This window comes from Streptomyces sp. 2P-4 (genome assembly GCF_030167965.1).
Lineage (GTDB): Bacteria > Actinomycetota > Actinomycetes > Streptomycetales > Streptomycetaceae > Streptomyces > Streptomyces globosus_A.
In genome coordinates this window covers 2,698,836-2,754,065 of sequence record NZ_CP095011.1, presented here as the reverse complement: position 1 = coordinate 2,754,065, position 55,230 = coordinate 2,698,836, and the positions used below count along the sequence as shown (strand labels likewise).

General features: G+C 73.9%; 55 protein-coding genes (2 of these 55 running past the window's edge). 30 read left to right on the top strand and 25 right to left on the bottom strand.

Annotation, left to right across the window (positions count from 1 at the left end):
• Positions 1 to 172, bottom strand: the start of a protein-coding gene (locus MUK52_RS11655) for a hypothetical protein (protein WP_284575898.1). 185 nt of this gene lie to the left of the window's left edge; only the first 172 of its 357 coding nucleotides appear in the window; the start codon lies at positions 170 to 172; its stop codon lies off the left edge, out of view.
• Positions 173 to 250: 78 nt separating this feature from the next.
• On the opposite strand from MUK52_RS11655, the gene MUK52_RS11650 reads away from it, so the two are divergent.
• Positions 251 to 928 (top strand): uridine kinase, encoded by a 678-nt coding sequence (locus MUK52_RS11650; protein ID WP_502963558.1) that lies wholly within the window; start codon positions 251 to 253, stop codon positions 926 to 928.
• Between the two features lie 142 nt (positions 929 to 1,070).
• Here MUK52_RS11650 and MUK52_RS11645 read toward each other — a convergent pair whose 3' ends face one another.
• Complete coding sequence (locus MUK52_RS11645; RefSeq protein WP_284575897.1) at positions 1,071 to 1,784, bottom strand: SigE family RNA polymerase sigma factor; 714 nt, start codon at positions 1,782 to 1,784, stop codon at positions 1,071 to 1,073.
• 195 nt (positions 1,785 to 1,979) lie between these two features.
• Between MUK52_RS11645 and afsQ1 the strand changes: the two genes are divergently transcribed.
• The 5 genes from afsQ1 to MUK52_RS11620 all read left to right on the top strand — a co-directional run bounded on the left by afsQ1 (position 1,980) and on the right by MUK52_RS11620 (position 6,027).
• Positions 1,980 to 2,657 (top strand): two-component system response regulator AfsQ1, encoded by a 678-nt coding sequence (afsQ1, locus tag MUK52_RS11640; RefSeq protein WP_174250340.1) that lies wholly within the window; start codon positions 1,980 to 1,982, stop codon positions 2,655 to 2,657.
• Complete coding sequence (locus MUK52_RS11635; protein ID WP_284575896.1) at positions 2,654 to 4,144, top strand: ATP-binding protein; 1,491 nt, start codon at positions 2,654 to 2,656, stop codon at positions 4,142 to 4,144. Before afsQ1 ends, MUK52_RS11635 begins: the two co-directional genes overlap by 4 nt.
• Positions 4,125 to 4,778 carry a hypothetical protein gene (locus MUK52_RS11630; protein ID WP_284575895.1) on the top strand — a complete coding sequence of 218 codons (654 nt, stop codon included), beginning with the start codon at positions 4,125 to 4,127 and terminating at the stop codon, positions 4,776 to 4,778. The genes MUK52_RS11635 and MUK52_RS11630 overlap by 20 nt, the downstream gene beginning before the upstream one ends.
• Before the next feature lie 125 nt (positions 4,779 to 4,903).
• Positions 4,904 to 5,731, top strand: coding sequence for a helix-turn-helix domain-containing protein (locus MUK52_RS11625; protein ID WP_284575894.1), 828 nt, complete (start codon positions 4,904 to 4,906; stop codon positions 5,729 to 5,731).
• Positions 5,728 to 6,027, top strand: a complete 300-nt coding sequence (locus MUK52_RS11620; protein WP_114053871.1) for a DUF397 domain-containing protein — start codon at positions 5,728 to 5,730, stop codon at positions 6,025 to 6,027. Before MUK52_RS11625 ends, MUK52_RS11620 begins: the two co-directional genes overlap by 4 nt.
• A 70-nt stretch (positions 6,028 to 6,097) precedes the next feature.
• Here MUK52_RS11620 and MUK52_RS11615 read toward each other — a convergent pair whose 3' ends face one another.
• The 3 genes from MUK52_RS11615 to MUK52_RS11605 all read right to left on the bottom strand — a co-directional run bounded on the left by MUK52_RS11615 (position 6,098) and on the right by MUK52_RS11605 (position 9,217).
• Positions 6,098 to 7,753, bottom strand: coding sequence for a phospho-sugar mutase (locus MUK52_RS11615; RefSeq protein ID WP_114053872.1), 1,656 nt, complete (start codon positions 7,751 to 7,753; stop codon positions 6,098 to 6,100).
• A 36-nt stretch (positions 7,754 to 7,789) separates the two neighbouring features.
• Positions 7,790 to 8,596, bottom strand: a complete 807-nt coding sequence (locus tag MUK52_RS11610; protein WP_114053873.1) for a purine-nucleoside phosphorylase — start codon at positions 8,594 to 8,596, stop codon at positions 7,790 to 7,792.
• Positions 8,597 to 8,779: 183 nt separating this feature from the next.
• Positions 8,780 to 9,217: a gamma-glutamylcyclotransferase family protein gene (locus MUK52_RS11605; protein WP_007266087.1), complete on the bottom strand. Its 438-nt coding sequence runs from the start codon at positions 9,215 to 9,217 to the stop codon at positions 8,780 to 8,782.
• Positions 9,218 to 9,425: 208 nt separating this feature from the next.
• Between MUK52_RS11605 and MUK52_RS11600 the strand changes: the two genes are divergently transcribed.
• Both MUK52_RS11600 and MUK52_RS11595 read left to right on the top strand, forming a co-directional pair.
• A complete protein-coding gene (locus MUK52_RS11600; RefSeq protein ID WP_114053874.1) occupies positions 9,426 to 10,865 on the top strand; it encodes an NAD(P)H-quinone dehydrogenase in 1,440 nt (479 codons plus the stop codon).
• A gap of 186 nt (positions 10,866 to 11,051) precedes the next feature.
• Positions 11,052 to 12,002, top strand: a complete 951-nt coding sequence (locus tag MUK52_RS11595; RefSeq protein WP_114053875.1) for a DeoR/GlpR family DNA-binding transcription regulator — start codon at positions 11,052 to 11,054, stop codon at positions 12,000 to 12,002.
• A 126-nt stretch (positions 12,003 to 12,128) separates the two neighbouring features.
• Here MUK52_RS11595 and MUK52_RS11590 read toward each other — a convergent pair whose 3' ends face one another.
• Positions 12,129 to 12,854 (bottom strand): dienelactone hydrolase family protein, encoded by a 726-nt coding sequence (locus MUK52_RS11590; RefSeq protein WP_284575890.1) that lies wholly within the window; start codon positions 12,852 to 12,854, stop codon positions 12,129 to 12,131.
• 115 nt (positions 12,855 to 12,969) lie between these two features.
• Complete coding sequence (locus tag MUK52_RS11585) at positions 12,970 to 14,733, bottom strand: acetyl/propionyl/methylcrotonyl-CoA carboxylase subunit alpha (RefSeq protein ID WP_114053877.1); 1,764 nt, start codon at positions 14,731 to 14,733, stop codon at positions 12,970 to 12,972.
• 383 nt (positions 14,734 to 15,116) lie between these two features.
• On the opposite strand from MUK52_RS11585, the gene MUK52_RS11580 reads away from it, so the two are divergent.
• The 3 genes from MUK52_RS11580 to tnpB all read left to right on the top strand — a co-directional run bounded on the left by MUK52_RS11580 (position 15,117) and on the right by tnpB (position 17,666).
• Positions 15,117 to 15,551 carry a hypothetical protein gene (locus MUK52_RS11580; protein WP_246042309.1) on the top strand — a complete coding sequence of 145 codons (435 nt, stop codon included), beginning with the start codon at positions 15,117 to 15,119 and terminating at the stop codon, positions 15,549 to 15,551.
• Positions 15,552 to 15,618: 67 nt separating this feature from the next.
• Positions 15,619 to 16,212 (top strand): IS607 family transposase, encoded by a 594-nt coding sequence (locus MUK52_RS11575; RefSeq protein WP_114053878.1) that lies wholly within the window; start codon positions 15,619 to 15,621, stop codon positions 16,210 to 16,212.
• Positions 16,209 to 17,666, top strand: a complete 1,458-nt coding sequence (gene tnpB / locus MUK52_RS11570; RefSeq protein ID WP_284575888.1) for an IS607 family element RNA-guided endonuclease TnpB — start codon at positions 16,209 to 16,211, stop codon at positions 17,664 to 17,666. The genes MUK52_RS11575 and tnpB overlap by 4 nt, the downstream gene beginning before the upstream one ends.
• Before the next feature lie 64 nt (positions 17,667 to 17,730).
• On the opposite strand, the gene MUK52_RS11565 is transcribed toward tnpB, so the two are convergent.
• From MUK52_RS11565 to MUK52_RS11550, 4 genes are all read right to left on the bottom strand, one after another.
• Positions 17,731 to 18,342, bottom strand: coding sequence for a nucleoside triphosphate pyrophosphatase (locus MUK52_RS11565; protein WP_114053880.1), 612 nt, complete (start codon positions 18,340 to 18,342; stop codon positions 17,731 to 17,733).
• Positions 18,343 to 18,375: 33 nt separating this feature from the next.
• The gene (gene mmpB, locus MUK52_RS11560) at positions 18,376 to 18,507 is read right to left on the bottom strand and encodes a morphogenic membrane protein MmpB (protein WP_260615810.1); all 132 of its coding nucleotides are present in this window, start codon (positions 18,505 to 18,507) and stop codon (positions 18,376 to 18,378) included.
• Between the two features lie 79 nt (positions 18,508 to 18,586).
• A complete protein-coding gene (locus MUK52_RS11555) occupies positions 18,587 to 18,802 on the bottom strand; it encodes an acyl-CoA carboxylase epsilon subunit (protein WP_114053881.1) in 216 nt (71 codons plus the stop codon).
• An 18-nt stretch (positions 18,803 to 18,820) separates the two neighbouring features.
• Positions 18,821 to 20,419 carry an acyl-CoA carboxylase subunit beta gene (locus MUK52_RS11550; protein WP_114053882.1) on the bottom strand — a complete coding sequence of 533 codons (1,599 nt, stop codon included), beginning with the start codon at positions 20,417 to 20,419 and terminating at the stop codon, positions 18,821 to 18,823.
• Positions 20,420 to 20,550: 131 nt separating this feature from the next.
• Here MUK52_RS11550 and MUK52_RS11545 point away from each other — a divergent pair, with 131 nt between their 5' ends.
• The 5 genes from MUK52_RS11545 to hutH all read left to right on the top strand — a co-directional run bounded on the left by MUK52_RS11545 (position 20,551) and on the right by hutH (position 26,425).
• Positions 20,551 to 21,429 (top strand): biotin--[acetyl-CoA-carboxylase] ligase, encoded by an 879-nt coding sequence (locus MUK52_RS11545; protein ID WP_284575887.1) that lies wholly within the window; start codon positions 20,551 to 20,553, stop codon positions 21,427 to 21,429.
• 145 nt (positions 21,430 to 21,574) lie between these two features.
• Positions 21,575 to 22,735 (top strand): adenylate/guanylate cyclase domain-containing protein, encoded by a 1,161-nt coding sequence (locus MUK52_RS11540; protein ID WP_472913686.1) that lies wholly within the window; start codon positions 21,575 to 21,577, stop codon positions 22,733 to 22,735.
• Between the two features lie 24 nt (positions 22,736 to 22,759).
• Positions 22,760 to 23,554 carry an enoyl-CoA hydratase/isomerase family protein gene (locus MUK52_RS11535; protein WP_114053885.1) on the top strand — a complete coding sequence of 265 codons (795 nt, stop codon included), beginning with the start codon at positions 22,760 to 22,762 and terminating at the stop codon, positions 23,552 to 23,554.
• A 109-nt stretch (positions 23,555 to 23,663) separates the two neighbouring features.
• Entirely contained in the window at positions 23,664 to 24,779 is a 1,116-nt protein-coding gene (locus MUK52_RS11530) for a GGDEF domain-containing protein (protein ID WP_284575886.1), read from the top strand.
• Positions 24,780 to 24,883: 104 nt separating this feature from the next.
• Entirely contained in the window at positions 24,884 to 26,425 is a 1,542-nt protein-coding gene (gene hutH / locus MUK52_RS11525; protein ID WP_114053887.1) for a histidine ammonia-lyase, read from the top strand.
• 108 nt (positions 26,426 to 26,533) lie between these two features.
• On the opposite strand, the gene MUK52_RS11520 is transcribed toward hutH, so the two are convergent.
• The gene (locus tag MUK52_RS11520) at positions 26,534 to 26,875 is read right to left on the bottom strand and encodes a hypothetical protein (protein WP_284575885.1); all 342 of its coding nucleotides are present in this window, start codon (positions 26,873 to 26,875) and stop codon (positions 26,534 to 26,536) included.
• A gap of 107 nt (positions 26,876 to 26,982) precedes the next feature.
• Between MUK52_RS11520 and MUK52_RS11515 the strand changes: the two genes are divergently transcribed.
• From MUK52_RS11515 to MUK52_RS11505, 3 genes are all read left to right on the top strand, one after another.
• On the top strand, positions 26,983 to 27,324 hold the full coding sequence (locus tag MUK52_RS11515; protein WP_223855960.1) for a hypothetical protein: 342 nt from the start codon (positions 26,983 to 26,985) through the stop codon (positions 27,322 to 27,324).
• 122 nt (positions 27,325 to 27,446) lie between these two features.
• The gene (locus MUK52_RS11510; RefSeq protein WP_114053890.1) at positions 27,447 to 28,709 is read left to right on the top strand and encodes a L,D-transpeptidase; all 1,263 of its coding nucleotides are present in this window, start codon (positions 27,447 to 27,449) and stop codon (positions 28,707 to 28,709) included.
• A gap of 159 nt (positions 28,710 to 28,868) precedes the next feature.
• Entirely contained in the window at positions 28,869 to 29,201 is a 333-nt protein-coding gene (locus MUK52_RS11505; RefSeq protein ID WP_284575883.1) for a hypothetical protein, read from the top strand.
• Positions 29,202 to 29,277: 76 nt separating this feature from the next.
• On the opposite strand, the gene MUK52_RS11500 is transcribed toward MUK52_RS11505, so the two are convergent.
• Positions 29,278 to 30,192 (bottom strand): helix-turn-helix domain-containing protein, encoded by a 915-nt coding sequence (locus MUK52_RS11500; protein ID WP_284575881.1) that lies wholly within the window; start codon positions 30,190 to 30,192, stop codon positions 29,278 to 29,280.
• 160 nt (positions 30,193 to 30,352) lie between these two features.
• Between MUK52_RS11500 and MUK52_RS11495 the strand changes: the two genes are divergently transcribed.
• The gene (locus tag MUK52_RS11495) at positions 30,353 to 31,399 is read left to right on the top strand and encodes an NAD(P)-dependent alcohol dehydrogenase (RefSeq protein ID WP_114053893.1); all 1,047 of its coding nucleotides are present in this window, start codon (positions 30,353 to 30,355) and stop codon (positions 31,397 to 31,399) included.
• Between the two features lie 45 nt (positions 31,400 to 31,444).
• Here MUK52_RS11495 and msrA read toward each other — a convergent pair whose 3' ends face one another.
• The 3 genes from msrA to MUK52_RS11480 all read right to left on the bottom strand — a co-directional run bounded on the left by msrA (position 31,445) and on the right by MUK52_RS11480 (position 34,759).
• A complete protein-coding gene (gene msrA / locus MUK52_RS11490; protein WP_114053894.1) occupies positions 31,445 to 32,113 on the bottom strand; it encodes a peptide-methionine (S)-S-oxide reductase MsrA in 669 nt (222 codons plus the stop codon).
• A 57-nt stretch (positions 32,114 to 32,170) separates the two neighbouring features.
• The gene (locus tag MUK52_RS11485; RefSeq protein ID WP_284575880.1) at positions 32,171 to 33,274 is read right to left on the bottom strand and encodes a hypothetical protein; all 1,104 of its coding nucleotides are present in this window, start codon (positions 33,272 to 33,274) and stop codon (positions 32,171 to 32,173) included.
• A 381-nt stretch (positions 33,275 to 33,655) separates the two neighbouring features.
• Positions 33,656 to 34,759, bottom strand: a complete 1,104-nt coding sequence (locus MUK52_RS11480) for a hypothetical protein (protein WP_114053896.1) — start codon at positions 34,757 to 34,759, stop codon at positions 33,656 to 33,658.
• 175 nt (positions 34,760 to 34,934) lie between these two features.
• On the opposite strand from MUK52_RS11480, the gene MUK52_RS11475 reads away from it, so the two are divergent.
• On the top strand, positions 34,935 to 36,092 hold the full coding sequence (locus MUK52_RS11475; RefSeq protein WP_114053897.1) for a cystathionine gamma-synthase: 1,158 nt from the start codon (positions 34,935 to 34,937) through the stop codon (positions 36,090 to 36,092).
• Between the two features lie 106 nt (positions 36,093 to 36,198).
• On the opposite strand, the gene MUK52_RS11470 is transcribed toward MUK52_RS11475, so the two are convergent.
• From MUK52_RS11470 to MUK52_RS11460, 3 genes are all read right to left on the bottom strand, one after another.
• On the bottom strand, positions 36,199 to 36,450 hold the full coding sequence (locus MUK52_RS11470) for a hypothetical protein (RefSeq protein WP_114053898.1): 252 nt from the start codon (positions 36,448 to 36,450) through the stop codon (positions 36,199 to 36,201).
• Positions 36,447 to 36,920: a sigma factor-like helix-turn-helix DNA-binding protein gene (locus tag MUK52_RS11465; protein WP_114058437.1), complete on the bottom strand. Its 474-nt coding sequence runs from the start codon at positions 36,918 to 36,920 to the stop codon at positions 36,447 to 36,449. Before MUK52_RS11465 ends, MUK52_RS11470 begins: the two co-directional genes overlap by 4 nt.
• A gap of 79 nt (positions 36,921 to 36,999) precedes the next feature.
• Positions 37,000 to 37,521, bottom strand: coding sequence for a MarR family winged helix-turn-helix transcriptional regulator (locus MUK52_RS11460; RefSeq protein WP_114053899.1), 522 nt, complete (start codon positions 37,519 to 37,521; stop codon positions 37,000 to 37,002).
• A 258-nt stretch (positions 37,522 to 37,779) separates the two neighbouring features.
• Here MUK52_RS11460 and ilvA point away from each other — a divergent pair, with 258 nt between their 5' ends.
• The 3 genes from ilvA (at position 37,780) to MUK52_RS11445 (ending at position 40,929) form a co-directional block, all read left to right on the top strand.
• Positions 37,780 to 39,012 carry a threonine ammonia-lyase gene (ilvA, locus tag MUK52_RS11455; protein ID WP_114053900.1) on the top strand — a complete coding sequence of 411 codons (1,233 nt, stop codon included), beginning with the start codon at positions 37,780 to 37,782 and terminating at the stop codon, positions 39,010 to 39,012.
• A 103-nt stretch (positions 39,013 to 39,115) separates the two neighbouring features.
• On the top strand, positions 39,116 to 40,141 hold the full coding sequence (locus MUK52_RS11450; RefSeq protein ID WP_284575879.1) for an ATP-binding cassette domain-containing protein: 1,026 nt from the start codon (positions 39,116 to 39,118) through the stop codon (positions 40,139 to 40,141).
• Positions 40,138 to 40,929, top strand: a complete 792-nt coding sequence (locus MUK52_RS11445; RefSeq protein ID WP_114053902.1) for an ABC transporter permease — start codon at positions 40,138 to 40,140, stop codon at positions 40,927 to 40,929. Before MUK52_RS11450 ends, MUK52_RS11445 begins: the two co-directional genes overlap by 4 nt.
• Positions 40,930 to 41,023: 94 nt before the next feature.
• Here MUK52_RS11445 and greA read toward each other — a convergent pair whose 3' ends face one another.
• Together greA and MUK52_RS11435 are read right to left on the bottom strand one after the other, a co-directional pair.
• Entirely contained in the window at positions 41,024 to 41,521 is a 498-nt protein-coding gene (gene greA / locus MUK52_RS11440; protein ID WP_114053903.1) for a transcription elongation factor GreA, read from the bottom strand.
• A 269-nt stretch (positions 41,522 to 41,790) separates the two neighbouring features.
• Positions 41,791 to 42,204 carry a DUF4307 domain-containing protein gene (locus MUK52_RS11435; RefSeq protein WP_114053904.1) on the bottom strand — a complete coding sequence of 138 codons (414 nt, stop codon included), beginning with the start codon at positions 42,202 to 42,204 and terminating at the stop codon, positions 41,791 to 41,793.
• A gap of 122 nt (positions 42,205 to 42,326) precedes the next feature.
• Here MUK52_RS11435 and mca point away from each other — a divergent pair, with 122 nt between their 5' ends.
• Both mca and MUK52_RS11425 read left to right on the top strand, forming a co-directional pair.
• Positions 42,327 to 43,214, top strand: coding sequence for a mycothiol conjugate amidase Mca (gene mca / locus MUK52_RS11430; protein WP_114053905.1), 888 nt, complete (start codon positions 42,327 to 42,329; stop codon positions 43,212 to 43,214).
• A complete protein-coding gene (locus MUK52_RS11425) occupies positions 43,211 to 43,450 on the top strand; it encodes a hypothetical protein (RefSeq protein ID WP_114053906.1) in 240 nt (79 codons plus the stop codon). The genes mca and MUK52_RS11425 overlap by 4 nt, the downstream gene beginning before the upstream one ends.
• 592 nt (positions 43,451 to 44,042) lie before the next feature.
• Here the strand turns inward: MUK52_RS11425 and MUK52_RS11420 are convergent.
• Positions 44,043 to 47,660, bottom strand: coding sequence for a tetratricopeptide repeat protein (locus tag MUK52_RS11420; protein WP_284575877.1), 3,618 nt, complete (start codon positions 47,658 to 47,660; stop codon positions 44,043 to 44,045).
• Positions 47,661 to 47,875: 215 nt separating this feature from the next.
• On the opposite strand from MUK52_RS11420, the gene MUK52_RS11415 reads away from it, so the two are divergent.
• Positions 47,876 to 48,316 (top strand): hypothetical protein, encoded by a 441-nt coding sequence (locus MUK52_RS11415; protein ID WP_284575876.1) that lies wholly within the window; start codon positions 47,876 to 47,878, stop codon positions 48,314 to 48,316.
• A 441-nt stretch (positions 48,317 to 48,757) separates the two neighbouring features.
• Positions 48,758 to 50,845 carry a thioredoxin domain-containing protein gene (locus tag MUK52_RS11410; protein ID WP_284575875.1) on the top strand — a complete coding sequence of 696 codons (2,088 nt, stop codon included), beginning with the start codon at positions 48,758 to 48,760 and terminating at the stop codon, positions 50,843 to 50,845.
• A gap of 35 nt (positions 50,846 to 50,880) precedes the next feature.
• Here the strand turns inward: MUK52_RS11410 and trhA are convergent, their stop codons facing one another.
• The gene (gene trhA, locus MUK52_RS11405) at positions 50,881 to 51,567 is read right to left on the bottom strand and encodes a PAQR family membrane homeostasis protein TrhA (protein ID WP_114058439.1); all 687 of its coding nucleotides are present in this window, start codon (positions 51,565 to 51,567) and stop codon (positions 50,881 to 50,883) included.
• 220 nt (positions 51,568 to 51,787) lie between these two features.
• On the opposite strand from trhA, the gene MUK52_RS11400 reads away from it, so the two are divergent.
• Positions 51,788 to 53,614, top strand: coding sequence for a phosphoenolpyruvate carboxykinase (GTP) (locus MUK52_RS11400; RefSeq protein WP_114053911.1), 1,827 nt, complete (start codon positions 51,788 to 51,790; stop codon positions 53,612 to 53,614).
• Positions 53,615 to 54,069: 455 nt separating this feature from the next.
• Entirely contained in the window at positions 54,070 to 54,489 is a 420-nt protein-coding gene (locus tag MUK52_RS11395) for a hypothetical protein (protein ID WP_284575873.1), read from the top strand.
• Positions 54,490 to 54,591: 102 nt separating this feature from the next.
• On the opposite strand, the gene MUK52_RS11390 is transcribed toward MUK52_RS11395, so the two are convergent.
• Positions 54,592 to 54,990, bottom strand: a complete 399-nt coding sequence (locus MUK52_RS11390; RefSeq protein ID WP_284575872.1) for an SCO4983 family protein — start codon at positions 54,988 to 54,990, stop codon at positions 54,592 to 54,594.
• 147 nt (positions 54,991 to 55,137) lie between these two features.
• A protein-coding gene (locus MUK52_RS11385; protein WP_114053914.1) for a pyridoxal phosphate-dependent aminotransferase crosses the window boundary here: on the bottom strand, positions 55,138 to 55,230 show its end. It continues 1,119 nt past the right edge of the window; 93 of the gene's 1,212 nt are visible here — the last part of the coding sequence; its start codon lies off the right edge, out of view — the gene reads right to left on this strand; the stop codon is at positions 55,138 to 55,140.

The window sequence follows — 55,230 nt, the reverse complement described above, 5'->3', positions numbered from 1 at the left end:
GGTTCGCGATCGGGTCGACGACGCCGGACACGGCCGCCGGGACCGACAGTTCGCCCGCCTCGGCGCCGCCGGCCGCCATCGCGAGGGCCGCGCCGGCCATGGAGAGCGTGAGGCCCGCGGAGCGCGCGGAGCGCAGGGCGCTGGACGTGCCGGGGGCTGCGTGACGTGCCATGGGGTTCCCGCCTGTGGTCGTGTTCGCGTGCGCACGCAGCGTAGTGGAGGTGTGATCCTGGATACCAACCGCCCGCATATGGCATCCCCTGCGCGGGGGAATGCGTCACACTGGTGTCCCGTGAGCTTCTCCTCTCCTTCGCCTGCGCGTGTCGTCCTGTTGACCGGTCCTTCGGGTTCCGGAAAGTCCTCGCTGGCCGCCCGGTCCGGGCTTCCCGTGCTCCGCCTGGACGACTTCTACAAGGAGGCCGGCGACCCGTCCCTCCCCCTGGTCGAGGGAAGCTCCGACATCGACTGGGACTCCCCGCTCTCCTGGGACGCCGACACCGCCGTCGCCGCGGTCGCCGACCTGTGCCGCACCGGCCGCACCGAGGTCCCCGTCTACGACATCTCGACGTCCTCCCGCACCGGCACGGAGACCCTCGACACCGCGGGCGCGCCGCTGTTCATCGCCGAGGGCATCTTCGCCGCCGACATAGCGGCCCGCTGCCAGGACCTCGGCCTCCTCGCCGACGCGATCTGCCTGCGCGGCCGGCCCTCCACCACCTTCCGCCGCCGCCTGCTCCGGGACCTGCGCGAGGGCCGCAAGTCCGTGCTGTTCCTGCTGCGGCGCGGCCTGCGCCTGATGCGGGCCGAGCGGGGCATCGTCGCCCGCCACACCGCCCTCGGCGCGCACCCCTGCGGCCGCGACGAGGCCCTGGGCCGCCTGGCCGCCGCCGCGGCCGGCCGCCACCGCGCCCCCGCCGCCGCGGCCTGACCCGGCCTCACCCCCCCCCGGCCGCGGACGTGCGAAGGCGGGACCCTGCGGACCCCCGACCGCATGATCCCGCCTCCATCCCCCCCAATGGCCCCCGTCCCACCCCCGTAGGACGGGCCCCCCGGCCAGTGGTCTTTTCCGGCTACGCGACGAGCTCCTCGAAGGACTCGGACTCGTCGCGGCCGAAGCTCAGCACCTCGTCGTCGCGCAGGCGGCGCAGGGAGCGCCAGATGCTCGACTTCACCGTGCCGACGCTGATGCCCAGGATCTCCGCGATCTCCGGGTCGGTGCGGCCCTCGTAGTAGCGCAGCACCAGCATCGTGCGCTGCGGCTCCGGGATGCGGGCCAGCGCCTGCCACAGCACCGCGCGCAGCTCCGTCCCGCGCATCGCGTCGGTGTCGGCGGCGGCCTCCGGCAGTTCCTCCGTCGGGTACTCGTTCAGCTTCCGCCGGCGCCAGGCGCTGATGTGCAGGTTCGTCATGGTGCGGCGCAGGTAGCCCCCGACGGCCGCCTTGTCGCTGATCCGGTCCCAGGCCCGGTACGTCGAGAACAGCGCGCTCTGGAGCAGGTCCTCCGCCTCGTGCCGGTCGCCCGTCAGGTGGAAGGCCGTCGCGTACAGCGCGGCCCGCCGCTCCCGGACGTACGCGGTGAACTCCGCCTCCGAGTCGGAGGACAGGCGCGGCGCCGGCCCGGTCGGGGCGGCGGGAGCCGCGGCCCGGTAGGTGTTCGCGTCGATGGCCACCGTGTGCGCCTGCCGGGGACGGGCGACCGCCACCGACCGGGCACCCGCCCGGCGGTTCACATCGTGCAGCCGCGTGACAACCGCGCTGGTGGTGGTGCTGTGCAGCGTGTTCATCTCGCGCCCCCCGTCGTAGGTCTGCTTCGGTTACCGGGCTCCTGCTCGGTGCGTTGGTAGAAGCCTGCCCCCCGGACATAACCGGGCTGTCCGCCGACTGTCACAGGCGTGTCACAGCGCCGCGCCGCACCCCCCGCGGCGCCGCTCCGCGCACGACGGTCGAACTCCCGACTGCCCATGGGACAGAATGTGGCCGTGCCTTTCCTGTTGCTGATCGAGGACGACGACGCCATCCGCACGGCCCTCGAACTCTCCCTGACCCGCCAGGGCCACCGCGTGGCCACTGCGGCGACGGGCGAGGACGGTCTGAAGATGCTGCGCGAGCAGCGCCCGGACCTGATCGTGCTGGACGTGATGCTGCCCGGGATCGACGGCTTCGAGGTGTGCCGGCGGATCCGCCGCACCGACCAGCTGCCGATCATCCTGCTGACCGCGCGCAGCGACGACATCGACGTGGTCGTCGGCCTGGAGTCGGGCGCCGACGACTACGTTGTCAAGCCCGTCCAGGGCCGGGTGCTCGACGCCCGGATCAGGGCGGTCCTGCGCCGCGGCGAGCGGGAGGCCAGCGACTCGGCCGTCTTCGGGTCCCTGGTCATCGACCGGGCCGCGATGACGGTCACGAAGAACGGCGAGGACCTCCAGCTCACCCCGACCGAGCTGCGGCTGCTGCTGGAGCTCAGCCGCCGGCCCGGCCAGGCCCTCTCCCGCCAGCAGCTGCTGCGGCTGGTGTGGGAGCACGACTACCTCGGCGACTCCCGCCTCGTGGACGCCTGCGTCCAGCGGCTGCGCGCCAAGGTCGAGGAAGTGCCGTCCTCCCCGACCCTCATCCGGACCGTCCGCGGGGTCGGCTACCGCCTGGACTCGCCGCAGTGATCAACGCTCTGTTCGCGGGCCTTCGCTGGACCAGCCTGCGGCTGCGGCTCCTCCTGGTCTTCTCCCTCGTCGCGCTGGTCGCCGCCGTGTCCGCCTCGGGCATCGCGTACTGGCTCAACCGCGAGGCCGTCCTGACCCGCACCCAGGAGGCCGCCCTCGGCGACTTCCGGCAGGAGATGCAGGACCGGGCCGCGGCCCTGCCCGCCGACCCCACCCCGGAGGAACTCCAGCGCACCGCCGACCTGATGGCCGGCAGCGCCCCCGGATACAGCGTGCTGCTGCTGGACGAGCGGCCCGACGGGCGTACGGTCTACGGCGCGGCCGGCCCGGACGCCTTCCGGCTGGAGGACGTCCCCGAGTCCCTGCGGCGGGCCGTGAACGACCGCCAGAAGGCCACTGCCGCGCACGACGCCGAGTACCACATGTACTGGCAGCGCACGAAGCCGCACGGCAAGCCGTACCTCGTCGGCGGCACCCGTATCGTCGGCGGCGGCCCGACGGGCTACATGTACAAGTCGCTCGCGCAGGAGCGCGACGACCTGAACACCCTCGGCTGGTCCCTCGCCATCGCCACCGTGCTGGCGCTGCTCGGCTCGGCCCTGCTGGCGCAGGTGGCCGCCCGCACCGTCCTCAAGCCCGTCCAGCGGCTCGGCGACGCCGCGCGCCGCCTCGGCGAGGGCGAACTCGACCACCGGCTCGACGTCTCCGGCAACGACGAACTCGCCGACCTCTCGCACACCTTCAACAAGACGGCCGAGGCGCTGGAGAAGAAGGTCGCCGACATGAGCGCTCGCGAGGAGGCCAGCCGCCGCTTCGTCGCCGACATGTCGCACGAGCTGCGCACCCCCCTCACCGCGCTGACAGCCGTCGCCGAGGTGCTGGAGGAGGAGGTCGACGACCTCGACCCGATGATCGCGCCCGCGGTCACCCTCGTCGTCAGCGAGACCCGCCGGCTGTACGACCTCGTCGAGAACCTGATGGAGGTCACCCGCTTCGACGCCGGGACGGCCCGCCTCGTCATCGACGACGTCGACGTCGCCGACCAGGTCACCGCCTGCATCGACGCCCGGGCCTGGCTCGACGCCGTCGAACTCGACGCCGAGCGCGGCATCGTCGCCCGGCTCGACCCGCGCCGCCTCGACGTCATCCTCGCCAACCTCATCGGCAACGCCCTCAAGCACGGCGGCTCGCCGGTGCGGGTCTCCGTGCGCGTCGAGGGGGAGTGGCTGGTCATCGCGGTCCGCGACAACGGCCCCGGCATCCCCGAAGAGGTGCTGCCGCACGTCTTCGACCGCTTCTACAAGGCCAGCGCGTCCCGCCCGAAGTCCGACGGCAGCGGCCTGGGCCTGTCCATCGCCGTGGAGAACGCGCACATCCACGGCGGCGAGATCACCGCGGCCAACGCGGAGGGAGGCGGCGCGCTGTTCACGCTGCGCCTGCCGGTGGACGTGGGGAAGGTGATCGCCGGTGGCGGCGCGCAGGAGTAGGGCGGCCGCGGCGGCCGCGGTCGCGGGGGTGCTGGCGTCCCTGACGGCCGGGTGCGGGATCCGGGCGACGACCGTCCCCGTCGACGTCGGGCCGGCCCCCTCGCGGGTCTCCTGCGACATCCCGGCCCAGCAGGGCGGGGCGCAGGGCTTCCGGGCGACCGTGGAGCTCGTGTGCGGCTCGCAGCTGGTCGGGGTCGAGCGGATCGTCCCGATGGCGGCGGAGAAGAAGCCCGCCCGGACGGCCGCCCTGGCAGCCGCGGAGGCGCTGCTGGCCGCCCTGGAGCGGGAGCCCGGCCACGACGAGCGGGAGGCGGGCTTCACGACCTCCGTCCCCAACGGGCTGACGGTCGCCCCGCTGCGGGCGGCCGACCCCGCCGGAACGGTACGCCTCAGCCGCAAGCCCGAGGACCTGCCGCCGGTCGCGCTTGCCCAGGTGGTGTGCACCTTCGCCGGCAACAAGACCGTCTCGGCCGGACCGGGCCCGGTCGTCCTCGGCGGCCCGGACAGCGACCCGCCGCGCGCCTGGGAGTGCACGGACGCCGTCCGCGCCCGCCCGGAGTCGGTCCCGACGCTGGGCGAGCTGGTCCGCCCGGTGCCGTCGGCCGCGACGCCTGCGCCGACACCGACCGGCTGACCAACGCGCGCTGCCCGTAAGTCCGTTCGGGTCATCGCCCAAGGGATGCGGTACCGACCCGTACTCGTCGAGGAGTACGGGTCGGTACGGGATTGAGTCGCAGGCGCGGGTGGCAGTCCACGCGTATGCCACCACGGAAGAGGCCGCCCCGGCCCAACGCCACCGCGATGAAGATGATCGGCGAGCAGGTCGCCACCGGCCGGGTCGCCAAGAAGCTCACCCAGAGCCAACTCGCCGACCTGGTCAACATGGACTGCGAGACCATCGCCTCCATCGAGCAGGGGCGGCGCGTCCTGATGCCCGACGTGGCCGAGCGGATGGACCGGGCCCTGGGACTCCCCGGAGTGCTCGCCGTCGCCGCCCTGCGGATGCCGGAGGTCGACATGATCCCGGCCTGGGCCGAGGAGTACTTCGAGCGGGAGCGCGAGGCCCTCGCGCTGTCCTGGTTCGACACGATGATCGTGCCCGGCCTGCTCCAGACCGAGGCCTACGCCCGCGCCGTCCTGTCCTGCCGCGTCCCGTACGTGGGGGAGGCCAAGGTCGAACTCCAGACGGCGCGTCGGATGAAGCGCCAGGAGATACTGCGCCGGGCCGTGCCGCCGACGCTCTCGTTCGTGATCTGGGAGCCCGCCCTGCGGGACCGGATCGGGGGGCCGAATGTGTACCGGGAGCAGATCCGGCACCTGCGGGAGTGTGCGGAGATGCCGTCGGTCTCGGTGCAGGTGCTGCCGCTGGGACTCACCGCACAGGCGGGGCTCAATGGCCCCTTCATCCTCGTGGAAACACCCCAGTTCCAGCACCTCGCCTACTCCGAGACGCAGCGCGGCAGCCTCCTCGTCCGCGACCCGAACGAGGTCAGCATCCTCACGCAGAAGTATGCGATGCTGCGGTCCCAGGCCCTCAACGTGGCAGAGACCAAGGGGCTGTTGGACCGGCTGCTAGGAGAGTCATGAGCACCGAACTCGTGTGGTTCAAGTCCAGCTACAGCGGTGACGAGGGCGGGGCGTGCGTCGAAGTCGCCTACGACTGGCGGAAGTCCAGCCACAGCGGTGACGAGGGAGACGCATGCGTAGAGGTCTCCGCGAGGTGGCACATCTCCAGCCACAGCAACGACGAAGGCGGGGCCTGCGTGGAGGTGGCCGCCTGCCCGCACGTCGTGCACGTCCGGGACTCCAAGGTCGACGGCGGTCCCGTCCTGGACGTGGCCCCGGCCAGTTGGGCCGCGCTCACCGGCTGGGTGGCGGCGTAGTCCCGCCAGAACGCCGACGGGCCCCGGACCGCGAGGGTCCGGGGCCCGTACGGGCGTTTCGGCGGCGGGCTCAGAGGCCCATGGCCGCCGAGAGGTCCTTCTTGACCGCGTCCAGGACCTCCTGGCCGCGGACGCGGGCCGCCGCCAGGTCGGAGGCCTCGGCCACGGGGACGACGACCTCCAGGTAGCACTTCAGCTTGGGCTCCGTGCCGGACGGGCGGCAGATCACCCGGGCCTTGTAGTCGCCCTCCAGGTAGTAGCGCAGGCCGTCCGTCGGCGGGAGTGTGTCCGTGCCCCGGTTCAGGTCCTCCGCCGAGACCACCCGCAGGCCCGCCAGGGAGGCCGGCGGCTGCGCCCGCAGCTGCGCCATCGCGTTCGCGATGACCGACAGGTCCTCCACGCGGACCGACAGCTGGTCGGTGTGGTGCAGGCCGTGGGCCATGGCCAGGTCGTCCAGCAGGTCGGTCAGGGTGCGGCCCTGCTCCTTGAGCTCCGAGGCCAGCTCCGCCACCAGCAGGGCGGCGGTGATGCCGTCCTTGTCGCGGACGCCCTCGGGGTCCACGCAGTAGCCGAGCGCCTCCTCGTAGCCGTAGCGCAGGCCGTCGACGCGGGCGATCCACTTGAAGCCCGTCAGGGTCTCCTCGTAGCCGACGCCGGCCGCCTCCGCGATCCGGCCGAGCAGGCTGGAGGAGACGATCGACTCGGCGAAGACGCCCTGCGCGCCCTTGTGGACCAGGTGGGCGGCGAGGAGCGCGCCGACCTCGTCGCCGCGCAGCATCCGCCAGCCGCCGGGTGCCGCCGCGTCCGGGACGGCCACCGCGCAGCGGTCGGCGTCCGGGTCGTTCGCGATGACGATGTCCGGGCGGACCTCGGCGGCCTTCGCGAAGGCCAGGTCCATGGCGCCCGGCTCCTCCGGGTTCGGGAACGCCACCGTCGGGAAGTCCGGGTCCGGCTCGGCCTGCTCGGCGACCAGGACCGGCTCGGGGAAGCCGTGCCGGGCGAACGCCGCCAGGACGACGTCCTTGCCGACGCCGTGCATGGCCGTGTAGACGGTGCGCACGCCGCGCGGGGAGCCCGGCGTCAGCACCGCGTCCGTACGGGCCAGGTACGCCTCCAGCACCTCCTCGCCGAGCTCCTCCCAGCCGGACTCCGGGCGCGGCACGGACGCCAGGGTGTCCACCCGGGCGATCTCGGCCGCGATCCCGGCGTCCGCGGGGGAGACGATCTGCGAGCCGTCGCCGAGGTACACCTTGTAGCCGTTGTCCCGGGGCGGGTTGTGGCTCGCGGTCACCTCGACGCCGGCGACGGCGCCGAGGTGCCGTATGGCGTACGCGAGGACGGGCGTCGGCAGGGGGCGGGGCAGGACGGCCGCGCGCAGGCCGGCACCGGTCATGACGGCGGCGGTGTCGCGGGCGAAGTCCGCGGACTTGTGGCGCGCGTCGTAGCCGATCACCACCAGCCCGCCGGCGTGGCCCTGGGCCTTCAGGTACGCGGCGAGGCCCGCCGCGGCCCGGATGACCACCGAGCGGTTCATCCGCATCGGGCCGGCGCCGATCTCGCCGCGCAGCCCGGCGGTGCCGAACTGGAGGGTGCCGGAGAACCGGGCCGCCAGCTCGGCGGTGTCGCCCGCCTCGATGAGGCCGGCGAGCTCCTGCGCCGTCTCCGGGTCGGGGTCCTCGGCCAGCCAGGCGCGCGCCCGGGTGATCAGGTCGTCCTGTTCCTGCACTACTTCCGCCTTTGTCTCTCGTACGGTGCCGGTGCCTCAGATGCGGGCGAGGACCTGGGTCAGCAGCTTGCCCATGCGGGCGGCCGAGTCGCGGCCGGCCTGGAGGACCTCTTCGTGGTTCAGCGGCTCGCCGGACAGGCCCGCCGCCAGGTTGGTGACCAGGGAGATGCCGAGCACCTCGGCGCCGGCCTCGCGGGCGGCGATGGCCTCCAGGACCGTGGACATGCCGACGAGGTCGGCGCCCAGGACGCGGACCATGTTGATCTCGGCCGGGGTCTCGTAGTGCGGCCCGGGGAACTGGGCGTAGACGCCCTCCTCCAGGGTCGGGTCGATCTCCTTGCACATCGCGCGCAGGGCGGGCGAGTACAGGTCGGTCAGGTCCACGAAGTTCGCGCCGACGATCGGGGAGGCCGCCGTCAGGTTCAGGTGGTCGCTGATCAGGACCGGCTGGCCGGGCGCCATGCCCTCGCGCAGGCCGCCGCAGCCGTTGGTCAGCACGACGGTCTTGCAGCCCGCGGCGACGGCGGTGCGGACGCCGTGGGCGACGGCGGCGACGCCGAGGCCCTCGTAGAAGTGGGTGCGGCCCAGGAAGACCAGGGCGCGCTTGTCGCCGATCTTGTACGAGCGGATCTTGCCGCCGTGGCCCTCGACCGCGGGGGGCGGGAAGCCGGGCAGCTCGGTGACGGGGAATTCGGACTCGGGGGTGCCGAGCGCCTCCGCGGCGGGGGCCCAGCCGGAGCCCATGACCAGGGCGACGTCGTGGGTCTCGGCGCCGGTGAGCTCGCGCAGGCGCGCGGCGGCGGCGTCTGCGGCGGCGTGGGGGTCGGTAACAGATGCGTTCACGCAGACGAGCGTAGCCGCTTATCGCCTACGCGCGTAGATGGCGCTGCTCACGGTGTTCGGATCGTTGCCTTGTCGTTTCCGCCGAATCGTCCTGCTGCGCCGGGGGCGTCCGGTTCGGCCGCACGCCCGCGACCTGCGATAACGCAGACGGCCGCCGGGTGCCGGCGGGCGCGCGGGGCGGGCTCAGCAGGGGCGCTTGCGCAGTTCCATCACGTAGTCGTGCGGGGCGCCCGCGGACTCCGCGGCGTCGGCGATCTCGCCCAGGTAGCGCGCGGACGGCAGGCCGCCCTCGTACCCGTTCAGCACGTAGCACCAGGCGGCCTCCTCGCCGTCCAGCGTGTGCACGCGGATCCGCATCCGGCGGTAGATGTCGAGGCCGACGCCCTCCCACCGGTCCATGGAGTCCTCGTCCAGGGGCGCGATGTCGTAGAGGGCGACGAAGACCTGCTGGCGGGGGGCCTCGACGATGGTGGCGAGGGCGCCCTCCCAGCCCATCTGCTCGCCGCCGAAGGTCAGCCGCCAGTCGTTGATCCAGCCCGTTCCGCGCAGCGGCGAATGCGGGGCGCGGCGCGTCATCAGCCGCGGGTCGAGGTTGCCGGCGTACGCGGCGTAGAGCGACATGGAGTCGAGGGTACGGGAGGGGCGGGCCGGGGCGCCTGCCCGGTGGCATAGCCCGTACGGAGTCGCGGGCGGGGCCGGCCGGGGGACCGGGGGAGAAGCACCTTGAAGCGTGCGGGACAATGGAGGGCGGAATGCATCCCCCGGGGAGACCCCCCGGAAGCCCCGGCCGGGGCGGCGCTCGGCCGGGTATACGTGAGGCGGAGTTTTCGTGACCCGGATCGTGATCATCGGCGGCGGACCCGGCGGGTATGAGGCGGCCCTGGTGGGGGCCCAGCTCGGCGCGGAGGTGACCGTCGTCGACTGCGACGGCCTCGGCGGCGCATCGGTCCTGACCGACTGCGTGCCCTCCAAGACCCTCATCGCGACCGCCGAGGTCATGACGAACTTCGACTCCTCGTACGAGGAGCTCGGCATCGTCGTCGCGGACGACACCCCGCCCGTCGAGCAGTCCGCCCGCATCATCGGCGTCGACCTCGGCAAGGTGAACCGCCGCGTCAAGCGCCTCGCGCTCGCCCAGTCGCACGACATCACCGCCTCCGTCACCCGGGCGGGCGCACGTGTCATCCGCGGCCGCGGCCGCCTCGGCGGCCCGCAGGGCATCGACGGCACGCGCGACGTGATCGTCACCGCCGCCGACGGCACCGAGCAGATCCTCACGGCCGACGCCGTGCTGATCGCGACCGGCGGCACCCCCCGCGAGATCCCCGACGCCATGCCCGACGGCGAGCGCATCCTGAACTGGACGCAGGTCTACGACCTGGAGGAGCTCCCCGAGGAGCTCATCGTGGTCGGCTCCGGCGTCACCGGCGCCGAGTTCGCCGGCGCCTACCAGGCCCTCGGCTCGCGCGTCACGCTGATCTCGTCCCGCGACCGGGTGCTGCCCGGCGAGGATCCCGACGCCGCCGCCGTCCTGGAGGACGTCTTCCGCCGCCGCGGAATGAACGTCGTCGGGCGGGCCCGCGCCGAGTCCGCCAAGCGGGTCGGCGACCGCGTCGAGGTCACCCTCTCCGACGGGCGCGTCATCACCGGCACCCACTGCCTGATGGCCGTCGGCGCCATCCCCAACACCAAGGGCATGAACCTGGAGGAGTCCGGCGTCCGGCTCAAGGACTCCGGCCACATCTGGACCGACAAGGTCTCCCGCACCACCTCCCCCGGCGTGTACGCGGCCGGCGACGTCACCGGCGTGTTCGCGCTCGCGTCCGTCGCCGCCATGCAGGGGCGCATCGCCATGTACCACTTCCTCGGCGACGCGGTCACCCCGCTGAACCTCAAGACGGTCTCCTCGAACGTCTTCACCGACCCCGAGATCGCGACCGTCGGCTACACCCAGGCCGACGTCGACGCCGGCCGCATCGACGCCCGCGTCGTCAAGCTGCCGCTGCTGCGGAACGCGCGCGCCAAGATGCAGGGCATCCGCGACGGCTTCGTGAAGCTGTTCTGCCGCCCCGGCACCGGGATCGTCGTCGGCGGCGTCGTCGTCTCGCCGCGCGCGAGCGAACTGATCCACCCGATCTCGATCGCCGTCGACAACAACCTGACCGTCGAGCAGATCGCAAACGCGTTCACCGTGTACCCCTCGCTGTCGGGATCGATCGCGGAAGTGGCGCGCCAGCTTCAGACCCGAAAGACGGAAGGCGAAGGCTGACAGGCCGCAAATCCGGCCAACCTCCGCATAAACAGCGGAGGTTGGCGGCGGTGTCGGCCTGGACGGCGGAACACGGGGACACCCGACCGACCGCGTATACCACTAACTCCCCCGCCTTATGGACAACTTCGGTATTCCGGCGCAAGGAGCTGAAAGCAGACGGTCGCCCGGGTTACTGTCAGTTTCGTGTTCGCTGCAGAACGTCGCCAGTTGATTCTCGAAATGGTGCGCGCGAACGGAGCGGTATCGCTCCGGGAGCTCGCCCGCGTCGTCCAGACCTCCGAAGTGACCGTACGGCGGGACGTGCGGGCACTGGAGGCCGAAGGACTCCTCGACCGCCGGCACGGCGGTGCGGTCCTCCCCGGCGGGTTCACCCGCGAGTCCGGGTTCCCGCAGAAGTCGCACCTCGCCACGGCGGAGAAGACCGCCATCGCCGACGTCGCGGCCGGCCTCGTCGAAGAGGGCGAGGCCGTCGTCGTCGGCGCGGGCACCACCACCCAGGAGCTCGCCCGCCGGCTCGCCCGTGTGCCGGGGCTGACCGTGGTCACCAACTCCCTGCTCGTCGCCCAGGCCCTGGCACACGCCAACCGGGTCGAGGTCGTCATGACCGGCGGGACCCTGCGCGGGTCCAACTACGCGCTGGTCGGCAGCGGAGCCGAGCAGTCGCTGCAGGGCCTGCGGGTCTCCCGCGCGTTCCTCTCCGGCAGCGGCCTGACGGCCGAGCGCGGGCTGTCCACGTCGAACATGCTGTCGGCGAGCGTCGACCGGGCGCTGGTCCAGGCGGCCGCGGAGGTCGTGGTCCTCGCGGACCACACCAAGCTCGGCACCGACACCATGTTCCAGACGGTGCCGACGGACGTCATGACCCGGCTCGTCACGGACGAGCCGCCGCCGCACGACGACCGGGCCGCCACCGAACTCCAGGCCCTCGCGGACCAGGGAGTCCAGATCACCGTGGCCGGCACGGCTGCCTCCGGCTCCGCCTCCGGCGTGGACGGCATGCAGGGCCGCCGCCCCCGCCGCGAGGGCCCCCTCCCGGTCCAGCGCCGCGGTGCCACCCCCCTGCGCAGCGCCCCGGCGTCCCTCCTGGACCCCCAGTCCCAGGACCGCAGGGTGGCAGACCTCCGCCGCCGCTGACCGGCCCCCGGCCCGACGCCTCAATCGCCGGCGGGGCTTGCCCTTCGCCCGGCGCGGGCGGCACCGGATCCCCGGCGGGGCTCCGCGCAAGCTTGTGGGGCGGAGCCCCGCATCACGGCGGCCGGGTCACTCCGCGAGGGGCAGGCACTCCGCGAGCAGGTCGACGACGTCCCGCCAGGCGCGCTGCGCATGCCGCGGGTGGTAGCCGACGCCGGGGCGCACGGTGTGGCCGACCGGCGGGTGGTGGAAGGCGTGCAAGGCGCCGCCGTAGACCACGAGGCGCCAGTCGACGCCCGCGGCCTGCATCTCGGCGGCGAATGCGTCCCGTTGCGCGGGCGGCATGATCGGGTCTTCCGACCCGACCCCCGCCCATACCGGGCAGCCGATGCGTGCCGTTTCGCCCGGGCGGCCCGTGGTCAGTCCGTTGACCGTCGCAATCGCGCGCAGGCCGACGCCGTCGCGGCCGAGTTCCAGCGCGATCGCGCCCCCGGTGCCGTAGCCGACGGCGGCGATCCGGTCCGGGTCGGTCCGCGGCTCGGCGCGGAGCACGTCGAGCGCCGCGTGGCCGATGCCCCGCATCCGGCCGGGGTCGGCGAGCAGCGGCATGCAGCGGGCCAGCATCTCCTCGGGGTCGCCCAGGTAGCGTCCGCCGTGGAGGTCGAAGGCCAAGGCCACGTATCCCAGCTCGGCGAGCGCGTCGGCCCGGCCGCGTTCGACGTCGCTGAGCCCCACCCCTTCGGGCCCGACCAGGACCCCGGGCCGGCGGTCGGCACCGGCCGGGAGCGCGAGGTGCCCGATCATCGTCAGGCCGTCGGCCGCGTACGCGATCGTGCGCGTCCTCACCGTCGTCATGGGCCTGACTCTAGTGACCACCGAGTCCGGTCGGGCGGCGTTCTGCCGCCGGCGGAAACGGACGCGCGAACGCCGGCGGCTCGTGGGAGCGCGCCGGCGTTCGGGGTTGAGCGTGTCAGTCCTTGATCTCGCAGATCGTTGCGCCGGAGGTGAGGGAGGCGCCGACCTCGGCCGTCAGGCCGACGACGGTGCCGGAGCGGTGCGCGTTCAGCGGCTGCTCCATCTTCATCGCCTCCAGGACGACGACCAGGTCGCCCTCGTTGACCTGCTGGCCCTCCTCGACGGCGACCTTGACGATCGTGCCCTGCATCGGGGAGGCGAGGGTGTCGCCGGAGGCGGCGGGGCCGGACTTCTTCGCCGCGCGGCGCTTCGGCTTGGCGCCGCCCGCCGCGGCCGTGCGGGCCAGGGTCATGCCGAGGGACGACGGGAGGGAGACCTCCAGCCGCTTGCCGCCGACCTCGACGACGACCGTCTCTCGGCCGGGCTCGTCCTCGGCCTCGTCGGCCGCGGGGGCCGCGAACGCGGGGATCTCGTTGACGAACTCGGTCTCGATCCAGCGGGTGTGGACCTTGAACGGGGTGCCGTCCGTCGGGGCGAACGCCGGGTCGGCGACGACCGCGCGGTGGAACGGGATGGCCGTGGCCATGCCCTCGACCTCGAACTCGGCCAGCGCGCGGGCCGCACGCTGCAGCGCCTGCTCGCGGGTCGCGCCCGTCACGATCAGCTTGGCCAGGAGGGAGTCCCAGGCCGGGCCGATGACCGACCCGGACTCGACGCCCGCGTCCAGGCGGACGCCGGGGCCGGTCGGCGCGCTGAACCTGGTGACGGTGCCGGGCGCGGGCAGGAAGTTCCGGCCCGGGTCCTCGCCGTTGATGCGGAACTCGAAGGAGTGGCCGCGCAGGACCGGGTCGCCGTACCCGAGCTCCTCGCCGTCGGCGATGCGGAACATCTCGCGCACGAGGTCGATGCCGGCGACCTCCTCGGTGACCGGGTGCTCCACCTGGAGGCGGGTGTTGACCTCCAGGAAGGAGATCGTGCCGTCGACGCCGACGAGGAACTCGACGGTGCCGGCGCCGACGTAGCCGGCCTCCTTCAGGATGGCCTTGGAGGCGCGGTACAGCTCGGCGTTCTGCTCCTCGGAGAGGAACGGCGCCGGGGCCTCCTCGACCAGCTTCTGGTGGCGGCGCTGGAGCGAGCAGTCGCGGGTGGAGACGACGACGACGTTGCCGTGGCTGTCGGCGAGGCACTGGGTCTCGACGTGGCGCGGCTTGTCGAGGTAGCGCTCGACGAAGCACTCGCCGCGGCCGAAGGCGGCGACGGCCTCGCGGACGGCGGAGTCGTACAGCTCGGGGACCTCGTCGAGCGTGCGGGCGACCTTCAGGCCGCGGCCGCCGCCGCCGAAGGCGGCCTTGATCGCGATGGGCAGGCCGTGCTCCTTGGCGAAGGCGACGACCTCCTCGGCGCCCGACACCGGGTCGGGGGTGCCGGCGACCAGCGGGGCGCCGGCGCGCTGCGCGATGTGGCGGGCGGCGACCTTGTCTCCGAGGTCCCGGATGGCCTGCGGCGGCGGGCCGATCCAGGTCAGGCCCGCGTCGAGGACGGCCTGCGCGAATTCGGCGTTCTCGGAGAGGAAGCCGTATCCGGGGTGGATGGCGTCGGCGCCGGAGTCGGCGGCCGCCTGGAGGACCTTGGAGATGTCCAGGTAGCTCGCGGCCGGGGTGTCACCGCCCAACGCGAAAGCTTCGTCGGCCGCGCGGACGTGCAGGGCGTCCCGGTCCGGATCGGCGTAGACGGCTACGCTCGCGATCCCGGCATCCCGGCAGGCCCGAGCAACGCGGACAGCGATTTCGCCACGGTTGGCGATGAGCACCTTGCGCACGATGGCTCCCTCCTTGAAACAAGCTGAGTTTAGGGACTGCCCACACGGCCTTACGACCCTCTCCTAGAGGTGACCTTGCCCACACGGAGTGTGATTCGAGTCCGCCTCGATCGAGGAAAGTCCAAGTGGTGCCCCAGGTCAGGGGGATCCCCGACTGCACAGTAACCCCGTCAGGTAGCCACGGTCTCTGTCCGCCCGCTCAGCGGGCCCCGGCGATTCTTTGTGGATTCCCTACGAACGGCCCACAGATTCTTTGCGCGGCCGCCGTCCGCGGGGCGTTCCGCAAGCGGGCCGTGCACACCCCTTGTCCGTACGTTTACCCGTTAGTAGCCTCCAGGCGTCGAGTGGGCCCGCGGCCCGTTTCCGCAGGAAGGGGTGGGGTCGTGGACGTGGTGCTGCGCAGGCTCGCGGCGGGCCTGGGTGCCGTCGTGCTCGCGGCCGAGGCGCTGGTGCTGGCGCTTGTCCACTTCGTCCTGGGGCGGACGACGCAGAGCCAGTCGATGTCCATCGCCGGCATGGATCCGGATGTCATGGTCATGGCAACGTACGCGATGGGGGCCGGCACGGCCGGCTTCCTCCTGCTGTGCGCCGTCCTGCTCGCCGCGGCCGCCGTCCGCGACCGCGCCCCCGGGCGGTTCGCCCGCGTCGTGCTCGTCTGCGCCGCCGTCACCCACGCCGTGCTCGGCGCGCTCGCCGTCGGCCTGGTCGGCTGGGGCGCCTTCGCCGTGCTGATGCTGGCCCTGTGCCTGCTCGTCTACGTCCTCACGCAGTACGCGGCCCGCGGGCGCGGCGAGGCGGACGGCCGCCCGAGGGGGTGAAGGCTGCTACAGGTTTCCTGGTCATTCATAGTCACCTCTAGTCGGCTGTCTTGCGTACGTTGGTCTTGTGAAGCTTTCGGAGTGGGCCCGTCAGCAGGGCGTGAGCTACCAGACCGCTTGGCGGTGGGTGAGGGACGGGAAGATGCCCGTGCCGGTCCGCCAGGCGCCGTCGGGGACGTGGCTGGTCGATGAGCCTGCTCCGGCCGCAGTCGTGGAGGCGGGGCGGGTGGTGGCGTACTGCCGCGTGTCGTCGGTCGACCAGAAAGCGGATCTTGACCGGCAGGTGGCCCGGGTCGTGGCGGGTGCGAACGGGCTGGGTCTGGCCGTCGCCGAGGTCGTGACCGAGGTCGGTTGCGGGGTGAACGGCGGGCGCCGGGAGCTGCACCGGGTGCTGTCCGACCCGCAGGTCGCGGTGATCGTGGTCGAGCACCGCGACCGGCTGGCCCACTTCGGTGTCGAGCACCTCGAAGCGGTCCTGTCGGCGTCGGGGCGGCGCCTGGTCGTCCTCGACCCCACCGAGACCGCCGAGACCGCCGACGACCTCGTACGGGACATCACCGAGGTGCTCACCTCGATGTGCGCCCGCCTGTACGGGCGGCGGGCGGCGAAGAACCGGGCCGCCCGCGCGGTGGCCGTGGCGACCGCCGAGGCCGACGAGTGAAGAAATTCCAGGCGCAGCCGGGGTTCCAGGTGCAGGCGTTCCGGTTGGCCCTGGACCCGAACGCCTTCCAGGAAGCAGCACTCCGCTCGCACTGCGGCGCCGAGCGCGCCGCCTACAACTGGGCCGTCGGCTGGGTGACCGCTTCCTGGTGGCAGCGCAAGGCGGAGGAGTCCTACGGCGTCCCCGCGGATGCGCTGACCGGCTGGCGGCCGTGGTCGCTTCCGTCGCTGCGGAAGGCGTTCAACGAGGCCAAGCACACCGACCCCCGGTTCGCCGGGTGGTGGGAGGAGAACTCCAAGGAGGCGTACTCCACCGGTCTCGCGAACGCCGCCGCCGCGTTCGACAACTACGCGAAGTCCAAGCAGGGCATTCGGCGCGGCAAGCGCATGGGTGCGCCCCGGTTCAAGTCGAAGCGGAAGGCGCGTCTGGCCTGCCGGTTCACCACCGGCACCATCCGCGTGGACGGCGACGGCCGGCATGTGACACTGCCGAGGCTGGGCACGATCCGCACCCACGAACCCACCGCCGACCTCCACGCCCGCATCCAGGCCGGGACCGCCCGCGTCTTGTCCGCGACCGTGCGACACGAACGGGGACGCTGGCTCGTCTCCTTCCAGGCCGAGGTGAAGCAGCACATTCGGCGCGTGACGCGCCCAGGCGTGGCGGTCGGGATCGACCTCGGGGTGAAGACCCTCGCGGTCATGGCCGACAGCACGGGCGAGAACCGCACCGTCGCGAATCCCGGGCACTACGACGCCGCGCGCAAGCAGCTGCGCCGCGCCTCCCGGACCGTGTCCCGCCGGCAGGGCCCCGACCGCAGGACCGGACGCAAGCCGTCGAAGCGGTGGGGGAAAGCCAACGACATCTGCAACCGGGTGCATCACCGGGTGGCGAACCTCCGCGAGGACGCACTGCACAAGCTCACCACGGCCGGGGCGGCCGATTACGGCACGATCGTGGTCGAGGAACTCAATGTCGCCGGGATGCTCCGCAACCGGCGCTTGGCCCGGCGCATCGCCGACGCCGGATTCGGTGAGATCCGCCGTCAGCTCGCCTACAAGACCCGCCAGCGCCACGCCACCCGCCTCGTGGCAGCCGACCGCTGGTACCCCTCCTCGAAGACCTGTTCCGGGTGCGGCGCGGTGAAAGCCAAACTGCCGCTGCACGTCCGGACCTACGAATGCGACGCCTGCAACATGGTCATCGACCGGGACGACAACGCCGCACTCAACCTCGCCGCTCTCGCGGCGGCCTGCACCACTGGTACCGGAGTGGCCGGAGACCAGGACACCGCCCCGGCGGCGTCGAAGCCTCGTGGAGCCGACCGTAGGACCCGCGCCACCACCCGCAGCCGCAACGCCACGGGTGGGCGGGCAGGTGGCGCAACCCTGCCGCACCAGCGGCAGCAGGAAACGAGAGACCGTACTCAAGCCGAAGCTCTCACGCTTTGGTGATGTGACGGACCTTCCGGGCCGGAATGCCCGGAATGCTGAGACCTGACTACGGCCTCAGCAACGGTCACGCCCACAAGTCGGTGATCGACACGCCCAGTTCGCCGAGCAGGGAGCGCAGCAGCGGCAGCGACAGCCCGATGACGTTGCCCGGGTCGCCGTCGATGCCCTCGATGAACGGCGCCGACAGCCCGTCCAGGGTGAACGCCCCTGCGACGTGCAGCGGCTCGCCGCTCGCCACGTACGCCGCCACCTCCGCGTCCGTCGGCTCGCCGAAGCGGACCGTCGTCGACGCGGTGGCCGAAACCGCGCGCCCCGTCGCCGTGTCGACGATGCAGTGGCCCGTGCGCAGGACGCCGGACCGGCCGCGCATGGCCTTCCAGCGGGCGGTGGCGTCCTCGGCGTCCTCCGGCTTGCCCAGCGCCTCGCCGTCCAGCTCCAGCACCGAGTCGCAGCCGATCACCAGCGAGCCCGCCGCCTCGTCCATGGCGGCCACGACGCCCGCCTTGGCCTCGGCCAGGGCGAGCGCCAGCTCCGCCGGGGAGTCCGCGCGCAGGCTGTCCTCGTCGAAGTTGCTGACGATGACGTGCGGGGCGAGCCCGGCCTGCCGCAGCAGGTTCAGCCGGGCGGGCGAGGCGGAGGCGAGGACGAGGGTCCGGGCAGCAGTCATGCCCGCCATCGTAGGCGCGGGCCGCCGGGCCCGGCACAGGCCCTAGTGGCCCACGCCCAGCACGTACACGACGACCGCCATGGCCAGGACGACCACGACGGTCATCCGGCGGACCATCGCCTGCGCGTCGCGCATGTCCTCGGGCGGCTCGTTCTCCGGGTCAGACCACAGCATGCACCGATCGTGGCCCCGCGGAGCGGTGCGGCGCCTGAGTACGGGTACTCAGGCGCCGCCTCCGCTTCACGCCGTCTTCTCAGCCCCGACCGGGCCAGTAGGTGCGGGCCCAGGCGCCCGGACCGGGGTGCGGCAGGGTGCGCCGCGCCACCCGGTCCGGCGCCGACCAGGCGTCGGCTGCCCGGGGCGCCTCCGACGGCGCCGACGCCAGCGCCGCCGCGCGCGCCCGGACCACCGCCAGTGCGGCGGCCAGCTCCTCCGGGGTCGGGTTCCCCTTGACGACCTTGATCACCACAGCGTTACCTCCTGGAGGCTAGAGGGGGATGTTGCCGTGCTTCTTCGGCGGCAGCGACTCCCGCTTGGTGCGGAGCTGGCGCAGCCCCTTCACGATGTGCGCCCGGGTCTCCGACGGCATCGCCACCGCGTCGATGTAGCCGCGCTCGGCTGCGGTGTACGGGTTGAGGAGGGTGTCCTCGTACTCGCCGATCAGCCGGGCCCGGACCGCCTCGACGTCCTCCCCGGCGGCCTCGGCCTCGGCGAGGGTGCGGCGGTGCAGGATGTTGACGGCGCCCTGGGCGCCCATGACCGCGATCTGCGCGGTGGGCCAGGCGATGTTCAGGTCCGCGCCGAGGTGCTTGGAGCCCATGACGTCGTAGGCGCCGCCGAAGGCCTTGCGGGTGATGACCGTGATCAGGGGGACGGTGGCCTCGGCGTACGCGTAGATCAGCTTCGCGCCGCGCCGGATGATGCCGTTGTACTCCTGGTCGGTGCCCGGCAGGAAGCCCGGCACGTCCACGAACGTCAGCACCGGGATGTTGAAGGCGTCGCAGGTCCGCACGAACCGGGCGGCCTTCTCGGAGGCGTCGATGTCGAGGCAGCCCGCGAACTGCATCGGCTGGTTGGCGACGATGCCGACGGGGTGCCCCTCGACGCGGCCGAAGCCGGTCAGGATGTTCGGCGCGAACAGCGACTGCGTCTCCAGGAACTCGCCCTCGTCGACGACGTGCTCGATGACGGTGTGCATGTCGTACGGCTGGTTCGCGCTGTCCGGGATCAGCACGTCCAGTTCGAGGTCCGTCTCCGAGACCGCGGTGTCGGCCTCCTCCGGGAAGGCCGGCGGCTCCGAGAGGTTGTTCGACGGCAGGTAGGACAGCAGCGACTTGACGTACTCGACGGCGTCCTTCTCGTCGCCCGCCATGTGGTGGGCCACACCCGAGGTGGCGTTGTGGGTGCGGGCGCCGCCGAGCTCCTCGAAGCCGACGTCCTCGCCGGTGACCGTCTTGATGACGTCCGGGCCGGTGATGAACATGTGCGAGGTCTGGTCGACCATCACGGTGAAGTCGGTGATGGCCGGCGAGTACACGGCGCCGCCTGCGCACGGCCCGACGACCAGGCTGATCTGCGGGATGACGCCCGACGCGTGCACGTTGCGGCGGAAGATCTCGCCGTACATGCCGAGCGCGCTGACGCCCTCCTGGATGCGGGCGCCGCCGGAGTCGTTGATGCCGACGACGGGGCAGCCCGTCTTCAGGGCGAAGTCCATCACCTTGATGATCTTCTGGCCGTAGACCTCGCCCAGGGCGCCGCCGAAGACCGTGAAGTCCTGCGAGAACACGGCCACGGGGCGGCCGTCGACCGTGCCGTAGCCCGTGACGACGCCGTCGCCGTACGGGCGGGTCTTCTCCAGGCCGAAGTTGGTCGACCGGTGCCGGGCGAACTCGTCCAGCTCCACGAAGGAGCCCTCGTCCAGCAGCAGGGCGATCCGCTCGCGGGCCGTCAGTTTGCCCTTGGCGTGCTGCTTCTCCACGGCCCGGGCGGAGCCGGCGTGGGTGGCCTCGTCGATACGGCGCTGCAGGTCCGCGATCTTGCCCGCGGTGGTGTGGATGTCGATCGGCTCGGAGGGTTGTGACATCGGGGTCGCGGCTCCCTGTGTGGTGTCAACTGCCTGGTCAATTGAATGACTACTGCTGGCTACTGGTGCGTAGCGTATCGGCGGGCATGGCGCTCGGCAGTGCGGCGTTTGACACACCTAATCTGGGTTGCATGACGCCATCCGATGCCCCAGGCGGGGCTTCCTCCGGGGCCCCTTCCGACCGCTGGTCGAGCCTCGACCGGCCGCCGCTGAACACCGCCGCACTCCGGCGCGCCCTGACCGCCGGCGGAGGCCTGTGGACCTCCGTGGAGGTCGTCCCCAGCACCGGCTCCACCAACACCGAGCTTGCGGCCCGCGCCGGCGGCCTGCCCGAGGGCGCCGTCCTCGTCGCCGAGGAGCAGACCGCCGGCCGGGGCCGCCTGGACCGCAGCTGGGTGGCGCCCGCCCGCTCCGGGCTGTTCTTCTCCGTCCTCCTCAAGCCCGGCCCGGCCGTCCCGCAGGAGCGCTGGGGCTGGCTGACGCTCCTGGCCGGCGTGGCCGCCGCGGCCGCACTGGAGCGGACCGCCGGCGTGGACGCCTCCCTCAAATGGCCCAACGACCTGCTGGTCGCCGTCGACGGCCAGGAGCGCAAGGCCGCGGGGATCCTCGCCGAGCGGACCGCGGACGGCGTCGTCATCGGCATCGGCCTCAACGTCAGCCTGACCCGCGAGGAGCTGCCCGTACCCGAGGCCGGCTCGCTGCTGCTGGCCAAGGCCGCCGTCACCGACCGCGAGCCGCTGCTGAAGGCCGTACTGCGCTCCCTGGAGCAGTCGTACGCCGACTGGCGCGCCGCCGCGGGCGACCCGGCCGCCTCCGGCCTGCTGGAGGCGTACGCCGCCCGCTGCGCCACCCTCGGCCGCGAGGTGCGGGCCGAGCTGCCCGGCGGGCGCACGCTCACCGGAACGGCCGAGGCGGTCGACGCGGAAGGACGGCTCGTCCTGCGCACCGCGGACGGCTCCCGCGAGGCCGTGGGGGCCGGGGACGTGGTGCACCTGAGGCCCGCGGGGTGAGCCCGCGGCCCCGCGGCCGCCGAAGGTGACGGGAGTGGGGAGTGAGCTACGGCACACCTGCCGTATGGTTTAGGCGTTCGGCGGGTCTCCCGGCGATCACCGGTTCGGCAGGGCAGTGCGCACGGAAATGGACAGGAGGCGGCCCTTGACCGTCGACGACCCTTCGTCCGGCGCGTCCTCCCCGGGCGACGGCGGCCCCGGCCCGGGGATGCCGATCGGACGCGACCGGCACACTCCCCACCACGAGGTCGACCACACCGCCCAGCCCACGGCGGACCCGCTCGCCATCCGGCTGGAGCAGCTGATCCTCGGCGCGGAGCGCCGGTACACGCCGTTCCAGGCCGCCCGCAGCGCCGGCGTGTCGATGGAGCTCGCCTCCCGCTTCTGGCGGGCTATGGGCTTCGCCGACATCGGGCAGGCCCGCGCCCTGACCGAGGCGGACGTCCTGGCGCTGCGCCGGCTCGCCGGCCTCGTCGAGGCCGGGCTGCTGAGCGAGCCGATGGCCGTCCAGGTGGCCCGCTCGACCGGGCAGACCACCGCCCGGCTGGCCGAATGGCAGATCGACTCCTTCCTGGAGGGGCTCACCGAGCCCCCCGAACCGGGCATGACCCGGACCGAGGTCACCTACCCCCTGGTCGAGCTGCTCCTGCCCGAGCTGGAGGAGTTCCTCGTCTACGTGTGGCGGCGCCAGCTCGCGGCCGCCACCGGCCGGGTCGTCCAGGCCGCCGACGACGAGGAGATGGTCGACCGGCGGCTGGCCGTCGGCTTCGCCGACCTGGTCGGCTTCACCCGACTCACCCGCCGCCTGGAGGAGGAGCAGCTCGGCGAGCTCGTCGAGTCCTTCGAGACGACCTCCGCGGACCTGGTCGCCGCGCACGGCGGCCGGCTCATCAAGACCCTCGGCGACGAGGTGCTGTACGTCGCCGACGACGCGGCGACGGCCGCCGAGATCGCGCTGCGGCTGATCGAGACCATGGAGGCCGACCGGCTGATGCCCGAGCTGCGCGTCGGCATCGCCTTCGGCACGGTCACCACGCGCATGGGCGACGTCTTCGGGACGACGGTGAACCTCGCCAGCCGGCTCACCTCCATAGCGCCGAAGGACGCCGTCCTGGTGGACGGCGCGATGGCCGAGGAGCTGGGCCGCACGGGCGCCGCACCCGTCTCGGAGAAGGAGGCCGAGGCCGAGCTGGGCGGCGGCTCGTACCGCTTCGCGCTCCAGCCGATGTGGCAGCGGCCGGTGCGCGGCCTGGGCGTCGTGGAGCCCTGGTCGCTGACGCGGCGGAAGCCTAAGATCCCCGGGTAACGTTCGTTAACCGGGAGGGTCCCTGTGTCGGTGGAGTCGGAGTTCGTATCGGTACGTCGGCACGGCGGCGACGGGGTCGTGGAGCTGGTCCTGGACCGCCCGAAGGCGATGAACGCGGTCTCGACCGCCATGGCGCGCGCGATCGGCGCCGCCTGCGCCGAGCTGTCGGCCGACCCCTCCGCCCGCGTCGTCGTCCTCACCTCGGCCGCCGAGCGGGCCTTCTGCGTGGGAGCCGACCTCAAGGAGCGCAACTCCCTCTCCGACGCCGAGCTGGTGCGGCAGCGGCCGACCACGCGCGGCGCGTACGGGGGCGTGCTGGAGCTGCCCATGCCGACGATCGCCGCGGTGCACGGCTTCGCGCTCGGCGGCGGCTTCGAGCTGGCCCTGGCCTGCGACGTGATCGTGGCGGACGAGACGGCCGTGGTGGGCCTGCCCGAGGTGTCCGTCGGCGTGATCCCGGGCGGCGGCGGCACGCAGCTGCTGCCCCGGCGCGTCGGCGCGGCCCGGGCCGCGGAGCTGATCTTCACGGCGCGGCGGGTGGAGGCCGCCGAGGCGCTCTCGCTGGGCCTGGTGGACTCCCTCGTCCCGGCGGGCCGGGCGCGGGAGGAGGCCCTGGAGCTGGCGGGCCGGATGGCGGCGAACTCGCCGGTGGGGCTGCGGGCCGCCAAGCGGGCGCTGCGGCTGGGCCACGGCATGGACCTGGCGGCCGGCCTGGAGATCGAGGACGCGGCCTGGCGGACGGTGGCCTTCTCCGGCGACCGGGCCGAGGGCGTGGCGGCGTTCAACGAGAAGCGGCGCCCGAACTGGCCCGGCGTCTGACGGCGGCCCGCGGGCGGGGGTGCGGGGCGGGCGGCGCGGGCGGCGCGGCGCGGGCGGGTTCCCGGCCCGCACCGTCACGAATGCGGACAAAAGTCCCTAACCTGGGGTGATGGGACTCGACGGGCGGCTGCGAGCCGTCGTGGGCCTGGCGCAGGCCATGGCCGCCGCGGCCGCACCGCGGGACAGTGTGCGCGCCGCGGCGCGCGCCGCGCGCCTCGCGCTGGACGGCTCGTTCGCCGCGATCTCCGCCTGGGAGCGGGAGCGCGGCCGGCTGCGGGTGCTCGTCAACGAGGGGGAGCGCCGGCCCGGCGAGGCCGAGTTCCCCGAGGACGAGTCGTACCCGGTGCACGACTTCCCCGAGATCGCCGAGTTCCTGCACGAGCTGTGGGCCGGCGGCGGCGGCCCGCACGCCTGGGTCGAGCACGCCGGCGGCGGCCGCCCCGGGCGCCGCGGCGAGGCCCTGCGCCGGCGCGGGCGCGGCACCTGCGTGGTCGCGCCGATCGTGCTCAGCGGACGGGCCTGGGGCGAGCTGTACGTGGCCCGGGACGACGGGCTGCCGGACTTCGACGAGGACGACGCCGAGTTCGCCGGCGTCCTGGCCGCCGTCGTCGCCGCCGGGCTGGCGCAGGCCGACCGGCTGGAGGAGGCCCGGCGGCTGGCCTTCACCGACCCGCTCACCGGGCTCGCCAACCGGCGGGCCGTCGACATGCGGCTCGACGAGGCGCTGGAGGCGCACCGGCGCGACGGGGCCGTCGTCAGCCTCGTCGTCTGCGACCTCAACGGGCTCAAGCGGGTCAACGACACCCTCGGCCACGCCACCGGCGACCGCCTGCTGGAACGGTTCGGCTCCGTGCTCAGCCTGTGCGGGGCCATGCTGCCCGGCGCGCTGGCCGCCCGGCTCGGCGGCGACGAGTTCTGCCTGGTCAGCGTCGGTCCGCCGGCCGACGACGTGGTGCGCGTCAGCGAGGAGCTGTGCCGGCGCGCGGGCGGCCTGGAGCTCGGCGAGGGGGTCGCCTGCGGGGTCGCCTCCACCGGCGACCCGATCGGTCCGGTGCAGTCCTCCCGCCGCCTCTTCCGGCTCGCCGACGCCGCCCAGTACAAGGCCAAGGCCGCCCGCTCCGGCGGCCCCGTCGTCGCCGGCCGCGACACCGCCGTGGTCCGCCTGGCCGACGCCGCAGCCCGCGGGGAGCGGGGCGAGCGGCGGCGGTTCCGGGGGCGGGCCTGATGCCGGGGTGCGGCGGGCCGCGGGGCCCGGGGCGGCGTAAGAGGTCCTCGTGAAAGTCGCTAGTGACATGAAGCGATTCAGTCCGTAGGGTGCTGAATATGGATATGCACACTGTCGTGGTGGGGACCTCCGGGACCACCCCCGAGGACGTCATCGCCGTCGCCCGCGGCAACGCGCGGGTCCAGCTCTCCGAAGAGGCCCTCGACGCGCTCGCCCGCGCCCGCGGGATCGTCGACGCCCTCGCCGCCAAGCCCGAGCCCGTCTACGGCGTCTCCACCGGCTTCGGCGCCCTGGCCTCCCGGCACATCAGCCCCGAGCTGCGCGCCCAGCTCCAGCGCAACATCGTCCGCTCGCACGCCGCGGGCCTCGGCCCGCGCGTCGAGCGCGAGGTCGTCCGCGCCCTGATGTTCCTGCGGCTGAAGACCGTCGCCTCGGGCCACACCGGCGTCCGCCCGTCGGTCGCGCAGACCATGGCCGACGTCCTCAACGCCGGCATCACGCCCGTCGTCCACGAGTACGGCTCGCTGGGCTGCTCCGGCGACCTCGCCCCGCTCTCGCACTGCGCGCTCACCCTGATGGGCGAAGGCGACGCCGAGGGCCCCGACGGCACCGTCCGCCCCGCCGGCGAACTCCTCGCCGAGGCCGGCATCGAGCCGGTCGTCCTCCGCGAGAAGGAGGGCCTCGCCCTCCTCAACGGCACCGACGGCATGCTCGGCATGCTCCTCATGGCCCTCGCCGACCTGCACCGGCTGTACACCTCCGCCGACATCACCGCCGCCCTGACGCTGGAGGCCCTGCTCGGCACCGAGAAGGTCCTCGCGCCCGAGCTGCACGCCATCCGCCCCCACCCCGGCCAGGGCGCCTCCGCCTCCAACATGGCGGCCGTCCTCAAGGGCTCCGGCCTCACCGGCCACTACCAGGAGGAGTCGGCGCCCCGCGTCCAGGACGCCTACTCGGTGCGCTGCGCCCCGCAGGTCGCCGGCGCCGGCCGCGACACCCTCGCGCACGCCGCCCTGGTCGCCTCCCGCGAACTGGCCTCCGCCGTCGACAACCCGGTCGTCCTGCCCGACGGCCGCGTCGAGTCCAACGGCAACTTCCACGGCGCGCCCGTCGCCTACGTCCTGGACTTCCTCGCCATCGCCGCCGCCGACCTCGGCTCCATCGCCGAGCGGCGCACCGACCGGCTCCTGGACAAGAACCGCTCGCACGGCCTGCCGCCCTTCCTCGCGGAGGACGCCGGCGTCGACTCCGGGCTGATGATCGCCCAGTACACGCAGGCCGCCCTGGTCAGCGAGATGAAGCGGCTCGCCGTCCCCGCCTCCGCCGACTCCATCCCGTCCTCCGCCATGCAGGAGGACCACGTCTCGATGGGCTGGTCGGCCGCGCGCAAGCTCCGCACCGCCGTCGACAACCTGTCCCGCGTCATCGCCATCGAGCTGTACGCGGCCACCCGCGCCATCGAGCTGCGCCACGGGCTCACCGCGGCCCCCGCCAGCCTCGCCGCCATCGAGGCCGCCCGCGCGGCCGGCATCGGCGGCCCCGGCCCGGACCGCTTCCTCGCGCCCGACCTGGCCGCCGCCGACGCGTTCGTCCGCTCCGGCGCCCTGGTCGCCGCGGTCGAGGCCGTGACCGGCCCGCTCGCCTGACGGCAGCCGCGCGCACCGCGCACACGACGGGGGCCGCGCCCGGGGAGGACACTCCCGGGCGCGGCCCCGCGCCGTGTGTACGCCCGTACGGGCGGCCCGTCCCCGGGCCTACGCGCCGCGCGAGCGGCGTACCGAGAAGGTGACCGACCCCGCGCCCACGATCAGGCAGGCCGTGCCCGCCAGCAGGTAGGGGGTGGTGTCGACGCCGCCCGTGTCCGCGAGCGTCAGGCCGGCCTGCGCGGCCGGGCGGCCCGCGGCCGTACCGGAGGCCGCGGCGGCCGTGGTCACGGTGCCCGGACCGCCCGCGTCCGCCGTCCGGGGCGCCGTGGCGGGGGCGGGGGCCGGTATGGACCCCGCGGGCGCGGCGGCGCCCGCGGAGGGCACGAAGCACAGGGCGGCGAGCAGGGTGGTCGCCCCGAGGGCGGTGAGCAGCGGACGGCGTGCGGACACGGGGCGATCCCCCTTGCGGAAGCAGCGAATTGGCCGTGTGCGGTGATGCTACGGAAAGGGGCGGGTCGCGGGAAAGCCGGGGCTTCCCCGGGCTTACGCTCCGTCGTATGAACCCTTCTGACACATCACGATACGTACGGCTTCGGGTCGATTTGGTGCTGGAGGTGCCCGACGCCGGCGCCCTGACCGGCGCCGCACTCGAGCACATCGACGCCGACGAGTTCATGCCGGACGAGGAGCGCGGCCACGCCGAGTCGGCCGTACGGGAGGACGAGTCGGAGGCCCTGGCCTACCTCGTCGACCCCACGGACCTCGTCGCGGAGATCCCCGGCGTGGAGCTCGTCCAGGCCTCCTGGAGCAGCGAACCCGTCGAATACGACCCCGAGTCCCTGGAGTGGGACCTGGGCGAGGAAGATGGGGACTTCGACAGAGAGCCCGGCAGCGCCTGATCGTGGGGTTGCCCACATTCAAACGGAATGTGGAACCGATCCCGTCCGTCAACGCGTTGACTGGTCAGTGGCAGGGGGCATGTCCCCCTGCCCTGGGACGGCCCCGGGGGGTACAGGCAACGATGGAGTGGCGTGTGAGGACGGACAGCAAGCTGCGGAGAAGGTCCATGGGGGCCATATCCGCCCTGCTCGGCGGCGTACTGATGCTCACGGCGTGCACCGGCGGCGACGAGAAGGCGGGCGGCGGGGACGCGAACAAGTCCCAGTCCGAGGTCGACGCGGCGGCCGCCAAGGACGCGTCGAAGGCGAAGATCACGATCACGCCGAAGGACGGCACGGACAACGCGAGCCTGGACTCGACCGCCGTCTCCGTCGCCGACGGCACGCTGACGGCGGTCGAGCTGAAGACCTCCGAGGGCGCCGCGGTGGCCGGCAAGATCGCCGCCGACGGCAAGAGCTGGAAGCCGGAGGCGCCGCTGAAGCGCTCCACGAAGTACGCGCTCTCGGCGACCGCGAAGGACGAGAGCGGCAAGGAGGCGCACGAGAACGCCTCCTTCAGCACCGTCTCGCCGGAGAACAGCTTCATCGGCTCCTTCGTGCCGGAGGACGGCCAGACCGTCGGCGTCGGCATGCCGGTCTCGATCACCTTCAACAAGCCGATCAAGGACAAGAAGGCGGTCCAGTCCGCGATCAACGTCACCTCCAGCTCGGGCCAGGAGGTCGTCGGCCACTGGTTCAGCGCCCAGCGCCTGGACTTCCGCCCGGAGAAGTACTGGCAGGCGGGCTCCACCGTCACCATGAAGATGGCGCTTGACGGCGTGCAGGGCGCTCCCGGCGTCCAGGGTGTGCAGAACCGCACGGTCACCTTCAAGGTCGGCCGGAGCCAGGTCTCCACCGTCGACGTGAAGACGAAGAAGATGACGGTGACCCGGGACGGCGCGGTCATCAAGACCATCCCGATCTCCGCGGGCTCCCCGGCGACGCCGACGTACAACGGCCAGATGGTGATCTCCGAGAAGTTCAAGGAGACCCGGATGAACGGCGCCACCGTCGGCTTCACCGACGCAGACGGCAAGGGCGAGTACGACATCAAGGACGTCCCGCACGCCATGCGGCTGTCCACCTCCGGCACGTTCCTCCACGGGAACTACTGGGGCGCCGACTCGATCTTCGGCAGCGTCAACACCAGCCACGGCTGCGTCGGCCTGAACGACGTCAAGGGCGCGGGCGACCCGAACCAGCCGGCCGCCTGGTTCTACGACAACTCGCTCATCGGCGACGTCGTCACGGTGGTCAACTCCCCGGACAAGACCATCAAGCCCGACAACGGCCTCAACGGCTGGAACCTCGGCTGGGCCGACTGGAAGGCGGGCTCGGCCGTCTGACGGCCCGTACGGGGCGGTCCCGACACCGGGGCCGCCGCACCCGCACCATCCGCACCACCGCCGACGGCGGGAGCCCCGGCGGCTCCCCGCCGTCCGGCGTTCCGGGCGCCCGCGCAATCCGCGCGCGCCCGCCGACCCACCCCCGCGGGGGCCCGGCGCATGACGACCCCTCACGCGATACCCGCCCTCGACCTGCCCGTCTCCGACGCCTGGGCCGAGGCGGCCGCGGCCGCGCACGGCGCCAGGGAGGACGCCCCCACCGGGGACCCGAACGTGCAGACCGCCTCCTGGACGCCGCAGCGCCTGCACGCCGCCCGGCAGCTCGCCCTCGACCGCGGGAGCACGATGCCCACCGTCGCCGCCGTCACCCCGGAGGGCGAGGCGGCCGCGTACACCGGACTCGTCCTGCCCGACCCGGACGGGCCGCGCGCCCCCAGTACGACACGGTCGTCGTCCCCCGCCACCGCGGGAAGGGCCTCGGCCGGGCCGTGACGCTCCGCATGCTCGCCGAGGCGCAGGCCCGCCACCCTCGGCTACCGGCGCGAACGCGGTACGGCGGTCTGGCAGCTCACGCCGTAGCGGCCGGCGGGGCGGCGGACGCGGAAGACTCCGGAGAGCCGGGCGCGGCCGACGGAGCCGACGGGGCCGACCAGGACGCCAGCAGCCGCAGCGCGTCCTGCGACGCCGACCCGGGCGCGGCGTGGTAGACGACCAGCCGCTGGTCGCAGTCGTCGGGCAGGGCCAGCGTCTCGAACGACAGCTCCAGCGCCCCGACCAGCGGATGCCGCAGCCGCTTCACGCCGTGCGTCTTGTCCGCCACCGTGTGCGCCGCCCACAGCCGGCGGAACTCCTCGTTCTTCACCGACAGCTCGCCGACCAGCGCGGTCAGCTGCTCGTCGTCGGGGTTCCGTCCCGCGTACATGCGCAGGTTGCTGACGACCTCGCAGGCCCGGCACTCCCAGTCCGCGTACAGCTCGGCCGTGGCCGGGTCCAGGAACACCATCCGCACCAGGTTGCGCTCCTGCGCCGGCAGCGCGCCGAAGTCGCCGAACACGGCCGCCGCGAGCCGGTTCCAGCCGATGACGTCCTGCCGGTGCCCGACCAGGTACGCCGGGACCCCGTCCATCGCGTCGAGCAGCGTCCGCAGCTCGGGGCGCACCCGCTGCGGCCGGTGCGCCTGCCGGCGGCGGCGGGGCCGCGGCCGGGCGAGCTGGCGCAGGTGGGCGGTCTCGGTGCCGTCCAGGCGCAGCGCCCGCGCGATCGCGTCGAGCACCTCGGCGGACACGTTCTGCCCGTGGCCCTGCTCCAGGCGCGTGTAGTACGCCACCGACACCCCGGCGAGGTGGGCCAGTTCCTCGCGGCGCAGGCCGGGCACGCGGCGGTAGCGGGTGTGGTCCGGCAGGCCGACGTCCGCCGGGCGCAGCCGGGCGCGCCGGCTGCGGAGGAACTCGCCGAGCTCGGAACGCGGATCAAGCTGGTCCATCGGCCCAGTATCGCCGGACGGCCGCCCCCGCCGGAGGCGCGAGCCTGACCCCGCCAGGGATAGGAACGGCAGACGTAGGAACGCCAGGGGTCTGGGTCGCGGCCCGCGGATCCGACAGGGTGTGACCACCGCATGATCTGCCTGTCCGAGGAGCACACCCATGTCCGTCACCCAGGTTGCCGCCTACGCCGCCCCCTCCGCGAAGGCGCCGCTGGAGCGCACCACCGTCCCGCGCCGCCCCGTCGGCGAGCACGACGTCCTCATCGAGATCAAGTACGCGGGTATCTGCCACTCCGACATCCACCAGGCCCGCGACGGCTGGGGCGAGGGGATCTTCCCGATGGTCCCCGGCCACGAGATCGCCGGCGTCGTCGCCGAGGTCGGGCCGGGCGTCACGCGGTACGCGGTCGGAGACCGGGTCGGCGTCGGCTGCTTCGTCGACTCCTGCCGGACCTGCGAGTACTGCCTGCGCGGGCAGGAGCAGTACTGCGTCGAGGGCATGACCGGCACCTACAACGCCCTCGACCGCAGCGGGGAGCCCACGTACGGCGGCTACTCCACCCACCTCGTCGTGGACGAGAACTACGCGGTCCGCATCCCCGACGCCCTGCCCCTGGACCAGGCGGCACCGCTGCTGTGCGCGGGCATCACCCTGTACTCGCCCCTGCGGCACTGGGGCGCGGGCCCGGGCAAGAAGGTCGCCGTCGTCGGGCTCGGCGGCCTCGGCCACATGGGCGTGAAGATCGCGAACGCGCTGGGCGCGGAGGTCACCGTCCTGTCGCAGAGCCTGCGCAAGCAGGAGGACGGCCTGCGCCTGGGAGCCACGCACTACCGGGCGACGAGCGACCCCGCGACCTTCACGGAGCTCGCCGGCACCTTCGACCTCATCGTCTCGACGCTGGCAGTCCCGGTGGACCTCGACCGCTACCTGGCGCTGCTGAAGGTCGACGGCGCCCTCGTCAACGTCGGCGCCCCGGAGGAGCCGGTCAGCCTGAACCTCTTCTCGGTGATCACGGGCCGCCGCACCCTCGCCGGGTCGATGATCGGCGGCATCGCCGAGACGCAGGAGATGCTGGACTTCTGCGCCGAGCACGGCCTGGGCGCGGAGATCGAGGTGATCGCCGCGGACCGCGTCAACGAGGCCTTCGAGCGCGTCCTCGCGAGCGACGTCCGCTACCGCTTCGTCATCGACGCGTCCACGATCTGACCGGCCCCCGCCCGGCTCACCGCACCGGGCGGGACCTCCGCACCCTCACCCGCCGGCGGCCGGCGCGATGCCGATCGGGCAGGACACCCCGGTCCCGCCGATCCCGCAGTACCCGGCCGGGTTCCTGTCCAAATACTGCTGGTGGTAGGCCTCCGCAGGCCAGAAGGGCCGGTCGGCAGCCGGGAGGACCGCCGTCGTGATCGGGCCGTACCCGGAGGAGGCCAGTACCTGCTGGTAGGCGTCGCGCGAGGCCTCGGCCGCGGACTGCTGGGCGGGGGAGTGCGTGTAGACCGCCGAGCGGTACTGGGTGCCCACGTCGTTGCCCTGGCGGAAGCCCTGCGTCGGGTCGTGGGCCTCCCAGAACACCTTCAGCAGGGTCCCGTACGAGACGGCAGCCGGGTCGAAGACCACCCTGACGACCTCCGTGTGGCCGGTCCGGCCCGAGCACACCTCCTCGTACGTCGGGTTCTGCGTGTAGCCGCCCTGGTAGCCGACGAGCGTGGTCCACACGCCGGGGACCTGCCAGAACTTCCGCTCCGCGCCCCAGAAGCAGCCCAGCCCGAAGTCCGCCGTCTCCAGGTGCGCGGGGTAGGGGCCCGCGAGGGGGTTGCCGAGGACCGTGTGCACGGGCGGCAGGGCGAAGAGGGGCTCGGGGCGGCCGGCGAGGGCCTCCTCGGCGGTGGGCAGCTCGGGCGTGCGCCGGTACGAGAACATGGATCGCCTCCTTGGATGACTGTTCAACGGACCGGGGCCGCGCAGGATTCCCGCCCGCTATGCCCGCCGGGCCGCGACGCGGGCCGCCCAGTCGCGGGCGTGCGCGTACCGCCGCTCCGGCCGGGCGTGCCGCGTCCACGGCAGTGCCCCGACGTACCCGTCGACGGCGCGGAACTGCTCGACCGCCTCCGCGTCCCGGTCCTGCCAGAACAGCATCCACGCGAGCATGTGCCGCATCGCCGCCGTGCGCCGGTCGCCGGGCGCGGCCGCAGCCAGGTCGGCGAGCGCCGCGTCGACCGCCTCGACGACCTCCGGCCGCCTGTAGTGGTCCTGGAGGCCCTGCTCCCCGGACTCGTCCTCGAAGTACGCGATCAGCGGCAGCAGGCCGAGCAGCTCCCCGGGCCGCGCCCCCTCGGCCGCCCGGCGGGCGAAGCCGAGCGCCAGCTCGTGCGAGCCGCGACACCGGGCCGTCCAGTACTCGACGGCGGCGGTGTGGGCGCACAGCAGCCGGGGCGCCCGCGCGGTGATCCGCCCCCACAGCTCCTCGTACCGCTCGTGCGGGTACCCCAGGCCGGTACCGACGCCCTGTTCGACGACGTACGGAACCGGGTCGGCGGGATCGGCGGCCTCCTGCGCGGCGTGCGCGGCGCGCTGCGCAGCCAGCAGCAGCTCGCGGAAGAGCCGGAACTGCTCCTGCGTACGCGCCGCACCGCGGGCCCCGCGCACGTCCCACGCGGCCCGCACTGCGGCGTCCGCGCCGACGAGGGCCGCCGCCGCGTCGCCCGGCCGGGCGGCCTTCCACGCGGCAAGCCAGGCGCCGTCGTGCGCGGCGGACCCGGCGAGGACGCCGACCCGGCGCCGCCGCTCCTCCCAGTCCCGCCCTGCGGCCGCAACCCAGTCGGCGGCGGCCCCCCAGTCCCCGCACGCGACGGCGCCCAGGCAGGCGGCCTCGTCGGCGGTGACGGGCTGGTCGTGCACGGTGTCGAGCTCGCCCTCGGGCACGAACCCGAGCGCACCGACCGCACCGGCCTGCGCGGCGCGCTCCTGTTCCTGCGCCCAGGCGGGCCCGCCGCCGGAGCGGGAGGCGGCCTGCCGGACCGGCCGCACACCGAACACACCGAGAACGGCGGGCAGCAGCCCCCGCGCGGTGCGCCCGCTCACGAACGCGCCCCCGACCCGCGCAGCGGCACGGCGTTGCGGCGCAGACGGAAGCCTGCGGGCAGGACGAAGGCGCGCGGAGCGCGCGGCGAAGCGCCCATGTAGGACAGATCCCCCCGGGAACGTGCGGTACGGACGCCCCGCCGGCCGCGCGCGGTGGTCGGCCGCGCACCCGGTCTGCCGGTGGGGCGTGCTGGTCGGGCTCCGGCCGCGCCATGGTCAGTGGCGGGCCGGCACCGGGCCGGCCGGTCGGCCTTGCAGGGGATCATGCGGCCTGCCCCTCGCCCACGGCAACCTGCCGACCACGCACTGCACGCTTTCACCCGGAACGTCCACCCCCGGCCGCCCCCGCCGGCCCGCCCCCTCGGCGCGGCCGGCGCCCGGTCAGTGCGGCAGCGTCGCCGGCGACCCCCCGTTCGCCTCGTACCCGGCGACCGCCAGCGCGCGGTACACCGCGTACTGCGCCGCCGGGTCCTGCGAGGCCGACCACGGCAGGGCGCCGACGTAGCCGTCGATGTGCCGCACCTGCTCCATGGCCTCCGCCCACCGCTCCATCGGTACGAGGAAGGACAGCAGCATGTGCCGGACCAGCGGGAGCACCGGGTCGTCCGGGCGGGCGTGGTGCACGGCGTACATGGCGCCCTCCACGGCGCGCGTGACGACGGCGCTCTCCCAGTAGTTGGTCAGCACCACCTCGGGCGTGTGCTCGTACACCGCGAACAGCGGCAGCGCCGTGAGCAGGGAGCCCTTCGGGGCGCGGGCGGCGGCCGCGTGCGCGAACGCGTCGGCCTTCTCGCGCGAGCCGTGCCACTTCTCGCACCAGTACTGCAGGGCGGCCAGGTGCGCGCCCATGTGGTGCGGGGCGCGGTCGATGATCTGCGCCCACAGCCGGTCGAACTCGGCCTCCGGGTAGCCGAGGCCGCGGGCGACCGCCAGCTCCGTGAGGTAGGGGACGGGGTCGCCGGGGGAGAGCAGCGCCGCCTTGCGGCAGGCCTCGCGGGCCTCCTCCAGGATGATCCGGTGGTCGTCCGAGCCGACGCCGCCGGAGTGCCGCCAGGCCTGCTGCACCAGCAGTTCGGCGTGGACCTGGGCGCCGCCCGCGTCCTTCTCGGCCTGCAGCCGCCACGACTTGAGCCACTGGGCGCCCGTACCGGGCTGCGCCGCCAGTTCCAGGGCGGCGGCCCCGCCGAAGGCCTGGACGCGCTGCCAGCGCAGCTCGCCCTCCTTCGGGGTGCCGGCCAGCAGCTGCGACGCGGCCTGCCACTGCCCGGTGCCCTGGACCGCGGCGAGGGCGTCCATCAGGTCCTCGTCGGGGCCGGGGACGCGCACGTCGAGGTCTTCCTGCCGGGCAAAGCCGTAGTTCGCGGGGTCCGCCGCGTCCGGGCTGCCGGGCTCGACGAGGCGCAGCCCGGCCCTCCTGCGCCGTATGTACGGGCTGAGGACGGCCACGAGCAGGCCCATCGCGATCAGGAACCACAGAATCTCCATGCCCTCAAGCGAACCAGACCGACCCGTGCCGAGGCCAATGAGCGGCCCGGGACGGGACCGGGCAGAGGGCCGGGCCGAGGCCGGTGGCGGACGCGTGCGGACGGCGCGTTGCGGATCCGGCGGCGGGCAGCGCAGCCGAAGTGGCGTACCGGCCCGGGGGCCTTAGGCTCTGCCCATGAGCCACGACAGCCACGAGCACCAGAGCTTCGAGACCCGCGCGATCCACGCGGGGAACACCGCCGACCCGCTGACCGGCGCGGTCGTGCCCCCGATCTACCAGGTTTCCACGTACAAGCAGGACGGCGTGGGCGGCCTGCGCGGCGGCTACGAGTACAGCCGCAGCGCCAACCCGACCCGGACCGCGCTGGAGGAGAACCTCGCGGCGCTGGAGGGCGGCGTACGCGGCCTGGCCTTCGCGTCCGGGCTCGCGGCCGAGGACTGCCTGCTGCGCACGCTGCTCGCGCCCGGCGACCACGTGGTCATCCCGAACGACGCCTACGGCGGCACGTTCCGCCTGTTCGCGAAGGTCGTCTCCCGCTGGGGTGTCGAGTGGTCGGTGGCCGACACCTCGGACCCGGACTCGGTGCGGGCCGCGATCACCCCGAAGACGAAGGCGATCTGGGTGGAGACCCCCTCCAACCCGCTGCTCGGCATCACCGACATCGCGGTGGTCGCGGACATCGCGCGCACGGCCGGCGCGAAGCTCGTCGTCGACAACACGTTCGCCTCGCCGTACCTCCAGCAGCCGCTGGCGCTGGGCGCGGACGTGGTCGTGCACTCGCTGACGAAGTACATGGGCGGCCACTCCGACGTGGTCGGCGGCGCCCTCGTGACGGCCGACGCGGCCCTCGGCGAGGAACTCGCCTACCACCAGAACGCGATGGGCGCGGTGGCCGGCCCGTTCGACTCCTGGATCGTGCTGCGCGGCATCAAGACGCTGGCCGTGCGCATGGACCGGCACGCCGAGAACGCCGCGAAGGTCGCCGAGCTGCTCACCCGGCACCCGAAGGTGCACACGGTGCTCTACCCGGGCCTGGCCGACCACCCGGGCCACGAGATCGCGGCCAAGCAGATGCGCAACTTCGGCGGCATGGTCTCCTTCCGGGTGACCGGCGGCGAGGAGGCGGCGGTCGAGGTCTGCAACCGGGCGAAGCTGTTCACGCTCGGCGAGTCCCTCGGCGGCGTCGAGTCCCTGATCGAGCACCCGGGCCGCATGACGCACGCCTCGGTGGCGGGCTCGCTGCTGGAGGTGCCGGGCGACCTGGTGCGCCTGTCCGTCGGCATCGAGAACGCCGACGACCTCCTCGCGGACCTGACGCAGGCCCTGGGCTGACACCCGGGCACCCGGACACCCGGCGTACGGGGGCCTGGCACCGGCCGGGCCCGTACGCACCGGGCGGCGCCCGTCCCGGCGAGCCGAGCGGGGACGGGCGCGGCGCCTACCAGCCCTGCAGCGGCGGGGAGACCTCGCTCGGCGGGATCTCCCAGGGCCGGGCCAGGGACGCCCATACGGCGAACGCGGCCGCGGCGGCGAACAGCAGCACCCAGCCGATCCGGCGCAGCGCCCGGCGGCGCCGGACCAGCCGGTCCCCGCGGGCCGCGGCGGCGGCCGCGAGGCCGGTCGGGACCGGCGGGTGCGGCCCGGCCAGCAGCCGCCTGACCTGCTCTTCCCTGCGGTCCGGGGATCTCACGCGGCCTCCCGCCCCGTCCGTATCGCGGCGACGGCGCGGGCGGTCAGCGCCCGTATCCGGTCGGCCGGCAGCCCCAGCTGCGCGGCCGCGACCTCCTCGGGCACGCCCTCGTGGACGCACAGCACCAGCGCGAGCCGCTCCTGCGGCGCGAGCCGCGCGAGGACGCCGGGGCCGCCGCGGTAGCGGCGCGCGGTGCGGGCGTAGGCGGCGCACAGTTCGCGGCGGGTGTGGTCGTACGGGTCGTCGCCGCGGACCCGGCGCCAGTCGGCGTACGTCCGGGCCAGCGCGCCCGCGAGGAGCCGCCGGGCCCCCGGACAGCCGGAGCCGGCACCGGACCCGGCACCCGGCCCGGCACCTGCGCCCGACTCGGCGGTCAGCAGCACGGCGACGTGCAGGAGCCGCCCCGCCGCCCCCGCGACGAACGCCTCGAACTCGGCCCGGCGCCCCGATCGGTGGTCCACAGGAGACATGGTGCGGGCAGCGCCCACGCCCCGGTCAAGGGGTCGGACGCCGCCGGGAGGGCCAGGGCCGCCCGGGCAGCCGGTGGGCTCAGGAGGCGGGGCCGGCCTCGGAGACGCTGCCCATCAGCTCCGACAGGGAGCCGTTGAAGCGGGTGAGCAGCGCGGTGAAGGACTCGCGCTCCTCCTCGCTCCAGCCGTCGGTGACGCGCGCCATCAGCTCGCGGCGCGAGTGCCGGACCTCCTCCAGCCGGGCCAGGCCGCGCGGGGACAGGGCGAGGACCACGGCCCGCCCGTCCTCGGGGTGCGAGGTCCGCTTGACGAGACCGCTGTCCACGAGCGGGGCGACCTGCCGGGTCACCGTCGAGGAGTCGATGCCCATGCCGCACGCGAGCGCCTTGACGCCCATCGGGCCTTCCAGGTCGAGCCGGTTCAGCAGCAGGTACGCGGCGCGGTCCATCGAGTTGCGGGCCTGCCCGACCCCGCCGAGGCGGGTCTGCTCGGCGCGGCGCGCGAAGACGGCCACCTGGTGCTGGAGCGCGTCCAGGAGACCGGCGTCTGCGGGTGTCTCGGCCACCGCGGGCAGGTCGGAATTGGCCGGGTTGGAAGGCATGGCCGTGCTCTCTTCACGTGGGGCCGACAAGGATGGGGGACAGCGTACGCGGCCCCGCGGCGGCTCGTACGCCCCGTGGAAGAACTGATACGACCGGGACGAAGCCGGTACGGACGAACCCCGCGTACCCGTCCCGCATGGCCGGATTTCGCCCCTTGTACGTACTGTGCCGGGTCCGCCCCGGGCGCTCCCCGTGCGCTCCCCGGGCGGCGATCCGGGGCGTACGCCCCGATCCGCGCGGGCTGCGAGACTGGCCCCATGAACTACCGCGTGCCCCAGCCCGTCCCGCAGGTCATCCTCGACGACGTACGGGGGGCGCAGAAGATGCTCTCGGGCGTCTCCCGGGTCACGCCGATGGAAGGCAGCCGGCACCTCTCCGCGCTCACCGGCTCCCCCGTCCACCTCAAGTGCGAGAACCTCCAGCGGACCGGCTCCTTCAAGCTCCGCGGCGCCTACGTCCGCATCGCCGGCCTGCGCCCCGAGCAGCGGGCCGCCGGCGTCGTCGCGGCGAGCGCCGGCAACCACGCGCAGGGCGTCGCCCTGGCCTCCGCCCTCCTCGGCGTCCACGCGACCGTGTACATGCCGGTCGGGGCGCCGCTGCCGAAGGTCGCGGCCACCCAGGAGTACGGGGCCGACGTACGCCTGCACGGCCAGGTCGTCGACGAGACCCTCGCCGCGGCCCAGGACCACGCCGAGCGCACTGGTGCCGTCTTCATCCACCCCTTCGACCACCGGGACGTCATCGCCGGCCAGGGCACGCTGGGCCTGGAGGTCCTGGAGCAGTGCCCGGAGGTCCGCACGATCCTCGTCGGCATCGGCGGCGGCGGACTCGCCGCGGGCATCGCCGTCGCGGTCAAGGCGCTGCGCCCCGACGTGAGGGTGGTCGGGGTGCAGGCGGCGGGCGCGGCCGCCTACCCGCCCTCGCTGCGCGCGGGCCACCCCGTCGCGATCGACAGCCCGACCACGATGGCCGACGGCATCAAGGTGGGCCGCCCCGGCGACGTCCCCTTCCAGATCATCGGGGAGCTCCTCGACGACGTCCGCACCGTCACCGAGGACCAGCTCTCCAGCGCCCTGCTGCTGTGCCTGGAGCGCGCCAAGCTGGTCGTCGAGCCGGCCGGCTGCGCCCCGGTGGCGGCGCTGCTCGCCGAGCCGGAGCGGTACGCGGACGGGCCGGTCGTGGCCGTCCTGTCCGGCGGGAACGTCGACCCGCTGCTGCTCCAGCGGATCCTGCGGCACGGCATGGCCGCGGCAGGCCGCTACCTGTCGCTGCGGCTGCGGGTCGCCGACCGGCCGGGCGCGCTGGCGGGGCTGCTGGCGGTGCTGTCGGACACGGACGCGAACGTCCTCGACGTCAGCCACGTCCGCACCGACCCGCGGCTGGGGCTGGCGGAGGTCGAGGTGGAGCTGCACCTGGAGACGAAGGGCCCGGAGCACTGCGCGGCCGTCGCGCGGGCGCTGCACGGGGCGGGGTACGCGGTCATCGGCTGACCGGCGGCGCCGGGTTCGCCGGAACCGCGCGCGGGAAAGCCGCCGCCACCTTAGGCTTTGCGGGGGAAACGACCCTGTCCCGCTCCCCGTGGGGAGGACCTTCATGCCGGGCGCCATCTATGCCGAAGGCCTGGTGAAGACCTTCGGCGACGTACGGGCACTGGACGGCGTCGACCTCGACGTGGGCACGGTCCTGGGCCTGCTCGGCCCGAACGGGGCGGGGAAGACGACGGCCGTCCGCTGCCTGACCACCCTCCTGCGGCCGGATGCCGGCCGGGCCGTCGTCGCCGGTGTCGACGTCCTCAGGCATCCCGAAGAGGTGCGCCGCTCCATCGGCCTGTCCGGCCAGTTCGCGGCCGTGGACGAGTACCTCACCGGCCGCGAGAACCTCCGGATGGTCGGCCGGCTCTACCAGCTGGGCGCCCGGGAGGCGAAGGCGCGCGCGGACGAGCTGCTCGACCGCTTCCACCTCGCGGACGCCGCCGACCGGATCGCGAAGACGTACTCCGGCGGCATGCGCCGGCGCCTGGACCTGGCGGCCGCGCTCGTCGTCCGGCCGCCCGTGATGTTCATGGACGAGCCGACGACCGGCCTGGACCCGCGCAACCGCCAGCAGCTGTGGGACGTCATCCAGGAACTCGTGGCCGGCGGTACCACCCTGCTGCTGACGACCCAGTACCTGGAGGAGGCCGACCACCTCGCGCACGACATCGCGGTGGTCGACCAGGGCCGGGTCATCGCGCGCGGCACCTCCGACCAGCTCAAGGCGCGGACGGGCGGGGAGCGCGTCGAGGTCGTCGTCCACGACCGGGAGCGCATCGGCGACGCGCGGGCCGTGCTCGCCGGTTTCGGGGAGGGCGGCACGGCGTACGAGGAGCACACCCGCAGGCTGACGGTGCCGGTCTCCGGCGGCGCCCGGCTGCTCGCGGAGGTGATCCGCGAGCTGGACGCCCGCGGCATCGAGATCGACGACATCGCCCTGCGCCGACCCACCCTGGACGACGTGTTCATCTCCCTGACGGGCCACGCGGCCGCGTTGAACGGCGAAGGCGAAGGCGAAGGCGGCGGCCGGAACGACGGGAACGACGGGAACGACCGGACCGGCGCGGGCGGGAAGTGGTCGGAATGAGCAGCCTGGGCGACTCCCTGGTCATCGCGCAGAGGAACGTGCTGCGCCTGACCCGGATTCCCGAGATGGTCGTCTTCGGCCTGGTCCAGCCCATCATGTTCGTGGTGCTGTTCAGCTTCGTCTTCGGCGGCTCGATGATGATCGGCGGCTCTACGAGCGCCGCCGGCTACCGCGAGTTCCTGATGGCGGGCATCTTCGCCCAGACCGTCACCTTCGCCACGGCCGGCGCGGGCGCGGGCATCGCCGACGACATGCACAAGGGACTGATCGACCGCTTCCGCTCCCTGCCGATGGCACGCGGCGCGGTCCTCACCGGCCGCACCCTCGCCGACCTGGCGCAGACCACGCTCACCCTCGGGGTCCTCGCGATCGTCGCGCTGCTGGTCGGCTGGCGCATCCACGAGGGCATCCCGAAGGCGCTCCTGGCCTTCGCCCTCCTGCTCCTCCTCGGCTACGCCTTCTCCTGGATCGGCGCTCTGATCGGCCTGTCCGTCCGCACGCCCGAGGCCGCCACCTCCGGGGGGCTGATCTGGCTCTTCCCGGTGACCTTCGTGTCGAACGCCTTCGTGCCCACCGAGAACATGGCGGACTGGCTCCAGCCCATCGCCGAGTGGAACCCGTTCAGCGCGACCGTCCAGGCCTGCCGCGAACTCTTCGGCAACCCGGGCGTGTCGCCGTCCGACGCCTGGCCGATGGAGCACCCGGTGGCGGCGTCGGTGCTCTGGTCGGTGCTGATCGTCACGGTGTTCCGCACGCTGGCGGTGCGCAGGTACCGCCGCGCGGAGTGAGCCCGGCACCGGTACGCCGCAGCCCCCTCGGACGGACGTCCCGAGGGGGCTGCGGCATGCGGCCGGCGGCGGAGCTGCTGGTCAGCCGGTGCGGTCAGCCGGTGAAGGGCTTGACGTCGAGGATCTTGACCATGGCCGTCTTGCCGTTCGGCAGCTCGTAGCCGGCCTCCTCGCCGATCTTCTTGCCGAGCACGCCGGCACCGAGCGGCGACTGCGGAGAGTAGGTCTCGATGTCCCCCGACGCGTACTCGCGGGAGGCCAGCAGGAAGGACATCGTGTCGTCCTCGTCGCCGTCGAAGGCGATCGTGACGACGGTGCCGGGGGCGACCTCGCCGTCGCTGGCCGGGGCCGTGCCGACCTTCGCGTTCTCCAGCAGCTGCGTCAGCTGGCGCACGCGGAGCTCCTGCTTGCCCTGCTCCTCCTTGGCCGCGTGGTAACCGCCGTTCTCACGCAGGTCGCCCTCCTCGCGGGCGGCTGCGATCTTCGCTGCGATCTCCGTGCGGGCGGGACCAGAGAGGTAGTCCAGCTCGGCCTTCAGCTGGTCGTACGCCGCCTGGGTCAGCCAGGTGACGCTGTCGCTCGTCTGGGTCACGGGTGCTCCTCGTCGGTACAGGGGACTGCTTGTCCGCCGGTGGCGGGCGAAACCACGAGCCTAACAATTCGGGAAGAAAAGGGGGAGGACACCGTGTGTATGAAGTGTGTCATCGGGCCCGTGAGCAGGAAAGTGTCCGGACGGACGTCCGAACCGGGCCGCCTCCGGCAGCGGCCGGGCCACGGGGGCCGGCCCGCGGAGACGGCAGGGAAAGCGGCGACGGAAGGGGAAGCGGAGGCGTCAGGGGAGGCGGTGGCGGAGGCGGGGGCTCAGCCTGCGGAGCCGGCCGCCTGGCAGCCCACGAGCTCGACCGCCGTGGCGCGCGCCGTCGTCTTCAGCGACACCACCTCGTCCACCCGCGACGCCCGCTGCGGGAAGGCGAAGTCGGCCCGGCCCACCTCGCCGTGGCCGCGGTCCTGGGAGATCAGGGTGCACACCCCGGCGACCGAGGCGTCCTTGCGGACCTCCAGGTGCACCTGCACCTCGGAGTCCGACACCACCTGGAACTTGATCACCTCGGCGCTGACCGTCTGACCGGCTACGTAGTCCCAGCCGATCCAGCCGACCACGGCGAGCAGGCCGACCCCCAGCACCGAGCCGACGATCTTCAGCTTGCGGTCCGCACGCTCGTCCGCCGACCGGCCGTAGCGGCCCTCGGGCAGTCCCTCGCGCACCGTGCTCATGATCGTTCCTTCCGGGAGGCCGGGCGGGCGTTGGAATTTCCGGTCTCACCCCGGAATTTTTCCACCCCCCGGTTCGGTCACTATAGAAGCCGTCCGCCTGACGAATCACAGAGGATCCTGTCTTGACCGAGCAGCTGCGACTGATGGCCGTCCACGCGCACCCCGACGACGAGTCGAGCAAGGGCGCGGCCACGATGGCCAAGTACGTGTCCGAGGGGGTGCCCGTGCTGGTCGTGACCTGCACCGGCGGCGAGCGCGGCTCGATCCTGAACCCCAAGCTCCAGGGTGACAAGTACATCGAGGAGAACATCCACGAGGTCCGCGCCAAGGAGATGGAGGAGGCCCGCCAGATCCTCGGCGTCGAGCAGGAGTGGCTCGGCTACGTCGACTCCGGCCTCCCGGAGGGCGACCCGCTGCCCCCGCTGCCCGAGGGCTGCTTCGCCCTGGAGGACGTCGACGAGGCGGCCGGCCGCCTGGTGAAGAAGATCCGCGCCTTCCGGCCGCAGGTCATCACCACGTACGACGAGAACGGCGGCTACCCGCACCCCGACCACATCATGACCCACAAGATCACGATGGTGGCGTTCGACGGCGCGGCCGACACCGGGAAGTACCCGGAGGACGAGTTCGGCCCGGCCTTCCAGCCCCAGAAGCTCTACTACAACCAGGGCTTCAACAAGCCGCGCACCATCGCCCTGCACGAGGCGCTGCTCGCCCGCGGCATGGAGTCCCCGTACGGCGAGTGGCTGGAGCGCTGGAAGGAGTTCGAGCGCACCGAGCGGACGCTCACCACGCACGTGCCGTGCGCCGACTACTTCGAGATCCGCGACAAGGCGCTCATCGCGCACGCCACGCAGATCGACCCCGACGGCGGCTGGTTCCGCGTCCCCATGGAGATCCAGAAGGAGGTCTGGCCCACCGAGGAGTACGAGCTCGCGAAGTCCCTCGTCGACACCTCCCTCCCCGAGTCCGACCTCTTCGCGGGCATCCGGGAGAATGTCCCGTCATGAGCGCTACCCACGCAGCACTGACGCAGCTCCTCCCGCTCGCGGGCGACACCTTCGACAAGAACAAGGTGACCCCCGGCGTCCTGGGCTTCATCGTGTTCGCGGCCCTCGCCCTCGCGGTGTGGGGGCTGATGAAGTCGATGAACCGGCACATGGGCAAGGTCGACTTCCAGGAGGCCGCCGAGCCGGCACCGGCCGGTGCCTCCGGCGCATCCGGGGCGGGCGACAAGGCGGCATAGCGCCCTCCCGCCTGCGGCGTTCCGCCGCGGGCGCGCCCCCGCCGCCTCCCCGGCCCACCGGAGGGGCGGCGTCCGCGCACGCCCGCGCCCGCGCCGCCGGGCGGCGGCGTGCGGCCGGGGGCGGACTCCCGGCGCGCGCCGCGCACGGAACCGGCGTACGGCGTCCGCGCCACGGACGCGGCGGCGTGCCGCGGGCGCGCGGGGACGCCTGCCCCGGACGGGCCCGCCGGCCCGCGCAGCCGCCACCCCCGCCTGCCGCCACCGCGGCCGCCCCGCTGCCTCCCGCCCCGTGGCACGGCGGCGCAGCCGGCCTTCCCACCGGAGCGGCGGCCCCGGGGCGCGCGCCCGGTGTACGGGCCCGCGGATGCGCCCGGCGCAAGGCCCGGCGTACCGCGCCCGCGCCTGCCGCCCGCCCTCGGCGCCCGCGCCGCCTGCGGGCGGAGTGCCGGCCTGCACGTCCCGCGTCGGTCCCGGCTGCGGCACCAGGCCGTGCGGCTCCCGCGTGCGGGGTCGGCGTACGAAGGCCATGCCGCGGCGGCCCGCCTGAGCAGCCGGGGTGCGCGCCTCCGCAGGCGGTGCGGCGGCTGCCGCGTCAGGGCGCGGGGGGCATCGGGACGCCCATGACCTCCTGTGCGTGCAGGTCCGGGACCATCGACAGGCGCCACCCCTGCCACCCCTCCGCCGGGTCCACACCCCGCGCCAGGACCACCGCGTACGCCTCCAGGCAGTCCGCCAGCCGCCCATCCCGCACCGGGTGCGGGGCCCCCGACAGCCGCGCGAGCTCCGCCCGCGCCTCCTCCGCGCCGCCGCCGGGCGCCGCGTACGGCAGCAGCGTGCAGCGCATGAACCGCGCCCAGTCCTCCCCGCGCCGGTCCCCGTACGAGATGAACAGCCGGGCCGCCTCCTCGCACAGGTCCAGCGCCTGCGGCGTCCGGTCGTTGCCTGCGTCGACGACCGCCAGCTCCAGGCAGGTCCACGCCTCGCCGTGGGCCAGCCCGATGCGCCGGAAGTCCGCCCGCGCGTCCACCAGCAGCTGCCGGGCGAAGCCGGAGTTGCGGAGGCTGCCGGTCCGGGCCGCCCGCACGTCGCGCGTCACGCGCCCCGAGTGGTGCCGGGCGTGCGCCAGCCCGTACACGTCCCGCATCCGCGAGAACATCGTCCGGGCGCGTTCCAGCTCCCGCACGGCCTCGTCCGGCTCCCCGGCCTCCTCCAGTGCCTGCCCCAGGTAGTACAGCGTCCACGCCTCGCCGCGGGCGTCCTCCGCCTCCCGGTGCCGGGCCAGCGCCTCCCGGAGCCGCTCCACCGCCGGGCCCGGGTCGCCGTCCACCACCCGGGCCCGCCCCAGCTGCGTCATCGCCCAGGCCCGGCCGCGGTCGTCGCGGGTGCGCCCGTACAGGTCCAGCGCCCGGTGCAGCTCCTCCTCCGCCTGCGGGACCTCCCCGAGCCGCAGGTACACCTGCCCGAGCTGGAACTGCGCCCACGCCTCGCCGTGCACGCTCCCGTGCTCCCGGTGCAGCGCCAGGGAGCGCCGCAGCAGCCCGAGCGCCTCCGCCAGGCGGGCCGAGTCCCGCTCGACCGCCGCCAGCGCGTGCAGCGCCCACGCCCGGTCGCCCGCCAGCTCCGCCGGCTCCTGCAGCTCCAGCGCCTCCCGGATGCGGGCCGCGGCGTCCCGAAGCCGGCCCTGGTGGTGCAGCGTGATCCCGAGCGAGACCAGCGCCATGGCCGCCCCCGCGTCCTGCCGCGCCTCCCGGTACTGGTCCACCACCGACGACAGCGTCGTGCGGGCCCGGTCCAGCTCGCCGAGCTGGCGCGCCGCGATGCCCGTACGCCACTGCACCGACCGCACCAGACGGCCCTGGCCGGGCCGGCCCCGGCGGGCCGCCTCCACCGCCCGCGTCAGTTCGTCGATCTCCCCGAGCCGGTACAGGTCGCCGCGCAGCAGGCAGAAGTCGCACAGCGCGCCCAGCAGGTCGAGTACCGCCTGGAGGTCGTCGACGTCCCCGGCGTGGCGCAGGGCCGCCGTGATGAAGCTCGACTCCTCGTCCAGCCAGCGCAGCGCCGCCTCCAGCGAGGCGAAGCCGTGCCCGCCGAAGTGGCCGGAGCGTGTCGACGTCTGGCCGTCGACCATCCGGATCACCGTGTCCGCCAGCTGCGCGTAGTCGCGGATGAGGCGGCCGTGCGCCGCCGAGGCGCCCGCCCGGTCCCCGTCCGCCGCCAGGCGCGCCGCCGCGTAGGCGCGCACCGCGTCGTGCATGCGGAACCGCTCGCCCCGTACGTGGTCCAGGAGGCCGGCGCGGGCAAGCTCGTGCAGCAGCCGGGCGGCCTCGACCGGGCCGGTGCCGATCAGGGCGGCCGCCGCGGACGGGCCGAGGGAGGCCCGCCCGGCGAGCGTGAGCCGCCGCAACAGCCGCTGCCGGTCCTCGGGCAGCCGCCCGTACGCCCGGGCCAGCGCCCGCTCCAGCACCTGACCGGAGGGGCCCGCGCCTACGAGTACCGGGCCGGCGCCCCCGGGGGCGGTCCCGCCGGTGTCGGCGCCGGCGGGACCGTCGGCCGCCGCGGGTACGGCCCGGGCCCGGACCTCGGCCGCTCCGGCGGCGTCCTGGCCGCTGCCCGCGGCCGGTCTGCCGGCCGCTTCGCTCCCGGCGGCGGTCGCCGCGTCTGCGGCCTCGTCCCCGTGCGCCGCAGGAACGGCCGGGTGCCGGTCGGGGGTCGCCCCGGCAACGCCTCCCCTCGTGCGCTCGGGTGCCGCGGACACGGTCTGGCCTCCTGCTGCGGGGGCCCCGGCGGAGCCTTCGCCCCGGGCCCCGGGCACCCCGCCCGCGGCGGCGGGGGCCTTCCGCGGCGCGGCCGTGGGGGCCAGGGCGCGGAGGGCCAGGGGGAGGCCGGCGCCCAGGGCGACCAGTTCCGCCACGGCCGCGTCGTCCGGCCGGTCACCGGATCCGGCCCCCGCCCCCGCCCCGGCCCCGGCCGCGGCCCCGGCCGCGGCCGCGGCAGCGACTGCCCGGACCAGGTCCGCCGCCTCCGCGGCGGGCAGCGGCTGCACCGGCAGCTGATGGACCCATGCAGCGAGCCCCGGCAGCTCCAGCGGCTCCCGCGCCGTGACCAGCACCAGGCTTTCGGACCGCTCCGGCACGAGCGGACGGACCTGCTCCGCGTCCACCGCGTCGTCCAGCACCACGGTCACCGGCAGCCCCTGCAACTGCTGGTGGTACAGCTCTCCGAGCCGCCGCACCTGCTGCTCCGCGGACGAGCCCTCGCGGAAGAGCAGCTGCTCGCGCGGCGCGCCCAGCCGGTTCAGCAGGTGCAGCAGGGCCTCCCGTACCGGCAGCGGCGTCCGCCCGCCGGGCGAGCCGCCGCGCAGGTCCACCACGCACGCGCCGCGGAACTGGTCCCGCAGCGCGTCCGCCGCCCGCAGGGCCAGCGCCGTCCGGCCGACGCCCGGCCCGCCGTGCAGGACGACCACCACCGGCCGGGTCTCCGTACTGGCCCGCGCCGCCTGCACCCACTGCGCGATCCGGGCCAGTTCGGCCCGCCGGCCCGTGAACCCCGCGGCCGGCTCCGGGAGCTGCCCGAAGGACTGCTCCAGCACGCTGCGCCGCCGCGCCTGCGCACTGCGGTCGCCGCCGCGCAGCGGCGGTACCGCGGCCGCCGGCCGCGGTAGCCGGGGCGCGCGGGCCGCGGCCGCCACCGCGCGCTGCTGCTCCAGGAACGGCCGTATCCCGCGCACCTCAAGAGCCGTCAGCCACTTCAGCCGCAGCTGTTCGGGCCCGCCGGGCCGTCCCCGTTCGCCGGCCCGCCGGTTCGCGGCAGGCAGGTGCCCGGCCGTCACCTTCGCGACGGCCGCCGCCGCGCCCGCGACCCCGGTGACGGCCCCGGCGGTCAGCGCCGCCCCGACCGGGAACCCGAGCGACAGGTCCGCGCCGGCCGCGGCGGCCGCCGCCACCGCCGTCACCAGCAGCGCCGTCGAGGTGTTCTGCCGCCGGAAGGCCTCGCCGAGCGACTCCGCCCCGGCGTCCGAGGCGTCCAGCGCCCGTACGTACGCCTCGTACTCCTCGGCGGCGCTCGCCGCGAGGGAGTCCAGCGACTCCAGCCCGCGGGTCAGCAGCGCGGCCCTGTCGAACGGCGCCCCCGCACCGGCTGCCCGCCGGGCCTCTTCGTCCACGGCCCGCTCCAGCAGCCGCTCGGCCTCACCGCGATGGCTGTCCCGCATCGGCATCCCCTCAAGAGAGCTCCGGCAACGTGCCCCAAGTGTGGGACCGCACCCCCCGATGCGCGACACAACTTGAGCGAGATCAGAGCCAGTTGACCCCGCACCCGCCCCCACGGCGCATATATCCACGCCCGGCCCCCGCCGGCGCCCGCCCGCGCCCTACGGCGCCGTCGGCAGCGGCTTGGGCGGGTAGCTGCGCAGACCTCAGTGACCCGGTGGTGATCGAAATTGCCCGCCGGTGGCTTGCCTTCGCGGACCCCGAAACGCAGGCGAAGAAGGATGAGGCGCAGAAGGCCCTTGAGGCGGCCCAGCGGCGTGTGAAGAAGCTCGAAGACGACTTCTACGTGTACGGGAAGATGGATGAAGAGCGCTTCGAGGAGCTGAGTGACGGGCAGCGCGCCGTTATCGAGTCCACCACGGCAGCCCTTGAAGCGTTGGACGCGGAGGCAGACCTCTCGCCCCTTGCGCAGATCGGCATCCTGAGCGAGGCGTGGGAAGCGTCGGATACGGCGGACAAGCGGATGCTCCTGAAGTGCGCCCTTGGGGAAAAGGGCATCACGGTCAAACCCGCCCGGCGGCAGGGAGACCACACCCCGATCCTGGAGCGGCTCGAGTTCGACTGGCTGTCGAAGAAGGACACGGCCACCGGGAACTGAGTTCGACGCAACGCGGCTGAGTCTTCCGGACCGGCCTTGTCCGTTTTCGGTAGGCGATCTGCTCAGCAGACTCCGAGTGAGGGCGTCCACGCCCGGTGTGCCCGGACCGGCCCCGGTGCAGGTGCGCCTGACGGGCGATCCCGACGGGCGTACGGGCAGCCTCGGAGGGCCGGTGGATGCCGCCGCTGGGCGCCGGAGCGCCCGCGTGCGCCGACGGGTGCCCCACGGACCCGGAGGCGGGCGCCCGTCGTGCGTGCCCCGCGGGGCGTACTTCGGGCTTCCCCTGTTCGTCTGCGACGGGCAGTGGCGGCAGAGCGGTGCGGCACCTCGTCAGCGGGTCCGGCCGCGCGGGCACTGAGCAGACACCCTGCTGCCCCGTTCGTGCGCTGCCCCTGCTGTGGCGCATGGGCGGGGCGGAGGCGGGTGCGCAAGGATGGGGGCATGCCGAACCGACTTGCGCAGGCCACGTCCCCGTATCTCCTCCAGCATGCGGACAACCCCGTCGACTGGTGGCCGTGGGAGGTCGGCGCGTTCGAAGAAGCCCGGAGGCGCGATGTCCCCGTGTTCCTGAGCGTCGGGTACAGCGCGTGCCACTGGTGCCATGTGATGGCGCATGAGTCCTTCGAGGACGACGACACTGCCGCGTACCTGAACGAGCACTTCGTGTCCGTCAAGGTGGACCGTGAAGAGCGGCCGGACGTGGACGCCGTCTACATGGAGGCGGTGCAGGCCTCGACGGGGCAGGGTGGCTGGCCCATGTCCGTGTTCATGACGCCGGACGGGGAGCCGTTCTACTTCGGAACGTACTTCCCGCCGGAGCCCCGCCATGGGATGCCGTCCTTGCGGCAGGTACTCGAAGGTGTCCACAACGCATGGACGAGCCGACGCGACGAGGTGGGCGAAGTCGCCGCGAAGATCACCAAGGATCTTGCCGGGCGGGAGCTGAGTATCGAGTCCGCAGGGTTGCCCACCGACGAGACCCAGGCCCTCTCGCTCCTCCAACTGACCCGGGACATCGACACGGCGAGCGGCTGGTTCAAGGGAGACACCAAGTTCCCGCCGTCGATGGTGGTCGAGTTCCTGTTGCGCCACCACACGCGTGCCGGTTCCGTGGCGGCGCTGGAGATGGCAGAGGGGCTCTGCGGCGCGATGGCTCGTTCGAGCCTGTACGACCAGGTGGGGGGCGGCTTCCACCGGTACGTACTCACACCGAGGAGCGGTGGACCTTTGGTTCCGCACTTCGAGAAGATGCTCTACGACAACGCGCTGCTGTGCCGTGTCTACGCGCACCTGTGGCGGGCCACCGGGTCGGATCTGGCCCGGCGCGTGGCGCTGGAGACCGCCGACTTCATGGTGCGGGAGCTGCGCACCCCCGAGGGCGGTTTCGCCTCCGCGCTCGACGCCGACAGCGAGGACCCGCGGACCGGGAAGCCCGCGGAGGGCGCGTACTACGCGTGGACGCCCGCCCAGCTGGAGGAGGTGCTCGGCGCGGAGGACGGGGCGCTGGCCGCCGCCTGCTTCGGGGTGACGCAGGAGGGGACCTTCGAGCACGGCGCCTCGGTGCTCCGGCTCCCGCAGGACGGGCCGGTCGTCGACGCCGGGCGCATCGCCGGGATCCGGCAGCGGCTGCTCGCGGCGCGCGCGGCACGGCCCGCGCCGGGCCGGGACGACAAGGTCGTCGCCGCGTGGAACGGCCTGGCGGTCGCCGCGCTCGCCGAGTGCGGGGCGTACTTCGACCGGCCGGACCTGGTCGAGCGGGCCACGGAGGCCGCCGACCTGCTCGTACGGGTCCACTTCCGGGCGGAGGACGGGCGCGCCCCGCGCCTGGCCCGCACCAGCAAGGACGGGCAGGTCGGGGCGAACGCCGGGGTGCTGGAGGACTACGGGGACGTCGCCGAGGGGTTCCTGGCGCTGGCCGCGGTGACCGGGGAGGGCGTCTGGCTGGAGTTCGCCGGGTTCCTCCTGGACCTGGTGCTGGACCGGTTCACCGCCGGGGACGGCTCCCTGTACGACACCGCGCACGATGCGGAGCGGCTGATCCGCAGGCCGCAGGACCCGACCGACACCGCCGCGCCCTCCGGGTGGACGGCCGCGGCCGGCGCGCTGCTCTCGTACGCCGCGCACACCGGCTCGGAGGCGCACCGCACGGCGGCCGAGCGGGCGCTCGGGGTGGTGCGGGCGCTCGGCCCGCGCGCCCCGCGCTTCATCGGGCACGGCCTGGCGGTCGCGGAGGCGCTGCTGGACGGGCCGCGCGAGGTGGCCGTGGTCGGCCGGGCGGACGATCCGGCACGCGCGGAGCTGCACCGGGCGGCGCTCCTGGCGACGGCCCCCGGGGCGGTCGTGGCGGTCGGCGAGCCGGCGGCGGACGGCGGACCGGGCGCGGCCGACGGCGAGTTCCCGCTGCTGGCCGGGCGGACGCCCGTCGAGGGCAGGGCGGCGGCGTACGTGTGCCGGCACTTCGTGTGCGCGCGGCCCACGGCGGACCCGGCCGAACTCGCCGCGCAGCTCGGCGGGCCGGCGGGCTCCTGACCCGCCGGCGCCCCGCCCGTCCGGCGCCCCGCCCGTCAGTGCCGGTAGGCCGCCAGCGAGATGCCGACGTAGTGCGCGACGAACGCGGCCAGCGTCAGCGAGTGGAACACCTCGTGGAAGCCGAAGAAGCGCGGTGAGGGGTTGGGCCGCTTGATCCCGTAGATGACCCCTCCCGCGCTGTAGAGCAGCCCGCCGGCCACCACGAGGACGAGGACGGCTATGCCGCCGGCGCGCAGGAAGTCGGGCAGGAAGAAGACGGCCGCCCAGCCCATCGCGATGTAGCAGGGGGTGTAGAGCCAGCGCGGGGCGCCGACCCAGAAGACCCGGAAGGCGATCCCGGCCGCGGCCGCGATCCAGACCGCCCACAGCAGCGTCCGTCCGGTGGAGGGCGGGAGGAGCAGGACGGTCAGCGGGGTATACGTCCCCGCGATGATCAGGAAGATGTTGGCGTGGTCGAGGCGGCGCAGGACCGCCTCGCCGCGCGGCCCCCAGTTTCCGCGGTGGTACACGGCGCTGATCCCGAACAGCAGGCAGGCGGTGAGCACGTACACCCCGCACGCCACCCGGGCGCGCGTGGAGTCGGTGAAGGCCATGAGGGCCAGGCCCGCCACGACGACGGCGGGGAACATCCCTGCGTGCAGCCAGCCGCGCATCAGCGGCTTGGCCTCCGGCGCGGCAGCCGCCGCAGCGGCCTCCCGCACGACTGCGGCGTCAGAAGTCATGGTCCACATGCTACCTACGGGTCCGTAGGTTTCTCATGGTGTGCTTTACGGAAGATTGACGGGAGTGGCGATGCTCACGTGAGAGGCCCCCTGGACATATGCGCACACGCACCGGATGATCAGATGAGTGCGGTCGGCACCGGATGAGCGGAGCGCGAAGCGTCCGGGTCGCAGCCCCCACGGGGCATACACCAAACGAACCCCTCAACAAGGAGCAATCGTGGCGCGCGACAACGCGGCTCCCACATCCGTCCCGACGAACCACAAGGACCTGATCGCCTGGGTCGACGAGATCGCGGCGATCACCCAGCCGGACAGCGTCGTCTGGTGCGATGGTTCCGAGGCCGAGTACGAGCGCCTGTGCGGGGAGCTCGTCGCGAAGGGAACCTTCCGCAAGCTCGACGAGACCAAGCGCCCGAACTCGTACTACGCCGCCTCCGACCCCTCCGACGTCGCGCGCGTCGAGGACCGGACCTTCATCTGCTCCGAGAAGGAGGAGGACGCCGGCCCGACCAACCACTGGAAGGCCCCGGCGGAGATGAAGGACATCTTCACCGGCGAGAACGGCATCTTCCGCGGCTCCATGAAGGGCCGCACGATGTACGTCGTCCCCTTCTGTATGGGCCCGCTCGGCTCCGAACTCTCCGCGATCGGCGTCGAGATCACCGACTCCGCCTACGTCGCGGTCGCCATGCGCACGATGACCCGCATGGGCAGCGCCGTGCTCGACGAGCTCGGCGAGGACGGCTTCTTCGTCAAGGCCGTCCACACCCTCGGCGCCCCGCTCGCCGAGGGCCAGGCCGACGTGCCGTGGCCGTGCAACACCACCAAGTACATCTCGCACTTCCCGGAGACCCGCGAGATCTGGTCCTACGGCTCGGGCTACGGCGGCAACGCCCTGCTCGGCAAGAAGTGCTACGCCCTGCGCATCGCCTCCGTCATGGCGCGCGACGAGGGCTGGCTCGCCGAGCACATGCTGATCCTGAAGCTCACCCCGCCGCAGGGCGAGGCCCGCTACGTCGCCGCGGCCTTCCCGTCGGCGTGCGGCAAGACCAACCTCGCCATGCTGGAGCCGACCATCCCCGGCTGGACGGTCGAGACCATCGGCGACGACATCGCCTGGATGCGCTTCGGCGAGGACGGCCGCCTGTACGCGATCAACCCGGAGGCCGGCTTCTTCGGCGTCGCCCCCGGCACCGGCGCGCACACCAACGCCAACGCCATGAAGACGATGTACGCCAACACCGTCTTCACCAACGTCGCGCTCACCCCGGACGGCGGCGACGTCTGGTGGGAGGGCATGACGGAGGAGCCCCCGGCCGAGCTGATCGACTGGAAGGGCAACCCCTGGACCCCGGAGTCCGGGACCCCGGCGGCCCACCCGAACGCCCGCTTCGCCGTCCCGGCCGCCCAGTGCCCGACGATCGCCCCCGAGTGGGAGGACCCCAAGGGCGTCCCGGTCTCCGCGATCCTCTTCGGCGGCCGCCGCGCCTCCGCCGTCCCGCTGGTCACCGAGTCCTTCGACTGGAACCACGGCGTCTTCATCGGCTCGAACATCGCCTCCGAGAAGACCGCCGCCGCCGAGGGCAAGGTCGGCGAGCTGCGCCGCGACCCGTTCGCCATGCTGCCGTTCTGCGGCTACAACATGGGCGACTACATGGCCCACTGGATCAAGGTCGGGGCCTCCGCGGACGCCGCGAAGCTCCCGAAGATCTACTACGTGAACTGGTTCCGCAAGAACGACGCGGGCAAGTTCGTGTGGCCCGGCTTCGGCGAGAACAGCCGTGTCCTGAAGTGGATCGTCGGCCGCCTCGACGGCACCGCCGAGGGCGTCGAGACCCCGATCGGCATCCTGCCGACCAAGGCCGCCCTCGACCTCGACGGCCTCGACATCGCCGACGAGGACCTCGACTTCCTCCTCACCGTCGACAAGGACGTGTGGCGGGACGAGGCCTCCCTGGTGCCCGAGCACCTGAACACCTACGGCGAGCACACGCCGAAGGAGCTGTGGGACCAGTACCACGCGCTCGTGGAGCGCCTGGGCTGAGCCGCAACACGCCCTGAACCAGGGCCCTTTGAACGTGGGAGTCCCCGACCAAGCGATTCCCACCGCTGTGGGAGCCCCCGACCAAGCGGTTCCCACCGCAGCCGCGGGCCGTCCCGGAGAGTCTTCGTGCTCCTCCGGGCGGGCCGCGCGCACCCGCCGGCGGCGGGCCCCCGGTGCACGGGGGCCCGCCGCTCGCGCGTTCCGCCCGCTCGCCCGTTCCGCGGGCACCGCGATGCGTCCCGCGGCCCGCGGGCGGGCAGCCTGCTCCCGTCGACAGGCACTTTCACGGCGAGACGGGTGAGCGCACGGTGGCCGACCGGTCCCTCTTCGAAACGGCGTACGCATCGGCGGATGCTGGCAGCGGGCCCGCCGGACCGCCAGGATCGTCTCCTGGGCGCGGGCGCGCAGGGCGCGGGGGCCGCGCCGGAGGTGATGGGCTGGGCGCGATGGGTGCGATGACGGCGTTGAAGCGGCACGGCCGGCTCCTCGGCCTGTCCGCGGTGGCGGCGGTGCTGGTGTTCACACCGCTGGGCCTGTACGTGTGGGGCGGCGGCGGGCCGGCCGCCGCGCCGCCGCGCGACGCGCTGCAGGACGTACGGGTCACCGGGTGCCGGGTCGACCCGGCGAGCCGGAGGGTGGTCGCCGCGGTCGAGGCCTCGGGGCGGCCCGGCGGCGCGGGGGCGTACGTGGTGACGGTGGAGTTCCGCGACGACGACGGGGCCCGGCCGGGCGGGCGCGCCGCGCAGGCCCTGGTCCGGATTCCCGGGGTGGCTCCGCAGGCCGTCGAGCGGGGCGAGGTCGTCGGGCCGGTGTGGCCGTTCGCGGCGGTGCCGTGGTGCGGGGTCGCGGGGGCGGAGTTCACCCCCGCGCCGTGACCGCGGGCGGCGGAAGGGAGCGTACGGGGATGCGCGCTCCGGGGCGGGCGTACGGCGTCATGGCTCCCGGTCCGGAGCCTCCGCGGCCCCGGACCGGGGCCGTCACAGGCGCCCGGCGAGGTTCCCGGAGAACCGGCCCAGGGCGGCGGTGTGCGCGTCCATCAGCTCGGCGGCGAGGATCGCGACGGTGGTGTCGGCGCGGGACGCGGCCACGACCAGCGCCCGGCCGGCGAGGTCGTGCGCCCGCCGGTGGAGGGCGGCGGGGTCCGCGGCGGGGTCGTGCGGCTCCCGGGCGGGGGCGGTGCCCCGCAGCCGGCCGACCTGGGCGGCGATGCGGTCGCCGGCGTCGCCCAGCCCCAGCGCGTCCGTGACGGCCAGCAGGGCGGTCAGGTGCCCGGCGAGCTGGTGGTCGAGCGCTTCGGCGCGGGTGCTGTGCGGATAGTCGGAGTGGCGGCCGCCCACACGCTGGACGACCGGCTTGGTCCGGATCGGCTCGTACATGAGTGGCCTCCCGAAAGTCAGGAGACCATCTTACATTGGATTCGTTCTAAAATTTTTCCTGATCCTGGACCGAGGGGCGGTGGAGCGGGGCCGGACCCCTCCACCGCCCCTCGGGCGTCCCTCGACCGCGGGCGCGGCCCGCCGCCGTCAGTGCTGGCCGTAGCCGTCCAGGAACCTGCCGATCCGGGTCACGGCATCCGCCAGGTCGGGGGCGGCCGGCAGCGTCACGATCCGGAAGTG

Excerpts from the sequence above, each read along its gene's own strand:
- MUK52_RS11510 (WP_114053890.1), top strand. The coding sequence starts at position 27,447 with ATGGAGTGGCGTGTGAGGACGGACAGCAAGCTGCGGAGAAGGTCCATG.
- MUK52_RS11515 (WP_223855960.1), top strand. The coding sequence starts at position 26,983 with ATGAACCCTTCTGACACATCACGATACGTACGGCTTCGGGTCGATTTG.
- MUK52_RS11465 (WP_114058437.1), bottom strand. The coding sequence starts at position 36,920 with ATGTCTCCTGTGGACCACCGATCGGGGCGCCGGGCCGAGTTCGAGGCG.
- MUK52_RS11620 (WP_114053871.1), top strand. The coding sequence starts at position 5,728 with ATGAGCACCGAACTCGTGTGGTTCAAGTCCAGCTACAGCGGTGACGAG.
- MUK52_RS11650 (WP_502963558.1), top strand. The coding sequence starts at position 251 with ATGGCATCCCCTGCGCGGGGGAATGCGTCACACTGGTGTCCCGTGAGC.
- msrA (WP_114053894.1), bottom strand. The coding sequence starts at position 32,113 with ATGTTCTCGTACCGGCGCACGCCCGAGCTGCCCACCGCCGAGGAGGCC.
- MUK52_RS11420 (WP_284575877.1), bottom strand. The coding sequence starts at position 47,660 with ATGCGGGACAGCCATCGCGGTGAGGCCGAGCGGCTGCTGGAGCGGGCC.
- MUK52_RS11410 (WP_284575875.1), top strand. The coding sequence starts at position 48,758 with ATGCCGAACCGACTTGCGCAGGCCACGTCCCCGTATCTCCTCCAGCAT.
- MUK52_RS11460 (WP_114053899.1), bottom strand. The coding sequence starts at position 37,521 with ATGCCTTCCAACCCGGCCAATTCCGACCTGCCCGCGGTGGCCGAGACA.
- MUK52_RS11425 (WP_114053906.1), top strand. The coding sequence starts at position 43,211 with ATGAGCGCTACCCACGCAGCACTGACGCAGCTCCTCCCGCTCGCGGGC.
- MUK52_RS11445 (WP_114053902.1), top strand. The coding sequence starts at position 40,138 with ATGAGCAGCCTGGGCGACTCCCTGGTCATCGCGCAGAGGAACGTGCTG.
- MUK52_RS11645 (WP_284575897.1), bottom strand. The coding sequence starts at position 1,784 with ATGAACACGCTGCACAGCACCACCACCAGCGCGGTTGTCACGCGGCTG.
- MUK52_RS11605 (WP_007266087.1), bottom strand. The coding sequence starts at position 9,217 with ATGTCGCTCTACGCCGCGTACGCCGGCAACCTCGACCCGCGGCTGATG.
- MUK52_RS11550 (WP_114053882.1), bottom strand. The coding sequence starts at position 20,419 with ATGTCACAACCCTCCGAGCCGATCGACATCCACACCACCGCGGGCAAG.
- MUK52_RS11390 (WP_284575872.1), bottom strand. The coding sequence starts at position 54,990 with ATGTACGAGCCGATCCGGACCAAGCCGGTCGTCCAGCGTGTGGGCGGC.
- ilvA (WP_114053900.1), top strand. The coding sequence starts at position 37,780 with ATGAACTACCGCGTGCCCCAGCCCGTCCCGCAGGTCATCCTCGACGAC.
- MUK52_RS11395 (WP_284575873.1), top strand. The coding sequence starts at position 54,070 with ATGACGGCGTTGAAGCGGCACGGCCGGCTCCTCGGCCTGTCCGCGGTG.
- MUK52_RS11480 (WP_114053896.1), bottom strand. The coding sequence starts at position 34,759 with ATGGAGATTCTGTGGTTCCTGATCGCGATGGGCCTGCTCGTGGCCGTC.
- MUK52_RS11475 (WP_114053897.1), top strand. The coding sequence starts at position 34,935 with ATGAGCCACGACAGCCACGAGCACCAGAGCTTCGAGACCCGCGCGATC.
- MUK52_RS11500 (WP_284575881.1), bottom strand. The coding sequence starts at position 30,192 with ATGGACCAGCTTGATCCGCGTTCCGAGCTCGGCGAGTTCCTCCGCAGC.
- MUK52_RS11565 (WP_114053880.1), bottom strand. The coding sequence starts at position 18,342 with ATGGCGGGCATGACTGCTGCCCGGACCCTCGTCCTCGCCTCCGCCTCG.
- hutH (WP_114053887.1), top strand. The coding sequence starts at position 24,884 with ATGCACACTGTCGTGGTGGGGACCTCCGGGACCACCCCCGAGGACGTC.
- MUK52_RS11450 (WP_284575879.1), top strand. The coding sequence starts at position 39,116 with ATGCCGGGCGCCATCTATGCCGAAGGCCTGGTGAAGACCTTCGGCGAC.
- MUK52_RS11625 (WP_284575894.1), top strand. The coding sequence starts at position 4,904 with ATGCCACCACGGAAGAGGCCGCCCCGGCCCAACGCCACCGCGATGAAG.
- MUK52_RS11545 (WP_284575887.1), top strand. The coding sequence starts at position 20,551 with ATGACGCCATCCGATGCCCCAGGCGGGGCTTCCTCCGGGGCCCCTTCC.
- MUK52_RS11530 (WP_284575886.1), top strand. The coding sequence starts at position 23,664 with ATGGGACTCGACGGGCGGCTGCGAGCCGTCGTGGGCCTGGCGCAGGCC.
- mmpB (WP_260615810.1), bottom strand. The coding sequence starts at position 18,507 with ATGCTGTGGTCTGACCCGGAGAACGAGCCGCCCGAGGACATGCGCGAC.
- MUK52_RS11495 (WP_114053893.1), top strand. The coding sequence starts at position 30,353 with ATGTCCGTCACCCAGGTTGCCGCCTACGCCGCCCCCTCCGCGAAGGCG.
- MUK52_RS11590 (WP_284575890.1), bottom strand. The coding sequence starts at position 12,854 with ATGACGACGGTGAGGACGCGCACGATCGCGTACGCGGCCGACGGCCTG.
- trhA (WP_114058439.1), bottom strand. The coding sequence starts at position 51,567 with ATGACTTCTGACGCCGCAGTCGTGCGGGAGGCCGCTGCGGCGGCTGCC.
- MUK52_RS11505 (WP_284575883.1), top strand. The coding sequence starts at position 28,869 with ATGACGACCCCTCACGCGATACCCGCCCTCGACCTGCCCGTCTCCGAC.
- MUK52_RS11435 (WP_114053904.1), bottom strand. The coding sequence starts at position 42,204 with ATGAGCACGGTGCGCGAGGGACTGCCCGAGGGCCGCTACGGCCGGTCG.